Here is a 53,798-nt window from a genome sequence, read left to right as displayed (position 1 = left end):
ACAAGATGGTCGCCCTGACGCATCGCACCAGCGTGCCGCAGATCTTCATCGGCGATGTCCATGTGGGCGGCTACGACGACATGATGGCGCTGCATCGGGCCGGCAAGCTGGAACCGCTGCTCGATGCCCATGCTTCCGGTGGACAGGGATGAGTGCGGTGGGCGAGGGCGGTGCCGAGGAGCGCGTGCGTGCATTCACCGAGTTCCGGCAACGCATGAATCAGCGCATTCTGGACGAGCCGAATCAGGTGGTCAGGCGCTTCTTCGCGCTGGATACGCAGACCTACCAGGCCGGTGCGTTGGACGTGAAGACCAAGGAGCTGCTCGGTCTGGTCGCCTCGCTCGTACTGCGTTGCGACGACTGCATCAGTTACCACGTGGCCCAGTGCAAGGACGCGGGAGTCAGCCGCGAGGAATTCTTCGAGACCTTCTCGGTGGGGCTGGTGGTCGGCGGCTCGATCGTCATCCCACACCTGCGCCGTGCGGTGGATTTTCTGGATACTCTCGACGCCGGTGCCGCCGCGCCGGCGGCGCATGCGCATGATTGACGCTGTCTCCCGTCGCGCTCCCCCCGACTCGTGCCGATGGCGCGCTGGCGGGGCTGGCGCGGTTTGGGTGCTTTCGCCCGCTTCGGGCATAATTACACTTGAAACCTCCTTGCGCCTGCAGCCCGGTTTCCGGGCGGCGCTCCTTCTCTGTACGGAATCGGCAATTTTATGACGCAGACAATCACGATCATCCGTGGCGATGGCATCGGCCCCGAGATCATGGACGCCACCCTGTTCGTGCTCGATGCGCTGAACGCTGGCCTCACCTACGAGTATGCCGACGCTGGTCTGGTTGCGCTGGAGAAACATGGCGACCTGTTGCCTGCCGCGACGCTGGAATCGATCCGCAAGAACAAGATCGCGCTCAAGAGTCCGCTGACCACGCCGGTGGGCGAGGGTTTCAGCTCGATCAATGTGGCCATGCGCCGCCAGTTCGATCTGTACGCCAATGTGCGTCCGGCCAAGTCGTTCCCCAATACCAAGTCGCGCTTCGGTGCCGGGGTGGATTTGATCACTGTGCGCGAGAACACCGAAGGCGCATATTTGAGCGAAGGCCAGGAAGTGTCGGCCGATGGCGAGACCGCGCTGTCGATGGCCAAGGTCACCCGCAAGGGCTCCGAGCGCATCGTCCGCTATGCTTTCGATCTGGCCCGCGCGACCGGCCGCAAGAAGGTCACTGCGGTACATAAGGCCAACATCATCAAGTCCACATCGGGCTTGTTCCTGAAAGCGGCGCGCGAAGTCGCGGCGCACTATCCGGAGATCGAATTCCAGGAAATGATCGTCGATAACGCGTGCATGCAGTTGGTGATGCGCCCGGAACAATTCGATGTCATCGTCACCACCAACCTGTTCGGCGACATTTTGTCGGACCTGTGCGCCGGTCTCGTTGGCGGCCTCGGCCTGGCGCCGGGTGCCAACATCGGTGTGGATGCGGCCATCTTCGAAGCCGTGCACGGCTCCGCCCCGGACATCGCCGGGCAGGGCAAGGCCAATCCTTGCGCGCTGCTGCTGGGTGCGGCGCAACTGTTGGACCACATCGGCCAGCCGCAGAATGCCGAACGTTTGCGCAATGCCATCGTCGCCACGCTGGATGCCAAGGACGGGTTGACGCCGGACCTGGGCGGCAGTGGCAACACCAAAGGTGAACTTCTGCTGCGGCTGATCGCTGTTGGCACCGAGTCGGGTGCCGATGGTCTGCAACCAGTCCTCGATCAAGGGGTCCTCCAGGACATAGCCGTAGCTGCGCAATTCGGCCAGCATCATCTTGCCGTACTCGGCCTGCCGCGCCGGGGTCAGCAATTCGCCAGCCGAGGAGCCGATGTCCGGTAGTTTGTTCTCCTGTGCCGGCGCAACGGCGCAGGCGATGGTGAGGGTGATCGCGAAGGCAAGCGGCAGCAGGCGCAAGACAGGCTCCATGTGGGGCTGGCGGGCGCCAGGTGGCGTCCGGAGACGGCGGTGAGACCAGAGTGATCCGCAGTGTTGCGGCTGCGGACTCGAAAATCCACCCAGGCGCTACCATAGTGACTTAGACCTTCCAGATTGCCCGGAGTTTCCCGTGGACAACCCAACCGTCGAGGCTGACCAGGCCGGCCTGCCGCCGATCACTGTTTATTCCACCGCGATCTGTCCCTACTGCGTGGCGGCCAAGAATTTCCTCAAAAGTAAGGGATGTAGCTGGAGCGAGGTGCGGATCGATCTGGATCCAGCCGAGCGCGACAAGATGGTCGCCCTGACGCATCGCACCAGCGTGCCGCAGATCTTCATCGGCGATGTCCATGTGGGCGGCTACGACGACATGATGGCGCTGCATCGGGCCGGCAAGCTGGAACCGCTGCTCGATGCCCATGCTTCCGGTGGACAGGGATGAGTGCGGTGGGCGAGGGCGGTGCCGAGGAGCGCGTGCGTGCATTCACCGAGTTCCGGCAACGCATGAATCAGCGCATTCTGGACGAGCCGAATCAGGTGGTCAGGCGCTTCTTCGCGCTGGATACGCAGACCTACCAGGCCGGTGCGTTGGACGTGAAGACCAAGGAGCTGCTCGGTCTGGTCGCCTCGCTCGTACTGCGTTGCGACGACTGCATCAGTTACCACGTGGCCCAGTGCAAGGACGCGGGAGTCAGCCGCGAGGAATTCTTCGAGACCTTCTCGGTGGGGCTGGTGGTCGGCGGCTCGATCGTCATCCCACACCTGCGCCGTGCGGTGGATTTTCTGGATACTCTCGACGCCGGTGCCGCCGCGCCGGCGGCGCATGCGCATGATTGACGCTGTCTCCCGTCGCGCTCCCCCCGACTCGTGCCGATGGCGCGCTGGCGGGGCTGGCGCGGTTTGGGTGCTTTCGCCCGCTTCGGGCATAATTACACTTGAAACCTCCTTGCGCCTGCAGCCCGGTTTCCGGGCGGCGCTCCTTCTCTGTACGGAATCGGCAATTTTATGACGCAGACAATCACGATCATCCGTGGCGATGGCATCGGCCCCGAGATCATGGACGCCACCCTGTTCGTGCTCGATGCGCTGAACGCTGGCCTCACCTACGAGTATGCCGACGCTGGTCTGGTTGCGCTGGAGAAACATGGCGACCTGTTGCCTGCCGCGACGCTGGAATCGATCCGCAAGAACAAGATCGCGCTCAAGAGTCCGCTGACCACGCCGGTGGGCGAGGGTTTCAGCTCGATCAATGTGGCCATGCGCCGCCAGTTCGATCTGTACGCCAATGTGCGTCCGGCCAAGTCGTTCCCCAATACCAAGTCGCGCTTCGGTGCCGGGGTGGATTTGATCACTGTGCGCGAGAACACCGAAGGCGCATATTTGAGCGAAGGCCAGGAAGTGTCGGCCGATGGCGAGACCGCGCTGTCGATGGCCAAGGTCACCCGCAAGGGCTCCGAGCGCATCGTCCGCTATGCTTTCGATCTGGCCCGCGCGACCGGCCGCAAGAAGGTCACTGCGGTACATAAGGCCAACATCATCAAGTCCACATCGGGCTTGTTCCTGAAAGCGGCGCGCGAAGTCGCGGCGCACTATCCGGAGATCGAATTCCAGGAAATGATCGTCGATAACGCGTGCATGCAGTTGGTGATGCGCCCGGAACAATTCGATGTCATCGTCACCACCAACCTGTTCGGCGACATTTTGTCGGACCTGTGCGCCGGTCTCGTTGGCGGCCTCGGCCTGGCGCCGGGTGCCAACATCGGTGTGGATGCGGCCATCTTCGAAGCCGTGCACGGCTCCGCCCCGGACATCGCCGGGCAGGGCAAGGCCAATCCTTGCGCGCTGCTGCTGGGTGCGGCGCAACTGTTGGACCACATCGGCCAGCCGCAGAATGCCGAACGTTTGCGCAATGCCATCGTCGCCACGCTGGATGCCAAGGACGGGTTGACGCCGGACCTGGGCGGCAGTGGCAACACCAATGGGCTTTGCCAAGGCCATCGCCAGCCGTCTGTGAGGCGAAGTGTGGCGGAATCGGTCAAAAAAAACAGGGCGCCATGCGGCGCCCTGTTGCGTTGTGGATCGGGGCTCGCGGGATGCGTGCCGATGCCGTCAATTGCGCGATTGCAGCTTCGACAGCAGGCGCAGGAACTCGATATACAGCCACACCAACGTGACCATCAGGCCGAACGCGCCATACCATTCCATGTATTTGGGCGCGCCCTGTTTTACGCCGCTCTCGATGAGATCGAAGTCCAGCACTAGGTTCAGCGCTGCCACCACGACCACGAACAGGCTGAACACAATGCCGACCGTGCCCGAGCCATGGATGTAGGGAATCTGGATGTGGAACAGGCCCAGCACGGCGGTCGCCAGATACACCAGGGCGATGCCGCCGGTGGCCGCGACCACGCCCAGCTTGAAGTTTTCGGTGGCCTTGATCACGCCGCTGCGGTAAGCGAACAGCAAGGCAAACAAGGTGCCGAAGGTGAGCATGACTGCTTGCATCACGATGCCGTTGAAGCGATGTTCGTACAGTGCCGAAATCGATCCAAGGAAGAAGCCTTCCACCAGCGCATACAGCGGCGCGGTGATCGGCGACCATTGCTTTTTCATCGTGGTGATCAGGGCCAGGATGAAGCCACCGATCGCGCCGCCCAGGACGTAGCCGATCACGCCCGATGCGACCACCTCGCGGCCTGCGGCATCGACCGAAAGCGATTGGCTCCATGCGAATGCGGCGGTCAAAACGGTCAGCAGCAGCAGGGCGCCGGTTTTGTTGACGGTGCCGTTCAGGGTCATCGCTCCGCCATCGCGCGCGATCACCGCGCCGCTGCCGAGGTCGAGGAAGGTGGATTCTTTCAGCGCAGGGTTGCCGCTGCGGATCATGCTGTTTCTCCAAGTAAAAAATCGCTCCGACTGATGTCGGTGCTAGGCGTCGAGCATAGCGCAGGCGATGTCGCACGCGCGCGACGTTGACAGGGAGGCGTCAGCTTCCCACAATAGCCGACCTTCGCAGCCTCGGCCGCGAGGGGTGTTCTGCCGGGGTATAGCGCAGTCTGGTAGCGCGCCTGCTTTGGGAGCAGGATGTCGGGGGTTCGAATCCCTCTACCCCGACCAATCCGATGTGCAACGGCTCAGAGGAATGCGACAATCCGGAATGGGCGCCCGTAGCTCAACTGGATAGAGCACCGGCCTTCTAAGCCGGCGGTTACAGGTTCGATTCCTGTCGGGCGCGCCAACATCGGCGTCTGGCAGGCAGTGCAAGTGTTCAATGGTGGCTGTAGCTCAGCTGGTTAGAGTACTGGATTGTGATTCCAGATGTCGGGGGTTCGAGTCCCCTCAGCCACCCCATTGACCGCGTGAACCGCTGCTTTTCGGGATGTTGCAAGAAAGCCAGAAAGCACATACGATGTGCGACTAAGTTTTAGGGCCGTTAGCTCAGTTGGTAGAGCAGTTGACTCTTAATCAATAGGTCCAAGGTTCGAATCCTTGACGGCCCACCAAAAATAGAAAGGCGCCTGCTGAAACAGGTGCCTTTTTCTTTTCCGCATAGCCTGCAACAATGTGTGCCGGTAGGCGCGTTCGGCGCCAAAGCGCGAAAGTGGCGGAATTGGTAGACGCCCTGGTTTTAGGTACCAGTGCCGCAAGGCGTAGGGGTTCGAGTCCCCTCTTTCGCACCATCCATCGGTCAGGTCTGGCATGGGTCTCAAGGCCTGATAGGTCAGCCTCTTCCCGTGTCGCTGGCTCATGGCGTTCGGCCTTGCCCTGGCAGGCATGGCGGGAATAGGCCAAACTATCCGGCTGCGGTCGTCCCGTGCCCGCGTCCAATCCGTATTCTTCTATATCGTGCCGAGAGCCGTTCGCTCCCGGTGGCAGGAGTCCACATGCAAGCTTCGATCGAAACCACCGGTAACCTGGAACGGCGTTTGACTTTCACCTTGCCGGAGGAGCGTCTGCAAAGCCATGTCGGCGGTCGCCTGCGCGAAGTCGCGCGCACCGCTCGGATCAAGGGCTTCCGTCCCGGCAAGATCCCGGCCAAGGTGATCGAGCAGCGTTTCGGGCCGCAGATCCGCGCCGAGGCGTTGGATGGCCTGCTGCGCGAGACCTTCGACTCGGCGGTGCGCGAGCACGCGCTGCGTCTGGCTGGCAATCCGCGTATTGACCGCGCCGACGACAACGCGTTGCAGTTCGTGGCGACGTTCGAGGTGGTGCCCGAGTTTGGCGATATCGACGTTTCCGCGTTGCAGGTCATTCGTCATACCGCCGAGGTCACCGACGCCGACATCGCGCAGATGATCGAGAACCTGCGTCTACAGCGCCGTACCTGGCAGCCGGCTGGGCGTGCGGCGCAGGATGGCGATCTGGTGACCTTGGAGACCTGGTCGCAGGTGGGTGATGAGCGCTTGCCCGCCGAAGGTGTGGAGAAGGGCAGCAGCGTGATCGGCTCGGGTGTCATGTTCCCGGCGATCGAGCAGGGCTTGCTCGGCCTGTCCAAGGACGAGGAAAAGACCCTTTCGGTCGATTTTCCTGCCGACTGGCGCGTGCCGCAGTTCGCCGGCAAGCAGGTGCAGGTGCATGTGAAGGCGGTCGAGGTCGCTGCCCCGGTGTTGCCGGAGGTGGACAAGGAGTTCATCAAGAGCTTTGGCGTGAAGAGCGGTGATCTCGAGCAGTTCCGCAAAGACATTCGTGTCAACTTGGAGCGGGAGCTCAAGGGGGCGCTGATGAATCGCCTGCGCCGCGAGGTGGGTGAGCAACTGATCGTTGCCTATGCGTCGGTGGAGATGCCGCCGCGTCTGGTCGAGAACGAGGCGCGCGCGATGCTGGCCGAACAGGTCGAGCAGATGCGTCGCGCCGGTCGCGATCCGGGTCAGGTGCCGGACGATGCGCATCAGGGCTTCCTGGATGCCGCACGCAAGCGCGTGCTGGTTGGCTTGTTGGTTGGCGAGGTCGCGCGCCGCAACGAGTTGCGTTTGGACCCCAAGCGGGTTTCGGAGACGCTGCGCCTGATCGCTTCGACCTACGAGGAGCCGGAGCAGGTCATTGAGATGTACCGCAACGATCCCCAATTGATGGGGGGGCTGCAGAGCCGCGTGATGGAAGAGCAGGTGATCGATTGGATCGCCGAGCGCGCCCAGCACACCGAGCAGGCGATGACGTTCCAGGAAGCGATCCGCCAATAAGGTGGCACCATGCCGTGGCCCGCATCGTGCATGCGGGTTGCGGATGTAAGCCCATGCCTCCGCAGTTGCGGAGTGGACATGAGAAACCCTGCACACCCGTGCAGGCACGACACACAGCAGCAGGAGATCACCGCGTGGACAATGTAACCAAGGCCTTGAATATGGTTCCGATGGTGGTCGAGCAGACCAGTCGCGGCGAGCGTGCTTACGATATTTACTCGCGCTTATTGAAAGAGCGCCTTATTTTCCTGGTCGGCCCGATCGACGACCACATGGCCAACGTGGTCGTGGCGCAGTTGCTGTTTCTTGAAGCGGACAATCCGGAAAAGGACATCAGCCTCTACATCAATTCCCCAGGTGGCGTGGTCACCGCAGGCATGGCGATCTACGACACCATGCAATACATCAAGCCGGACGTGAGCACCATCTGCGTCGGTCAGGCCGCGTCGATGGGCGCGCTGTTGCTGGCCTCGGGTGCGGCCGGCAAGCGCTACGCATTGCCGAATTCGCGGGTGATGATCCACCAGCCGCTGGGAGGCTTCCAGGGGCAGGCGACCGATATCGACATCCACGCGCGTGAGATTCTGACCCTGCGTGCGCGACTGAACGAGGTGTTGGCCAAGCACACGGGCCAGTCGCTGGAAACGATTGCCCGCGACACCGAGCGCGATAACTTCAAAAGTGCCGCCGATGCGCAGTCCTACGGGCTCGTCGATCAGGTGTTGGAGCGTCGCCCTGATGAGTCGATCCAGCCGGCATAAGGCTTGCATGTACTGGAAAACGTGGCGTATTCCGCAGGGTCGGGGTCGGGCTAGCGTCCATCCGGCCCTGTGTTATTCTCGAAATCGAACCCCCGTGCATCGGGTGGGGTAACTGGGTAAGCGAAGCTAATGAGCGAAGACCGGCAAGGCCGTTCCGGCGACAGCAACAAGATTCTTTACTGCTCGTTCTGCGGGAAGAGTCAACACGAGGTCCGCAAGCTGATTGCGGGGCCGAGTGTGTTCATCTGCGACGAATGCGTCGAGTTGTGCAACGACATCATTCGCGAGGAGCTCGAGGAAAAGGCGCAGTCCGCACGCAGTAGCCTGCCCAAGCCGCGCGAAATTCTGGAAGTGCTCGACCAGTACGTGATCGGCCAGCAACGCGCCAAGCGCACGCTGGCCGTGGCGGTGTACAACCATTACAAGCGTATCGAGAGCCGGCAGAAGAACGACGAGGTCGAACTGGCCAAGTCCAACATCCTGCTGGTCGGCCCGACCGGTTCTGGCAAGACGTTGCTGGCCGAGACGTTGGCGCGTTTGCTCAATGTTCCGTTCACCATCGCCGATGCGACCACATTGACCGAAGCCGGCTATGTCGGCGAGGATGTGGAGAACATCATCCAGAAGCTGCTGCAGAAGTGCGACTACGACGTCGACAAGGCGCAGCATGGCATCGTCTATATCGACGAAATCGACAAGATCTCGCGCAAGAGCGAGAACCCGTCGATCACCCGCGATGTGTCCGGCGAAGGCGTGCAGCAGGCACTGCTGAAGCTGATCGAAGGCACGGTGGCCTCGGTGCCGCCGCAGGGCGGGCGCAAGCATCCACAGCAGGAATTCCTGCAGGTGGACACCAAGAATATTCTGTTCATCTGCGGCGGTGCCTTTGCCGGGCTGGACAAGGTGATCCAACAGCGTTCCAACGATGCCGGTGGCATCGGCTTCGGCGCGAAGGTCAAGAGTGTCGAGCGCAAGCGCGAAGTCGGCAAGATCCTGGCCGAGGTCGAGCCGGAAGACCTGATCAAGTTCGGTCTGATTCCCGAGTTCGTCGGTCGTCTGCCGGTAGTGGCCACGCTCGAGGAGCTGGACGAGCCGGCGTTGATCAAGATATTGACCGAGCCGAAGAACGCGATCACCAAGCAGTTCAAAAAGCTGTTCGAGATGGAAGGTGTGGAACTGGAATTCCGTCAGGACGCACTACTGGCCATCGCCAAGAAAGCGCTCAAGCGCAAAACGGGCGCACGTGGCCTGCGCACCATCGTCGAGTCCGTGCTGTTGGACACCATGTACGAACTGCCGTCGCAGGAAAACGTCAGCAAGGTGGTCGTGGACGAGTCGGTGATCGAGCACAAGTCCGAACCCTACCTGATCTACCAGACGCCTCCGGCGCCGGCCAAGCTGGCCTCTGCGGAGTGAGCCGAATGGCACCTGCGCCGATCCTGCGGCAGCTCCAGACTGTGCGGTAAGTCGCTGAAAAGGAAGAATATCTTTCTGCGCCCTTGCATCATCCTGCCGATGGCCCCATAACGGGGCCATCGGCGTTTTTATGGCCGCGCGTCACGCGTCCCCGCCTCCCATATCGGAATCCTCATGGCCCAGTCTCCATCCGAAGTCCTCGACCTGCCGGTGTTGCCGTTGCGCGACGTGGTGGTCTTTCCGCATATGGTCATCCCGCTGTTCGTCGGTCGTGACAAATCCATGCGTGCGCTCGAGCATGCGATGGAGGCAGACAAGCGCATTCTGCTGGTCGCGCAGAAATCCGCCGAGACCGACGATCCGGTGGCGGTCGATCTGTACAACGTCGGTACGTTGGCGCAGGTGCTGCAACTGCTTAAGTTGCCCGATGGCACCATCAAGGTGCTGGTCGAAGGTCTGTCGCGTGTCAGCGTGAACAAAGTGGTCGAGCGCGACGGTGCGCTCCAGGGCGAAGGCCGCGAGATCGATGCCGCCGAGTCACGCGAGGAGCGTGAAGTGGAGGCGATCGCGCGTTCGTTGATGTCGCTGTTCGAGCAATACGTCAAGACCAACCGTAAATTGCCGCCGGAATTGTTGCAGACGCTGTCGGGCATCGATGAGCCCGGACGTCTGGCCGATACCATCGCCGCACACATCGGCGTGCGTCTGGCCGACAAGCAACGCCTGTTGGAAATGCTCCAGGTGGGCGAGCGGCTGGAGATGCTGGTCGGTCTGGTCGATGGCGAAATCGACGTGCAGCAGTTGGAGAAGCGCATCCGTGGTCGGGTCAAATCGCAGATGGAGAAAAGCCAGCGCGAGTACTACCTCAACGAGCAGATGAAGGCGATCCAAAAGGAACTGGGTGACCTCGACGATGCGCCGGGTGAGCTGGAGGAACTGGCGCGCAAGATCGCCGAGGCGGGTATGCCCAAGCCGGTGGAGACCAAGGCCAAGGCCGAGCTCAACAAGCTCCGGCAAATGTCGCCGATGTCGGCCGAAGCCGCGGTAGTGCGTAACTATCTCGATTGGTTGCTGGGCGTGCCGTGGAAGAAGCGCAGCAAGGTGCGCAAAGATCTGAAGGTGGCACAGGAAACCCTGGATGCCGATCACTACGGGTTGGAGAAGGTCAAAGAGCGCATCCTCGAGTACCTCGCCGTGCAGTCGCGGGTGAAGCAGATGAAGGGGCCTATCCTGTGCCTGGTCGGGCCGCCGGGTGTCGGCAAAACCTCGCTGGGTCAGTCCATTGCCAAGGCCACCAATCGCAAGTTCGTGCGGATGTCGCTGGGTGGCGTGCGCGACGAGGCGGAGATTCGCGGACATCGCCGCACTTACGTCGGTTCAATGCCGGGCCGCATGGTGCAGAATCTCAACAAGATCGGCAGCAAGAATCCTTTGTTCGTGCTCGACGAAATCGACAAGATGTCGATGGATTTCCGTGGCGATCCGTCCTCGGCGCTGCTGGAAGTGCTCGATCCGGAGCAGAACAACGCCTTCAACGATCACTATCTGGAAGTGGACCTGGATCTGTCCGAAGTGATGTTCGTGGCCACCTCCAATTCGCTCAATATCCCCGGTCCGCTGCTGGATCGCATGGAGGTGATCCGCATCCCCGGCTATACCGAGGACGAGAAGCTCAACATCGCCACGCGTTACCTGACGCCCAAGCAGCTCAAAGCCAATGGGCTCAAGCAGGACGAATTGGAAATAGGCGCCGATGCGATCCGCGACATCGTGCGTTACTACACGCGCGAGTCCGGCGTGCGTAACCTCGAGCGCGAAGTCGCCAAGATCTGCCGTAAGGTGGTCAAGGAGATCGCACTGGCCGGTCCGCAGCCGGCGGCCGTGGCAAAGAAAATGACGGCGAAGAAAGGGCGCGCGGGCAAGGACAAGGCGCGGGTCAGCGTCGGCTCCAAGAATCTGGAAAAGTATCTGGGTGTGCGTCGCTTCGATTTCGGTCGTGCCGAGGAGCAGAATGAAATCGGTCTGGTCACGGGGCTGGCCTGGACCGAGGTTGGTGGCGACCTGCTGCAGATCGAATCGACCCTGGTGCCGGGAAAGGGGGCGGTGATCCTGACCGGCCAACTCGGCGATGTGATGAAGGAATCGGCCTCTGCCGCGCTATCGGTAGTGCGCTCGCGCGCCGAGCGGCTCGGCATCGAGGCCGACTTCCTGCAGAAGCAGGATGTGCACTTGCACGTGCCCGATGGCGCCACGCCCAAGGATGGTCCCAGCGCAGGCATCGCGATGGTGACCTCGCTGGTGTCCATGCTGACCAAGGTGCCAGTGAAGGCCGACGTGGCGATGACCGGCGAGATCACTTTGCGTGGGCGCGTCTCGGCGATTGGCGGGCTCAAGGAAAAACTGCTGGCCGCGTTGCGTGGTGGCATCCGCACCGTGTTGATTCCAGAGGAAAACCGCAAGGATCTGGCCGACATCCCAGAGAACGTGACCCGCGATCTGAAGATCGTGCCGGTGAAGTGGATCGACGAAGTGCTCGATCTGGCGCTGGAGCGGCCGCTGACGCCCAAGGCTGCCACCACTGACGGCGAGCAGGCACCGGTACGGCGCAAGCAGAAGGCGTCGTCGAATGCGCGCGTTAAGCACTGACGCGCGCTGAACCGGGTTCACGTAAGTAGCTCAAACCCTCGCCGTTGCTGGCTTTTCGGCTTGCGCGGGTATGTGCCCGCTGGTATAAATGTAAGGCTTAAGAGCGCCTTAAACGGATATGCTCGGTAGTGCAAATCAATCGGGGCTTCGTCAGGCGAGGCAGGCCAAGCCTATACCCGATCCTTAATTCCGCGGCGTTCTGCCGCACATGGAGTCATCAAGAAATGAATAAAGCCGAACTGAACGACGCTATCGCCGCTGCTGCCGATATTTCCAAGGCCGAAGCTGGTCGTGCCGTCGATGCCTTCGTGTCCGAAGTCACCAAGGCCTTGAAGAAGGGTGACAGCGTGACCCTCGTGGGCTTCGGCACCTTCCAGGTGCGCGACCGTGCCGAGCGCACTGGCCGCAACCCGAAGACCGGTGACTCCATCAAGATCGCCGCCTCGAAGAACCCGACCTTCAAGGCTGGCAAAGCGCTGAAGGATGCCGTAAACTAATCGACTCGCTGGGGTGCTTAGCTCAGCGGTAGAGCGTCTCCTTTACACGGAGAGGGTCGGGGGTTCGAAACCCTCAGCACCCACCAAAGCACCAGGCAGCAAGTTTAAAAAGCGGAGTGGTAGTTCAGTCGGTTAGAATGCTGGCCTGTCACGCCGGAGGTCGCGGGTTCGAGTCCCGTCCACTCCGCCAGTTGTACAGAAGCCTCTGAGAAATCAGAGGCTTCTTTTCTCGCAGGAACCGCGCCGCGTTTCATTCCGGCCGGGCCGCTCCGGGAAAACAGGCCATTGTGCCTGTCACCGTTCGAATGCGGAGTGGTAGTTCAGTCGGTTAGAATGCTGGCCTGTCACGCCGGAGGTCGCGGGTTCGAGTCCCGTCCACTCCGCCACGTTGCACGCAAACCCTCCGAGTGATCGGGGGGTTTTTTATTTATGTCTTTTCCGTGTTTCTTCGGTGCGTGGCGCCCGCGTTCTCTGGCTCCTTGCTCTTGTGGCGCATTTCGTCCGGCGTAGCCCTCCTCTGCGGGGTGTGAAGCGGGTTAAACTGTTGGGCTTGCTAATAGGCCTTTGGTTCCCAATGCTGCAGACACTTCGCGAAAAGACCTCGGGCTGGATCGCCACTGCGATCATTGGCCTATTGATGATTCCGTTCTTGTTCGTCATCGATACCAGCTACCTTGGTGGCGTCGGTGCCAATAACGTGGCCAAGGTGCAGGCGCCGCCGTCATGGTGGTCATCGGCGCCGTCGTGGTGGCCTGTCTCCTTGTTGTGGCAACATCAAGAGATCAGCACGGAACAATTCCGCATGGGCTTGGAGCAGGCGCGTCAGCAGGCACGCCAGCAGCAGGGCGAGGCATTCGACCCGCGCGAGTTCGAAAGTATCGACAACAAGCGCAAAGTACTGGACCAACTGATCGACGAGCAGGTGGTCAAGCTGGCCGCAGAGCAGGCCGGCGTGGCCATCGGCGATGCCGCTGTGCGCGATTACATCGCCAGCATTCCGGCTTTCCAGAACGATGGCAAGTTCGATCCGGAGCGTTATCGTTTGGCGTTGGCGTCGGGCACGCCGCCGCGCACGCCGGCCATGTTCCAGCAACTGGTGCGCGATGCGCTGCAACAATCGGTCATTCCCACTGGCCTGATGGAATCGGCGTTTGTCAGCAAACAGGAAGCCGAGCGTCTGATGAAGATGCTGCGCGAGACCCGCGATGTGGAGTTGGCGCTGCTGCCGGAGATGCCCGCCGACACCACGCCAGTCAGCGATGCGCAGGTGCAGCAGTGGTACGACACGCATACTTCCGACTTCAAGCAGCCGGAAACCGTGTCGATCGAGTATGTCGAATTGAACGCGGCCAACTTGCCGCCGTCCAAGCCGGCCGACGAGGCCACCTTGCGCAAGCGCTACGAGGAAGAAAAAGCCCGCTTCGTCGAACCCGATCAACGCCTTGCCTCGCACATTCTGATCAGCGCCGGCAAGGACGCGGCTTCGCAGAAGGCGGCTGAAGCCAAGGCGATCAAGCTGGCCGCCGAGGCCAAGCGACCCGGTGCCGATTTCGCCGCATTGGCCCGTGCCAACTCCGACGATCCCGGTTCCAAGAACGCGGGCGGCGATCTAGGCTGGGTCGAGAAGGGCGTGATGGTGAAGCCATTCGAGGATGCGTTGTTTGCGATGAAGCCCGGCGAGATCGTCGGCCCGGTGAAGAGCACGTTTGGCTATCACGTGATCCAACTGCGTGAGGTCAAGGGAGGCAAGGGCAAGTCGTTCGAACAGGTGCGCGACCAGCTCGCCGCCGAACAACTGCAGGCCGACAACGAAAAGGCCTTAAGCGCACTGAGTGGCAAGCTGGTGGACGAGGTGTACAAGAACCCGACCGAGCTGGCATCGGCGGCGAAGGACGTCGGCTTGCCGGTGCAGACCCTGGGGCCGTTCACCCGCGCCAGCGCCAGTGGTATCGCGGCACAGCCGGCAGTATTGCGGGCGGCATTCTCCGACGCGCTGGTGCAAGACGGTACGGTCAGCGACCCGATCAACCTGGGGCCGAACCATAGCGTGATGATCCGTGTCACCAAGCACCAGTTGGAGCAGGTCCTGCCGTTGGCCAAGGTGCACGAGCAGGTGATCGCCGCAGTGCATGCCGACCGTGCCGCCAAAGCGGCGTCAGCCAAGGCCGATGCCTTGCTGGCACGGTTGCGCAAGGGCGAGCCTTTGCAGGCGCTGGCTGGCCCGGAGAAGTTGCAGATCAACCCGATGCCCGCTCTGTCGCGCAGCGCGCCGATGCCTAGCCCCGAAGCCAATCGCACGATCTTCAGCGCACCGCTGCCGATCGCTGGCAAGCCGTCGTTCGGTAAGGTCGTCTTGCCTGCGGCGCCGGGTACAGGTGGCAAGCGCTATGCGCTGTTCGCGGTCACCAAGGTAACGCCTGGCGATTTGAGTAAAGTGCCGGCCGAGCAACAGACTATGTTCAAGCAGCAGTTGGCGCAGCTCGAAGGTGCGGCCGATGCCAAGGCCTATGTCGATGCAATGCGCAAGCGTTACAAGGTGAGCGTGCAGGAAGCGCAGTTGTAAACGGATCTCCTGCCTTGATGGCATGTACGACAGGCCCGGCATTGCCGGGCCTGTCGCGTTTGGGAGGGTGAGGGCGTGTCGGCGTGCGTTCGCGGTCGGTTCGTCTGTTTGCGGCGTGCGCCATATCGCATCGTCGGTACGCCTGTTCATCCGACTGCGGCGCGTTTCGCGCCTACCACGCGACGCTGCTCGTTCCGCTGGATGAGGCGGTGCGCGCACCCCTCATGCTTATGGCCGGGGCATGCAGTCTCAGTCTGCGTAGTTCAAGACCATGCCGGGACGCAGCAGGCTGCCTGCCGACAATCCGTTTTGTGTCAGTAACGCCTGTACGGTGATGCCATAGCGCTTGGCGATGCTCCAGGCGGTGTCGCCATCGCGGACCGTATGCGTGTGTCGGCGTGGCCTGGATGGGCGCGGACCGGTAGTAGTAGGCATCGCCGATGCGCTGGTCGTGGTGCTGCTGGCGCTGGCGGCGATCGCTGTTGCCGTGTCCTGTGACGTTGGCGTGCCGCGCTGGGCAAGTGCTGAGCCGCTGCTCATCCCGAGCGGTGCCAACACGGGCAGTGCGCGCTTGTTGTGACGTCTGTTGTCGAGGGCGGCATTGAGCCGTGCGAGCTGGTTGCTCGGTAGTGTCCGCTGCCGAGCCCAGTCGTCCAGGGCCATGCCGGCTGGCAGGATCTGCGCTTGCAGGATGGGCACGTCCCGATCCAGCGATGCCATCCATTCGGCGTGGGTCTGGGCCTGCTCCAGCACGCAGGCCAGTGCGTGCAGTTTCTCGACGTAGGCGTAGGTGACCGACGCCATGCCCGGCAATTTATCCGGGTGCGTGCCGTGGACATTCATGCCAGCGTGGCGCACGGACTGGAGGACGCGAGATTCGCCGCCGTTATACGCCATCAGCGTCAGCCGCCAATCGCCGCCGAACATCCCGTGCAGCGTCTGCAGATAGCGCAATGCGGCGCGTGTGGATTCCACTGCCGACAAGCGGCCGTCATAGCTGCTTTCCACCGCGACATCGTGGCGACGTGCGGTGGCGGGAATGAACTGCCACAAGCCGGCCGGACCATTGCGGCGGCTACGCGCGGCCGGTCGATAGCCGCTCTCCACGAACGGGATCAGTGCGAACTCGGTCGGCAAGTTCACCGCGCGCAGTTCATCGATCACGTAACCGAACAGCGGCAGCACGTCTTCGTCCGCGTTGGCCAGGCGTGCCGGTGCGTGCGCGAACTGCTGCTGCGAGCGCGAATCGCTGGTGCTGGCATCGCAGTGCGCGTCGGCCAGGCCGTCGCGGAAGCGTGCCAGGATGTCGCGGCCATTGCGGGTCGTCGCGGGTGGTAGCGATGTTGGATCCGCGGGTAACGCGTTCACCCCGGCCATGGTCTGTTCCAGCGTGGTACCCAGCGGCGTGGCAATCGTCGTGCAGGGCAATGCCGACGCCAACGTCAGCGCGGCAGTGAAAGCCAGCGCTTTCATGCGTGGAAAGCGTCTTTCCAGCGCCTCAATTCAGCGAAGATGTCCACGTCCTGCGCAGTTGTGTCGTCCGCCGCGTGGCCGAGGCGGGCACCGACAGCCCGCCGGATCGCAGGCGAGGCCGTGCGCAAGAACGGATTGGTCGCCATCTCGCTAGCGAGTGTGACCGGGACAGTGGGATGTGCGGCATGGCGCATGGCCTGGACTTCCTGATAGCGCTGCCGCAGGGCGACGTTGGTGGGATCGACCATGACGGCGAATGCCGCATTGGCCAGGGTGTATTCATGCCCGCAGCACACCAGCGTCTGGCCAGGTAGGGCAGAGAGCCGTTGCAGCGAAGTCAACATCTGGGAAGGCGTACCTTCGAACATGCGTCCACATCCCAGGCTGAATAGGGTATCGCCACTGAACAAGTAGCCATGGCCGACATAGGCCAAATGCGAGCGGGTGTGGCCCGGGACGGCGATGGTGTCGAACCGCCAGTGTAACGCCTGGATGCTGTCGCCGTGGCCGACCCGCTGGCTGGCGCAATCGATGCGCGGATCCTCCGGCGCGTATACCGGTAGTTCCGGCCACCGCGCACGCAGGGCCGAGACGCCGCCAATGTGATCGTCGTGGTGATGGGTGAGCAGGATCGCCGCTGGCTGCAATCCCTGCGCTGCGGCCTCGAACACCGGTTCGGCCTGGCCGGGATCGACCAGTAATGCCTGCCCATCGTCTGCGGCGATTGCCCAAATGTAATTGTCTTGGAATGCCGGCAGGGTGATCAGTCGCATAGAATCAGCACCATGCCCGCCGTTCTACGCCCTCGTCAAGCCAATGTCTCATCCTGGTTTGATACAGCCGGGGCACAAGTGTTGCTGCAGGCTGAACAACCGCTGATCCAGGAGGCGTTGCTCAAGCGTCCCGCACAGCCCTGGCTGTGGCTGGCCCCGCTGCCGTCGATGCCGCTGTCGCGCGAGGTGCCGGGGCGTGGCCTGCGCCTGCATCGCAGTGCAAAAGGGTATGCGGGCGACCTGATCTGCAGGTTGCCGTTGCCTCTGCCATCGGAGAGCGTCAATGCGATCGTGTTGCAGCACGTGCTGGCCGCCGATGCGCTCGCCTTGCTGGAAGAGTGCGAGCGGGTGCTGATGCCCGGCGGTCGGCTGTGGTTGTTCGTGCTCAACGCGATGAGTCCGTACCGGCTGCGTTGGCGCCGTCAGGGGCTGGTGGCGCGACCGCCAGGCAGTTGGCGCGGCTTGCTCGAACAGGCCGGCTTGCCATGCCTGGAGCAACTGCGGTATCTCGGACCGGTGTGGCCGACCCGCGCCGGGACCGGCTCGATCGCATCGACCGCACCGCTGCGCGCGGTCTGCCTGTTGCAGGCGGAAAAGCGCACCGCCGCTGGCATCGGTCCCATTCCGTTGCGCGCGCCGCTGCGTTGGCGCGGCTCGGTCGCTTCTATCTGAATTCCCAATGGATCCTCATGAAGACTGTTGATATCCATACCGACGGCGCTTGTCTTGGCAATCCTGGCCCCGGTGGCTGGGCCGCGTTGCTGCGCTACAAGGATCAGGAACGCGAGGTGGCCGGTGCCGAGGCGCACACCACCAACAACCGCATGGAGCTGATGGCGGCGATCATGGCGCTGGAGACGCTCAACGCGCCCTGCCAGATCGTGTTGCATACCGACTCGCAGTACGTGCGTCAGGGCATCACCGAGTGGATGCCGGGCTGGGTGCGGCGGCAGTGGAAGACCGCTGGCGGCGATCCGGTCAAAAATCGCGATCTGTGGGAGCGGCTGCACGCCGCCGCGCAGCGGCACGCGATCGACTGGCGCTGGGTCAAGGGCCATAACGGCGACCCGGATAACGAGCGGGTCGATCAACTGGCGCGCGACCAAGCGTTGCGTGTGCGTGCCGGTGGCGGCGCGGTCGCCTCCTGAACCCTCTTTTCCCTGCAACGAGCCCTATGCGCCAGATCATCCTCGATACCGAAACCACCGGCCTGGAATGGAAGAAGGGCAACCGCGTCGTTGAAATCGGTGCGGTGGAACTGTTTGAACGCCGTCCCAGTGGACGCAATTTCCACCGTTATTTGCGTCCGGATTGCGATTTCGAAACGGGTGCGCAAGAGGTCACCGGCCTGACCTTGGAGTTTCTCGCCGACAAGCCGCAATTCCATGAGGTGGTCGATGAGTTCCTGGAATTCATCGACGGTGCCGAGTTGGTCATCCACAACGCTTCGTTCGACCTGGGCTTCCTCGACTACGAATTGTCGCGGCTGGGCGAGTCCTACGGGCGCATCCTCGACCGTGCCAGTGTGGTCGATACTTTGTTGCTGGCCCGCGAGCGCTTTCCAGGACAGCGCAATTCGCTGGATGCGCTGTGCAAGCGGCTGGGTGTGGACAACACGCATCGGCAACTGCACGGCGCGTTGCTCGATGCGCAGATCCTGTGCGAGGTGTACATCGCGTTGACCTCCGGCCAGGAGGAAATCGGTTTCGCCCCGGTCGATGAGATGACGGGCAAGAACGACGCCCATGGCGCGGCGTTCGACATGGCGACGTTGTTGCCGCGTCCGCAGGTGCTGCCGACCGCTTCCGAATTAGAGGCACACCAGGCGCGGCTCGACACCTTGCGTAAAAAAGCTGGCCGCGCGCTGTGGGATGCGGCCGAGCCGGTGTCGACCGAGGCGACGCCGGGCTGAGGAACTGAGCGCAGGCCGTCGCGTGACGGTCGCCGTGTGTGCGCTGGTGTGGGGAACGTGTCGCGGCTTGCGTCGTTCAGTGGCAACGCACCAAGACGACCGTGATGTTGTCCGAACCGCCGTCGTCCAGCGCCGCCGCGACCAGCATGTCCACGCATTCCTGCGCGCTGCAGTCGTCGTGGCCCAGTGCAGTGGCAATACCCACTTCGCCCACATGCTCGGTCAGCCCGTCGCTGCACAGGAGCAGGCACACACCTGGACGCAGTTCGCCGGTCATCGAGGCCACGTTCAAATGCTGTGGATCGGTAATGCCGAGCGCCTGGGTGACCGCATTGCGATGCGGAGGCGCGCTTGCCTGTTCCGCAGTCAGTACGCCCTGCGCGATCAGCGCCTGCACGTGGCTGTGATCCTGGCTGAGTTGGGCGAGTTTGCCGTGGCGCCATAGATAAGCGCGGCTGTCACCGACCCAGGCCACTTCGAAGCGGTTCCCTTGCACATGTGTAGCGACCACGCTGGTGCCCATCGGGAGTGGGGCGTGACGGAGCCGCGCGGCGTGGATGATCTCCTCGTCGGCGATCCGGATTGCATGCGCCAACGTCGCACCGCCGCGCACTTCGCGGACGATGGCCTCGCGCGCTAGCGCACTGGCGACTTCGCCGCAGGCATGGCCGCCCATGCCATCGGCCACCAGCCACAGGCCCAGCTCGTTGTCGCCGTAGTAGGTGTCCTCGTTGAGGTCGCGGCGCAGGCCGAGGTGGGTGAGGTGTCCGAATTCGATCATTGCGCGCCTGTGGCTGGCCGGGCTTTTTGTAGTTCAACCCCCATCATCGCGGTCGCGCGCGCATCCGGCAATCGCCTGTGTCGGCTTGGCGCAGGTGGGGTTCATGGGCCTCGCCCGATCCGAGGGTACTCAAGCGCGGGCGGCGCATGGCTTGTTCGCACGCGGTGGGAACCGTATGATGCTTGCCCCCGGTCCGCCGGGGACCACCCGGGAAGGTGGCAGAGTGGTTGAATGTACCTGGACTCGAAATCAGGCAGGCGTTTATAGCGCCTCGGGGGTTCGAATCCCCCCCTTCCCGCCAGTTGCGCATTGGGCCCCGTCAGGGGCCTTTATGTTGTTGAGTGGTGATATGTTCCGAGCGGTCGCGATGCTGCGCCGATGTGGCGTTCAAGCTCGCCCGTTACACTCTTCTGCTCTTCATTAGCCGATTGGGTGTCTGTGATGTCCGAAATTCTGGTTCCCGTGTCTTTCGGCGAATTGCTCGACAAGATCGCCATCCTGCAGATCAAGTCCGAGCGCATCGCCGACCCGGACAAGCTGGTCAATGTGCACGCGGAGTTGTCGGCGCTGGAGAAAACCTGGATGGCGCATCCGGCTGCCGGTGGCGATGTCGTGCGCCTACGCGCGGAATTGAAGGCAGTGAATGAGCGGTTGTGGGTGATCGAAGACGAGATCCGGATCAAAGAGAAAGCGCAGGCCTTCGATGCGGAATTCATCAAGCTGGCACGCAGCGTGTACTACGAAAACGACGAACGCGCGCGCATCAAAAAAGAAATCAACCTGGCGCTGGGTTCCCGCTACGTAGAAGAAAAGTCCTATCAGGATTACCGCACTCCGTCCGCTTGAGTGCGGCCGCGTACAGCTCAGGCGCCGTGATCGGCGCGGTAGCGCTCGAACGCGGCAATTGCCGCGTCCACCTCGATCAGCGCCATGACGCCATCGTATTCGATCTTGCGCCCCCATTTGAGCGCCTCGGCCGGCTTGCCCAGGTACTTGCGCGCGGCCGCATCGTATTTGTCCACGCAGTAGCGAATGTCCGAGTACGGGCCACTGCGGCGCGGGTTGCTTGCCGCGTGCAGGCCCAGCACCTTGACGCCCATGGCGTTGGCGATGTGCATAGGGCCGGAATCGGGCGTCATCACCAGCGCCGCGCGCTGCAGCAGCGCGGGCAGTTGTTTGAGCGTGTCGCGACCGACCAAATCCAGCAGCGGCGTGCGCGCCGCTGCGATGATGGCGTCGGCAGTGTTGCGCTCCAGCGCACTGCGCCCGCCGCATAACACCACCCGCCAACCTTGCGCGACGGCGTGGTCGGCGACTGCGGCGTAGCGCTCGGCATACCAGTTGCGGCGCTCATGGCTGGAACATGGCGAAATCAGCAGCGCCGGTCGGCCGTCGTCGGGCCATTGCGCACGCGCCCAGTCATGGGCCGCATCGGGTACTGGCAGGTCCCAGCGCACCTGCGTCTGACGTAGCCCGAGTGGCTCGCAGAAGCTGCCGATCGCGTCGAGCACATGGATGCCGGGGCGGTCGGGGATACGTTCGTTGACGAACAGACCATGCAGATCCTTCGAGCGACTGCGGTCGTAGCCGATGCGGCGGCGCGCTCGCACACAGGCCGAGAGCACATTGGCGCGCAGTGCCACCTGCATCTGCAGCAGCGCATCGAAACCTTGCCTCGGGAGTGCGCGGCGCAGTGCGCGCATGCCAGCCAGGCCGCTGCGTTTGTCGTAGCCATGGAAGACCACCCCAGGCAGCCCGTCCAGCAGCTTGAGTCCTGCGTTGTCGATGATCCAGTGCAACGGCGGTGCCTGTGGCCAGGCGTGCTGCAGCGTGCGCACCAGTGGCACGACGTGAGTCACGTCTCCCAGCGCCGACAAGCGCAACAGGCACAGCGAGGGGAGCATTGCCGGCATGGTGTTGTTAGACTCGTAGGATGGCTGCATTCGACGCTACTGAAGCACTGACGCCGTACCGCGAGGGTCGCGGCTATGGCGCCATTTTGTTCGACCGCGAACGACTCCGGCAAGCCGAGCCGGCGTTGTTCTCGGCGACATCCTGGGCCGAGCGCGCACGTCCGGTGGATGCGGGTGGGCGCGGAGGCGCATGGTTCATCGATGCCCCGTTCGGCGCCTGCGTGCTGCGTCAGTACCGCCGTGGCGGCTTGGTCGCCAAACTCAGTCGCGACCGCTACCTGTGGTGCGGTGCCCACCGCACCCGCAGCTTCGCCGAGTTCCGCCTGATGCGCGCGCTGATCGCGCGCAAGCTGCCGGTGCCCAAACCCTTGGCGGCCTGCTACCTGCGGCAGGGCACGCGCTATCGTGCCGCGCTGTTGATGGAGCGGCTGGAGGATGTCTGCTCCCTGGCGGAGCGCGCATTGATCGCTGGCCGTGGCGCGCCCTGGGAGGAGGCCGGGCGATTGATCGCGCGCTTCCATCGCGCTGGCCTGGATCATGCCGATCTCAACGCGCACAACATCTTGTTCGACGGTAATGGTCACGGTTGGTTGATCGATTTCGACCGCAGCGTGCTGCGCATTCCTGCCACCGGCTGGCGCGAGCGCAATCTCAAGCGCCTGCATCGCTCCTTGCTCAAGCTGCGCGGCGAGCGTGGCATCAATGTGGTCGAAAAGGACTACGAACGTCTGCGTCGCGCCTACGACCTGGCCTGGGAGCGCGGTTGCTGATGAGCGCTTGGGCGCTGCGTTTCCAGGGCGTGGGCAACGCCTCGGCGGTGCAGCTGGGTTCGCCGATGGCCACGATCGAGCGCGACGCCCGGCCGTGGCTGAGCATCGACTGCGGCGGCGAGGGCCTGAGTGCTTACCAGGCCCACTACGGCGCTATGCCGCAGGCGTTGTTCGTCACCCATGTGCATCTGGATCACGTGGCCGGGTTCGAGCGCCTGTTCGTGGATAGCTATTTCTCCGAACGGCGCGGCAAGGTGCGCCTGTACGTGCCCGCGCCGGTGCTGCCGCTGCTGCACCGCCGCGTGGCCGACTACCCGAACGTGTTGGCCGAGGGCGGCGCCAACTTCTGGGACGCGTTTCAGTTGATCGCGGTCGGTGAGGCGTTCTGGCACGACGGCGTGCGTCTGCAGGTCTTCCCAGTACGCCATCACTGGCCGGAGACGGCCTATGGCGTGCGCCTGCCGGGCGCGTTGGTGTGGAGTGGGGATACCCGGCCGATTCCGGAAATGCTCAACCGCTATGCCGACGACGGCGAACTGATCGCACACGACTGTGGTCTTCACGGCAACCCCTCGCATACTGGCGTGGACGATCTGGAACGTGAATATCCCGCCGAACTGGTGCGAAGGATGATGCTCTACCACTACGCCAGCGCCGAAGATGCCCAGGTCTTGCGCGCGCGTGGCCATCGCGTGGCGCGGCTTGGTGAATGCGTAGCACTGCCCGCGCCGCGCTTGTCGCAGGTGCCGGCCGGATGAGTGCCGCCCCGCGTCCGCCGCTTGCGTCCGCGACGCCAGCGGACCGGCGCGGGCGTGCGTTGCGCGATCTGCGCCTGTCCGTGATCGAGGCGTGCAACTTCCGCTGCGGCTACTGCATGCCGGCCGATCAAGTCCCTGACGATTACGGACTCGACGCGGCCGCGCGGCTGTCGTTCGCACAGATCGAGACCGTGGTACGCGCCTTCGTGCGCAATGGTGTGCGCAAGCTGCGCCTGACTGGCGGCGAGCCCCTGCTGCGCCGCGACCTGCCGGAATTGGTGCGACGGCTCGCGCGCATTGCGGGCGTAGAGGATCTGGCGATGACCACCAACGGCGTGCTGCTGGCATCGCACGCGCAGGCCTTGCGCGACGCCGGCTTGCAGCGCGTCACGGTCAGCCTGGATGCGATCGATCCGCGGGTGTTTCGGCACCTATCCGGCGGTCGTGGCGAGGTCGCGCAGGTGTTGGCCGGTATTGATGCCGCCGTTGCGGCCGGGTTGGGCCCGCTCAAACTCAACTGCGTGGTCCAGCGTGGGATCAACGATGAGCAGGTCTTACCGCTGTTGGCGCATTTTCGCGGTAGCGGCCATGTGTTGCGTTTCATCGAATACATGGACGTTGGCACGTGCAACGCTTGGCGTCGCGACAGGGTGGTGCCCGCTGCGGAACTGCGCGAACGCATTGCCGCACGCTGGCCGCTGCACGCCCTGGAGCCGCACTATCCCGGTGAAGTCGCCACGCGTTATGCCTTCGCTGATGGCGGTGGCGAGGTTGGCTTCGTCACTTCGGTCAGCGCGCCGTTTTGCGGCGACTGCCATCGTGCGCGGGTCTCGGCGGATGGTCGTCTTTATACCTGTCTGTTCGCTGCCGAGGGTGCCGATCTCACGCCGGCGTTGGCCGATGGCGAGCAGGCGCTGACCGAACGCGTGCGCGACTTATGGGAGCAGCGCAATGACCGTTACAGCGAATTGCGCGGCGACGCGACGGCGACGCGCGGCAAGCACGTCGAAATGTTCCTGATCGGTGGTTGAGCGGTGAGCGCCGCGCTAGAACTGGAATTGCTGGCATGACCAAGAAAATCTCTGCTACCACCGCGCGCGCATCGGCGCCGACCCTGACCCATCTGGATTCGCAGGGGCTGCCCGCGATGGTGGACGTTTCCGCCAAGCCCGCCACCGCGCGCTTGGCGGTTGCTGAGGCGCGGGTGCGTTTTCCTGCGGCGGTGGCCGCGCAATTGCGTGCCGATGCGTTGCGCAGCGCCAAGGGTGGCATCGTCGAGACTGCGGTGATTGCCGGCACGTTGGCGGTCAAGCGCACGCACGAATTGATTCCGTTCTGCCATCCGTTGCCCATCGATGGCTGCCGCTTCGCCATCGACTGGGCCTCGCCGCAGGTGCTGCGGATCGAATGCCGCGTGCGCACCGTGCATCGTACCGGCGTGGAGATGGAAGCCTTGACCGGCGCCAGCGTCGCCGCGTTGACCATCTACGACATGTGCAAAGCCTTGACCCACGCGATGACCATCGGCCCGGTGCGATTGCTCGGCAAACGTGGTGGCAAGCGCGATGTCGGGAGCGTGGCATGAGCGCCTCGGTGACCGTGCTGTATTTCGCCAGCTTGCGCGAGGCGGCGGGGATTGATCGAGAGCAGGTGCGCACGGCCGCGCCCGACTTGCGCGCGCTGTACGCCGAACTCGACGCGCGGCATGGCCTGCGCTGGCCTGCACAACGTCTGCGTGTGGCAGTAGATGGCGCCTTCGCCGATTGGGGCGACGTATTGCGCGATGGCGCGGAAGTGGTGTTCATTCCGCCGGTGTCCGGAGGCTGAGTGATGTCCACCGCGCCGCGTTTCCATCTTGCCGACCACGCGCTTGATCCTGTCGCGTTGCGTGCGCCGCTGGCACATGCGCAGGCCGGTGCCTATGCCAGCTTCGAAGGCTGGGTACGCGATCACAACGACGGCCGCGCCGTTGATGGCCTGCGCTACGAAGCCTATGCCGCCCTGGCCGAAGTCGAAGGCCAGCGTATCGTTGACGAAGCACTGGCGCGCTTCGCCATTCTCGACCTGCGTTGCGTCCACCGTATCGGTGACTTGGTGATCGGTGACCTGGCCGTGTGGGTGGGCGTGGTGGCGGCGCATCGCGATGCCGCCTTTGGCGCCTGTCGCTATGTCATTGACGAGGTCAAAGCGCGAGTGCCGATCTGGAAACACGAACGCTACCGCGACGGCGACGCGGGCTGGTTACATCCTGCATAGCGCGAGCGGCGGGGCGCACCGTGCATGCCGCAGTTGCTGGCTGATGTACGAGCGTGCAGTAAGCGAGATGCTCGATGATGCGATGGTGCAGCAAGCCAGACGCTCGGCGATGCGAGAGTGCGAACAATCGAAGGAGGGGTGGCGACCCCGCCGGCTGACCTCGGCGCCCGCGTCGATCGATACCGTTGCTGCCTTCCGGCCCTGGCGGGGTTTTCGACCTAGCGTCGCGAGGGGCCGACGGGGCCACCATAGAGACGAAACCGCGCCAGCAGCGCGGTTCTTGCCCGTTAGGAATTCCTGCGCAGGAAGCGAAGGAATCTGCGCAGGGGCAGCGCGGGGAAACTGGCGGAGAGAGGGCAGGTAGTGATCCCGCTCGAACGTACTGACTCTCCTACAGCACGCAAACCAGGGATGTGGCCTGACTTGTGAATCGCAATTGTAGCTTCACGCAGGGTGCGGCGCTAGCGTAATCTGCTGGGGTCAACGAACAGGAGCGTGGTGCCGAGACGAGGCCAGCCCGCAGGCAGGAACACCCACTCAGCTCGCAACGAAAAAGGTTTGCAACGAGGGAACGGAAATGTCGAAGAAAGTTGCAAAAAAAGGAGCCGCCACCAAATCCTCAGGACAAGGGGGAGGTGCTTCGTCGGGCAAGAAGTACACCTTGCAAATTGAGCTGGGTGTTCTTGACCACCTAGCGGGAAATCTTTACAGCAACGTTCCTGCAGTCTTGACGGAGATGGTGGCTAACGCATGGGATGCCGATGCCAAAGAGGTTCGAATAGATGTTGACCTCGAAACGGGAAAGATCGTCGTGACCGATGATGGATTTGGCATGACGGCAAAGGACATCAACGAAAAATTCTTGACAGTCGGCTATCTATCGCAAGCGGGAGCAGCCCGGTGGTGACTTGACCCCTGGAGGACGGCCCGTGATGGGGCGTAAGGGAGTCGGGAAACTCGCACCTTTTTCCATTGCTGACAGTATTGAAGTCTATTCGAGAAGCAAGAATCCAAAAGTCTGGCCTTTTGATGACGACCGCCGGCATCAGGGCCGCCAAGAAGCGCAAAAAACCATATCATCCGGATGTGCGCGACGCTTCGGAGCTTATTCCAAAAAAGGGGACAAGAATTGTCCTCACTGAGCTAAAGATGGAGAGGTTCCGCCGGCCTAATTTCCGAGATAGGCTTGCCCGGCGTTTTTCGGTTATCGGGACAGATGAGTTCAGAGTGTTCTTGGACGGAGTTGAGATAACAGGGGTTGATCGCGGCGACCTTCAAGTCCTGCAATACATTTGGACTATCGGGAGTTGGGAAAAGCCGGGCTGGTGCGCGGCCAAGCGAGAGTCCGAGCTGCCCGAAAGGCTTGAAGGTTGGACGGGTGATTGGAAGGTAAAGGGGTGGGTTGGTACCTCGCATAAACCTAAAGATTTAGAGAAGGCTTCTGGGAACTTAAATGGTGTTGTTGTGTTGGCACGAGGAAGGCTTTTTCAAGAAAACATATTGGCCAACTTTAATGATGGCAGGCATTATACTAAATATTTGACTGGCCAAATTGATGTCGATTTTTTAGACGATGGCGATGCCGATATGGCGACAAGTGATAGGCAGCGCCTGATCGAGGACGATGAGCGCTATGTTCATCTTCAATCTTATTTGAAATCAATATTGAATAGATTGGAGGCGCAATGGAGCGTGTGGCGTTCTCTGGACGATCCTGAGGTGGTCGAGGATAAATATCCCCAAGTCAGAAAGTGGATAGAATCTCTAGGTGACGAGCGCCACAAGAAAGATGCCAAAAAGCTGATCGGAGCGGTTGAGCGTTTGGCTTTGGCTGAGTCGGAAAAGGTTGAAGTTTTGAAGCATTCCATATTCGGCTTCGAGCGAATGAAGCTAAAGGGGAGGACGGCGGAGTTAGCCGAGGCTGTTTCACTTAGCGATACCGCGTTAATTAAGTTGTTTGCTGATCAGGATGCGTTGGAAGCGGGTGTTTATCGCGACATTGTCAAGGGCAGGCTTGGCGAAATAAATCTAGTAAGAGATGCTGTTGAGAAAAATGAAAAGGAAAAGGTAATCCAGCAGTTGCTATTTGACCGCTTGTGGCTTCTGGACCCTTCCTGGGAGAGGGCTACAGGTAGCGAAAATATCGAAAAGCAATTTAAGAAATTATTCCCCAACCCAAAAAATGAAAAGGACGAAGCAGCGTCGAGTGGGCGATTTGACATTACTTACAAGACCGCCGCTGGAAAGCATATTATCGTCGAATTAAAAAGGGCAAAGCGGAAAGTTACTCTTGCCGAGTTGGCTGTTCAGGGTATGCAATATGTGGATGAGTTGAAGCGACTTCTTGCTAGCCATGGCGTAGTTAAAGATGGTTCTACTCCAGACATTGAAGTTATCTTTGTTTTAGGTAATAGACTGCCAGAGCAGGATAGTAACGTGGAGAGGTATAAAAAACAGATGGATGCGATATCCAATGGTTCGCGTGTTAAAACATACGAGGAGCTTGTCTCGCAAGCACTAGCTGCTTATCAAGAGTACCTCGATAAGACTAAAGGCCTGGGCTCATTTTCGGACCTGATTGAAAGCATTGGCTGATACACTTTCAAAGGACGCACGAAGCGCGTTGATGCGCTCGGTGAGGCAAAAAAACACTTCTCCCGAAGTGATTGTCCGTCGAGCGGCTCACGCGTTGGGCGCGCGGTTTAGGTTACATCAGAAGAGTCTTTCTGGTCGCCCGGACATAGTGTTTCCCTCCAGGAAGCTCTGTGTTTTTGTTCATGGGTGCTTCTGGCATCGGCATCCAGGGTGTCGATTGGCATCTACTCCCGGAACTAATGTTGATTTTTGGTTGGAAAAATTTCGAAGAAATGTAGACAGAGATGCGCGCAAGTCCGAGGAGCTAGAGTCGCTAGGGTGGAGGGTAGAGGTGATTTGGGAGTGCGAAACTCGCAATCAAGAGTTGTTGCGCAATCGCCTAAAGGAAATCCTTTTCCTTTAATGTCTCTGTTGTCAAAGTAGGTTTAATTCTTTGAGGTGTTGGCGGAAACTCATTGCGATGACTTCGCCAAGACGGACAGGAACGGCGTTGCCAATCAGTCTGCCCACCGTCTTGAAGTGAATGGGGTGGCCCTTTTCCGTGAATTGATAGCTCTTCGGAAATGTTTGAAAGATTGCTGCTTCTCTAAGTGAAATTGCTCTGTCTTGCACGGGATGACCAAATCTTCCATTACCAAACCCATAACACAGAGTGGTCATCGTTGGCGCAGGCTGATCCCAGCGCATCCGTCCATAGACGGAATTGAAAGTCTTGCCAGACTCTTCTTTGTGGCAATCCGCTACCAGGTCGCTATCCCAATCTGCCCACGTTCCCCCAGGTTTGGACTGCCTGATTCTTTTGAGATTTATTTCCTTAAGGCTGGCTGCCGTGTGAAGCGGGTCTTTAATGTCGGTCTGGCCCGCAGATAGTTCAGGTAGATCGCCAATGGTATCCTTAACGGTTTTATGCTTCCGCGAATGTGTTGAATCTATAAGTTTGATGCTGCCAAGTCGAGATGCTAAGAAAACAAGGCGTCGGCGTTTCTGAGGTATTCCATATTCTCGGCAATCGACCACCCCATGCCAAATATGGTATCCATCAAACGCTTCGAGGAATTTTTGGAACACTTCATGAGTGGGGAGCTGTGGGACATTCTCCATTGTTACCAAGTCGGGCTGGATTTCTTTTACCAGTCGTGCGAACGACTTAAGAAGTCCCCATTTGGCATCTTTGGAGGTGTCTTTTCCTTTGGTATATGTCGAAAACGGCTGACACGGAGCGCATCCAGCCAATAGTGAATATTTGCTTTTTAGGAAGTGACGATTAATGTCTGCCGAGCTAAGGGATTCGACATCCTTTTTCAAGAATTTGGCGCCGGCGTTGTTGTGCTCATACGGAAACCGGCAAGCAGGGTCAACATCAATGCCCGCTCTCACCCGAATTCCTTGGCGCTTCAGTCCATGGGTAAGACCACCAGCCCCACAGAAGAGGTCAACGCAGGCGACAGGGATTTCTTGCATGTTTCCATTGACTCCGGTTCAAGCCTAATGCTCAGAGCGATGCTCATAGACCCGCTGATTGTAGCGCCGTGCAGTGCCCTTTGAGCGCTCCGGAAGAGATTGGCAAAGCGGCGAGTGGGTAAGGCTGGGTCTGCCGACCCACGAGGGGCTGCACATCGACCGGGACACGTTGGCGATACGACCAAAGGCCGGAGGGAGCTCGGACGAGATGATGAGGAATGCGCATAGGCGTCGTGTGTTCCGACTTGCGCTGCTGCAGCCAGTTTTTACGCCCCCCCCCCTGATTTATCAGGGGCTTGCGTAATCTGGCGGAGAGAGGGGGATTCGAACCCCCGAAGCGCGGTTTAGACGCTTACACACTTTCCAGGCGTGCTCCTTCAACCACTCGGACACCTCTCCGGTTTCTTGCGCGGGCCAGCGGTCCGGGCAAGGGCGGAATTCTAGCCGTCACGGCCTCCATTCACAAGGTGAGCGGGCGTGGCCGGCGCTCATCGGCTTGCTGCCGGCGCCTGTTCATGATCGCCCAGCGCCTAGAGCCGATGTTTTTCCAGGCCGCGAGAGGCGGATAGGTTGGCCGCGCTGACGCCTGAGCAATGACCCGGGCGCGACATGGCACAATGCCGGTTCAGATGAAGACGGTCGCCTGATGTCCTATCTCGTTCTCGCCCGTAAGTGGCGCCCCAAGCGTTTTGCCGAGCTGGTGGGGCAGGAGCATGTGGTGCGTGCGCTCACCAACGCCCTGGACAGCGGGCGGGTCCATCATGCGTTTCTGTTCACCGGCACGCGTGGTGTCGGCAAGACCACCATCGCGCGCATTTTCGCCAAGTCGCTGAACTGCGAGCAGGGCACCAGTGCCGATCCGTGTGGCAAGTGTGCGGCCTGTCTGGATATCGATGCTGGCCGCTATATCGATCTGCTGGAGATCGATGCCGCGTCCAACACCGGCGTGGACGATGTGCGCGAGGTGATCGAAAACGCCCAATACATGCCTTCGCGCGGCAAGTTCAAGGTCTATTTGATCGACGAAGTGCACATGCTGTCCAAGGCGGCGTTCAACGCGTTGCTGAAAACGCTGGAAGAGCCGCCGGAGCATGTGAAGTTCCTGCTCGCCACCACCGATCCGCAGAAGCTGCCGGTGACGGTGCTATCGCGCTGTCTGCAGTTCAACCTCAAGCGCCTGGACGAGATGCAGATCCAGGGGCAGATGACCAAGATTCTGGCTGCCGAGCAGATCGAGGTGGATGCCTCGGCCATCGTGCAGTTGGCCAAGGCCGCCGACGGTAGTCTGCGTGATGGTCTATCGCTGCTCGATCAGGCCATCGCCTACGCCGGCGGCGCGCTGCGCGAAGATGTGGTGCGGACGATGCTGGGGACGGTGGATCGCACCCAGGTCGGCGCCATGCTCGATGCGCTGGCCGATGCCGATGGAGCGCGATTGCTGCAGGTCGTCGCGGGGTTGGCCGAGTTCTCTCCGGATTGGGGTGGCGTGTTGGAAGCGCTGGCCGAGGCGTTGCATCGCATCCAGGTACGGCAACTGGTGCCGGGTGCGGCATTGGATGTGCTGGACGGTTTGGATCCGGCGCCGCTGGCCGAGCGGCTGCGTCCGGAAATCGTGCAATTGTGGTACCAGATGGCGTTGAACGGACGCCGCGATCTGTATCTGGCACCGAGTCCGCGCGCCGGGTTCGAGATGGCGGTATTGCGGATGTTGGCGTTCCGCCCAGCGAATGCTGCGGCATTGCCGGCGACCTCTGCTGCGGGCGCGCCAGCGCAGGGGCGCGATGGTGCGGCGGCGACTGCGTCCGCTGCCTCGGTCGCGTCTTCGTCGATTCCGTCGGCGATCACGCCTTCCGCATCCAACATGTCGTCGACACCGACACCGACACCGACACCGACACCGACACCGACAACCGTCCACACATCTCCCAACGCGTCCGCGAGTGCGCTGGATCCGCCGTGGGATCCGCCCGCGTCGCCGCCGGCACGTTCGAGCGCGTCCGCTGCGCCGATGCCCACTGTCACGCGTCCGCCGTTTGCGTCAGCCGCCGCAGCGGACACAGTGCCGCCACCTGCCGAGGCAACGCGTGCTTCATCGTTGGCTGCTGTTGGCGCGCGAGGCAGTCTGCACAGCACCGAAGACTGGCTGGTACTGGTCGCCGACTGCGGTTTGACCGGTCCGTCGCGGCAACTCGCGGCCAATGCCGCCTTTGTCAGTCATGCCGAGGGCGTGCTGCGGCTGTCGCTGTCGCCTGGTTTCGAATATTTGCAGTCGGAGCGTTCGCTCGGTGAGCTGGCCGATGCACTGGCCGAGACGCTCGGCCAGCGCCCGAAGATCGTGATCGAAAGCGGCATCGCCGTCGATACCGAAACCCTGCACGAGCGTTCGCACCGGCAACGCGGCGAACGTCAGAACGCGGCCGAGGCTGCGTTCCTCAACGACCCGGCGGTGCAAGCGCTGATGCAGCAGCAAGGTGCGCGGGTCGTGCCCGATTCCATCCGTCCCTACGATGAGTGAACCAAGATGCGCGGTAATATCGCCCAACTGATGCAACAGGCGCAGAAGATGCAGGAAAACCTGCAGCGCGCCCAGGAAGAATTGGCACAATTGGAAGTCACCGGCAGCGCCGGTGGCGGCATGGTCAGCGTCACCCTGACCGGAGCCAAGGAGTGCCGCAAGGTGCGGATCGATCCGAGCATTCTGTCCGACCAAGAGATGGTCGAGGATTTGATCGCCGCCGCTTTCAACGATGCGTCCAACAAGGTCGATGCCGAGTCCAAGCAGCGGATGGGCGCGGCCACGGCCGGGATGCCGATCCCGCCGGGCATGAAGCTGCCGTTCTGAGCATGGTGAACGGCAGGCGCCACGATCATCTGCCCGGTGGCCGAGGTATTGGCGTCGTCGGCGATGCCCGGGTGGTGACGTTGTCGCCTTGCCAGGGTGCGCATTGTGTGCAAGTCGAGGGTATCCGGTGGCCGATGTTGATCGAGTGCGGCCTGGAATTGAAGCCGCAGATCGATGCCGTCGTGGCCAAGGCGCTGTGCCGGTTTCGCGGACTGTTCGAGCGTGTTGACCTCGCGTGGTTCCGGAGCGCGTGGGACGCATGAGTTCGCCGCTGCTCGAACAGTTGATCGAGGCGTTCCGCATTCTGCCGGGAGTCGGCCAGAAAACCGCGCAACGCATGGCCTATCACGTGCTCGAACGCGAACGTGCCGGTGGGCAGCGGCTTGCCGACACGTTGCATGCGGCGATTGCGCGGATCGGCCACTGCTCGCAATGCCGCGATTTCAGCGAAACCGACATCTGCGCGATCTGTGCCAGTCCCGGCCGCGACCGTCAGCAACTGTGCGCGGTGGAGTCGCCGGCCGACCGCCTGGTGATCGAGCAAGCCACCGGCTATCGCGGGTTGTATTTCATTCTGCAGGGACGGCTATCGCCACTGGATGGGATCGGTCCGCGCGAACTCGGTCTGGATCGGCTCGGCGCGCGGCTGGCGCAAGGCGAGGTCGCCGAACTGATCATCGCCACCAATTCCACGGTCGAAGGCGAGGCTACCGCGCATTACCTGGCGCAGTTGGCGCGTCAGCACGGCGTGCGGCCGAGCCGTCTGGCGCAGGGCTTGCCGTTGGGCGGTGAGCTGGAATACGTGGATCGCGGCACCTTGTCGCATGCCTTCGGCAGCCGTAGCGAAGTGCCGCGGGGCAGTGTGGGCGAATAGCGCCATCTGCGTGCTGGCTGCGGCACCGCGCCGAATTGGGCTATAACGGCCTCTCCTCTTTTACTGTTCCAGGCATGCTTCATGGACACCATTTTCGGCAAGATCATTCGTCGCGAAATTCCGGCCAGCATCGTCTACGAAGACGATGTCGTCCTTGGGTTCAAGGACATCGCGCCGCAGGCGCCGGTGCATGTGTTGTTCATTCCCAAGCAGGTGGAGATTCCCACGCTGGACGATCTGTTGCCGGATCAGGCCACCCTGGTCGGAAAGCTGGTGCTTGCAGCGGCCAGCTACGCACGCGCACAGGGTCTGGCCGAGGATGGCTATCGCGTGGTGATCAACTGCCGCGAGCATGGCGGACAGACGGTGTTTCATCTGCACTTGCATTTGCTGGCGGGGGCGCCGTTGGGGCACTTCGGTACGCCTTGAGCGCGGTGTTAGCCATGCTGGCGCGTGCTGGCATTGTCGCCTTTGCCTGTAATGCGAAACGCCGCTGAGTCAGCGGCGTTTCGGTGTTGCGTTCTTGCTCAATGCGAGAGGTTCACCACCAGCCCCAGCGCGGACCCCACGGACCCCATGGTCCCCAGGGTTGATACGGATAGGCTGGCACCACTTCGACCTGACGCACGACCGGCCACAGGTAAACCACATCGGCTTCTATTTTCGGCAGGCGATAGTCGTATTCGCCGATGCGGGTGTTCTCGTAGCCGGCCACATGGCCGATGAAGGTGACTTCGCGGCCTGGTTCGAACACGGCCGGATCGTAGAAGCCGGAGCGGCAGGCGACGAAACGGCCATCGCTGGCGTCGGCCGAGTCGCTATCCGGCCGGCCGCTGGCGTTGAGCGGCCGCGACAGCATCTGGAAGCAGGTCTGGCCCTGGCTGGGCTTGGTCTGGATGATCTTGCCGCCCCAGCGCACGGCGGCACCGACTTGCTGTCCTGCGACCGAATCGCGTGGGGTGACGGAGGCGAACTGGCCTTGCAGCGGTTTGGGCGCGGTGGCGCAGGCACCCAGTGCCAGCGCGGCGAGCATGGGGAACAGTAGGCGGGTCTTCATCGGGATGCTCCGGTTGGCGGACGGTGCCTGCGCAGGTCGCGCAACAATGAAGCGCTGTCCGAATCGGCGCCAGCGTAGCGCGCATCGGCGAAACGCCGGCTGAGTGAAATCAACCCCGCCTCGCCCACTCCCCGGTCCACCCGTGCGGCCCATGCCTGTGCTGGTTCGTGCGCCTGGCGCTCCAGGCCCAGCCGCGCGTAGCGCCCGCCAAGGCGCCGCCAGGCGCGCAACAACGGGTCGCGTTCGCGCTCGCCACGGGCCAGCCACCAGGCCATTGCGCCCAGTAGCATCGCCGCGCAACCCGCGAACAGGGCGACCAGTTGCGCCGGCTCCAGCCGGGGGATGCCGATCAGGCGCAGTAGCTGCTGCTGGCGATTGGCGTCGAAGGACAGCACCAGATCGTTCCAGCCGCGGCGGGCCCAGTCGGCGATGTCACGCCACTGCCAGATGGCGCTGTCGCCCTGTGTGGTGCCGCCGCCACCGATGCGGTCTTCCAGCGTGTCGTAGATGCGTTCCGGTGCGACCGCTGCGGTCGGGTCCATGCGCACCCAGCCGCGTTGCGGCAGCCATACCTCGGCCCAGGCGTGGGCGTCCATGCGCCGCACGATCCAATAGTCGCCAAGCCGATTGCGGGTGCCTCCGGCATAGCCGGTGACAATGCGGGCGGGAATGCCCGCGCCGCGCATCAGTACGACGAACGCCGAACTGAAGTGTTCGCAAAAGCCGGCTTTGTGCTGGAACAGGAATTCGTCCACGCTATCGCGGCCGGGCAGTGGTGTCTGCAGGGTGTAGGCGAAGTCGCGGCGGATCCATTGCAGCGCGCGGGCAATGATCGCCGCGTCGTCACTGCCGGCTTGTTGCCGCCATTGTCGGGCCAGCGTCAGCGTGCGCGGGTTATAGCCAGGTGGTAGTGCCAGTGCGCGCTGGCGCTGCGCAGGTGTCAGATCGGCTTGCACTCGCTGCGCCGGTGCCGAGCGCAGGTGCCAGCGGGTCAGTGCGTTGAGCGGTTGTTCGGTCTGCAGCACGGCGTCGGCCGTGAGCCGGGTGCCGGCGGGCGCCTGTAGCGGCAGTTCCAGCGCAACCAGTTGGCGGCGATCGGTCGGTTCCACGTCGATCTGGTAGTCCCACGCACTCGGTCCTGTTTGTATCGTCGGTGCGGGCGTCGTTGCATTGTCGTTCTGGCCGCGCCAGGTGCGGCCGTCGAAATCCCACAGCACCGGTCCACGCCAGTAACGCTGCGTGGGCGGTGGCACCGGGCCGAAGAATTGCACGCGTAGTGCCGGGGTGTCGTCGGCCATCAGGTCCAGCCATTGCCCCGGGGTCATGGTGTCCGACAGGCCGGGTCGGCCCAGTGCGCGTTCCGGCACGCCCCACAGTGGCGAGCCCAGGCGCGGAAACAGCCAGAAGGCGGCCAGCGCCAGTGGCAGGCCCAACAGCAGTAGGCGGCCAACGCTGATGAGTTGCCCACGCAGTGGGCGGCGTTCGCTGTGTCCTTCCTGATCGGCCAAGCGCTGCATGCACAGCAGGGCGAGAATCACCGCAGCCAGTGCCAGCGCCATCGTCGCTGGTCCTTGATCCAGCAGGAAGGCGGCGAAGGGCGCGAACAGCGCGAAGCCGAGCAGGCTGCGTGCATCGCGCAGCGTGTGCAGCTCCGATGGTTTGATCGCCAACATGGCCGCGAGCAGGGCGCATCCGGTGTCGCGGCCGAAGCGTAGCCCGGCTTGCCAGTACAGCGTCGCCAGCATCGCCGCGATCAGTGCCAGGCGCAGCGCGGCCGGCACTGGGCGCCAGGCCGAACTGGCAGCGACCAGCAGCGCGGCGAGTGCGATCAGCCAAGCCAGTGCCGTGGGCAGTTGCAGCAACAGCGGCAGCAGCGACAGCAGTGCCGTGCTCAGTACCCAGGCCCGGCTGGATGCGCTCAATGCGGGGGTGCGCGACTCAGTCATGTGGCAACAGCGCGAGCGCGCGTAGGCATTGGTGTCGGTGTTGTGGGCCACGGTCCGGACCCAGCGCGGGATGCCCCGGCAGCAGCAGGCGATAGCGGCGGCCATCGCGCTCGGCTTCGTCGACCCAGCGTGCCAGCCGTGCGATGCGGCGTTCGTAAGGCAGTGGCAGCAGCATGCGCCAGTCCAGTACCACGTCTACGCCGATTGGGCGTTCGTACTCGCGTACCAGCAGGGTGTCGCGGCGTGCCGAATGCTTCCAGGCGATCGTGCGTGGCGCATCGCCGACGCGATAGGGACGCAATTGGTGCAGTTCCTCTCCGAGTGCATGCAGCCTGGTTTGCGTGGGGGTGCCGGTACCGGTCGGCAGTGGCGGGCCGTCGGCTTCCGGTTGCGGATAGATCAGCAGTGGAGTCTCGGGCCAGAACCAGGCCCAGGCGCGCAGCAGGCCCAGTGGCTGGGTGGTCGAGATCTGGATGCGTTGCAGATCCATCCAGCCGCGGCGTTCGGTGGGGATGTGCAGGTCGGCTTCGTTGCGAGTGTCGTCGTGCAGATCGAGGTGGGCCAGCACTTCGCCGTAGCGCACGCGCAGGCCACGTCGGCGGCGACCATCGCTGGCTGTCAGTGCCAGTCGCAGCCGCAGTGGACTGCCGGCGGCGACTGGTTGCGCCGATAGGGCGTCCAGGCGCAGTCCCGACAGTTGCAGGTGCGCCACGATGGCACTGGCCATCGCGGCCGCGCCGAGCAGCATCGCCAGCAGCAGTGCCGGATTGTTGTTGTAGTTCAGCGCGCCGAGCAGCATCGTCGCCAGCAGCAGGGCGATGAAGTTGCCGAACGGCGTCGGCAGGATATAGATGCGGCGTCGGTCCAGTCGTACGGGCAGGGGTTCCGGATCGCGCGGCGTCGCCAGGTGTGCCAGTCGTTGCCGCCAGTCGTGCTGCCGTGCCGGCATCGGTGTCAGTCCACGGCGACGCTGTGCAGGATTGCTTTGGCCAGTGCCTGTCCGCAGGCCGATTCCTGCTCGGCCACTAATCGGTGCTCGGCCACTTCCAGGAACAGCGCCTGTACGTCCTCGGGCAGGACATGGCTGCGGCCGAGCAGCAACGCATGCGCCTTGGCGGCGCGCAGGAGTGCGATGCCGGCGCGCGGCGACAGGCCCACGCGCACTCCCGGATGCTGACGACTGCGTGCAAGCAATGCCTGCACGTAGCCGACCAGCGCGTCACTGGCATGAATCCGCTCAACGCTGTGTCGCAGCGTGGCGATGTCGGCATCGCTGAGCAGCGGCTGTGCTTGTGCGATCAGGTCGCGGCGGTCGCTGCCGCTGAGCAGTGCGCGCTCGGATTCGGTGTTTGGATAGCCCAGCGACAGGCGCAGTAAAAAACGGTCCAATTGCGAGTCGGGCAACGCAAAAGTGCCCGACAAATCCACCGGATTCTGTGTGGCGATGACGAAGAACGGCGCCGGCAGCGGATGCGTGGTGCCATCCAGGGTGACTTGTTGCTCTGCCATCGCCTCCAATAGCGCGCTCTGGGTGCGCGGTGGTGCGCGGTTGATCTCGTCGGCGAGCAGCACGTGGGTGAACACCGGTCCGGGATGAAACTGGAATTGACGCGATTGCGGGTCGTATACCGAGACCCCGAGCACATCGGCAGGCAGTAGGTCGGAGGTGAACTGCACGCGTTGGAAACCCAGGCCCAGGCTTGCCGCCAACGCATGCGCCAAGGTGGTTTTGCCGAGGCCGGGCAGGTCTTCGATTAGCAAGTGTCCGCCCGATAGCAGGGCGACAAAGGCCAGACGCACCTGCTGTGGCTTGCCCAACACTAGCGCATTGACCTGCCGCTGCGCGTGCGCGAGTGCTTCGCGTAGCGTATCGGTTAGGATTCCTGGTAAGGGGGGCGGAGTCGACATCGCATTCTCGCAACGGTCTGAAGGAGTTTACGGGCAATGCAAGGCGAACAACGTGCACGCAGCATCTTTGTGCTGTTGTGGATACTGGTGACGGCAGCCAAGCTGCTGGTGGCTGCGCATTTGCCATTGTTCGTTGACGAGGCATTCTACTGGCAAGAGGGCCAGCATCTTGCCGCTGCCTACTCCGATCTGCCTGGGCTCACCGCCTGGCTGGCGCGGTTGGGCGTGGCCATCGGCGGTGATCATCTGCTGGCGCTGCGCGCGCCGTTCCTGCTGCTGAGTGCGGTGCTGCCGTGGTTGATCGTGCGCATCGCCACGCGCTGGTTCGGCGTGGTGGCGGGATGGCGCGCCGGCGCTCTGACCTTGCTGATGCCCTTGTCGGGGACGCTGGGCATTCTCGCGTTGCCGGACGTGCCGATGGCGTTGGCAACCATCCTGTGCATCGACGCCAGCGCGCGCTTGCTACGCAAGGTCGAGGCGATGAGTGCGGTGGAATTGGCGCTGGGTTTGAGCCTTGGTGCGCTGAGTCACTACCGTTTTGTCGGCGTGATCGGGGTCGGCGCGATTGCCTTGCTGTTGATTCCGCAAGGCCGGCGCATGCTGCGCGATCCGCAGGTATGGGTTGCGCTGGCGCTGGGCATCGTTGCCTGGCTGCCGCTGCTGGCGTGGAATGTGGACAACGGCGAGGCTGGCCTCAAGTTTCAGTTGATCGACCGCCATCCTTGGAGCTTCCGATCCGCCGGCATCGCGTTCGTGTTGATCCAACTGCTGTTGGTGACGCCATTGCTGGCGGTGGCGATGACAAAGGTTGCGTTGATCGCCGCACGCGGTGGCGGTAACGGTGGCGCACGGGTGCAGTGGCGTTACTTCGGTCTGCTCGGTGGTGTGTCCACTCTGGGCATTTTTCTGCTCGGCTTTTTTAGCGATGCCGAGCGGGTCAGTTTCCACTGGCCGTTGCCGGGTTATCTGGCCTTGTTGATCGCCACGCCGGTGATCCTCAACGGCTGGTCCAGGCGGCTGCGCCGTGCGACTTGGCTGCTGACCGGGCTGGGGCTGATCGGCGCATTTGGCTACTACCTGGCGGTGTCGGTGCCGGCAATACGCGAGCATGCTGCCGCGGACAAATATTATCCGCGCAATTTCGCCGGCTGGCGGTCGCTGGCCGTGGCGGTGCGCCGCGAACTGGCCACCATGCCGGCAGGCACGCAGGTGTTGGCGGACAATTTCAAGGTCGGTGCCGAGCTCGGTTTCCAATTGCACGATCCCGACATCCAGGTGTTGCCGCATCCGTTGAACACCAAGCACGGGCGCAGTGCGCAATTGCAGCAATGGGGGATGCTCAGCGATGGCCACCGCGACGGGCCGCGCCTGCTGGTGCTCTCGCCGAGCGATATGCGATACCGACTGCTGTTGCAGCGCTACCACGCAATCTGCGATCTGGTTGGTCCACTGCCGCCGCCGCAGGTGGTGTCCAGCGATCATGGCAGTCAGCGGTTCCTGTTATTTGCGTTGCCAGCCCAGCGCTTGCCTGGTCCGTGCACCACGCCGGCGATGGCCTGGATCGATACGCCGGCTGTCAACGCAGCGGTTGGACCTCGTGTGGATGTTTCTGGTTGGGCATTCAAGGATGGGGTCGGGATCGCGCGCGTGGAGGTATTGCTCGATGGCAAGGTCGTCGCGCAGGCGCGCTATGGCGAGCGTCATGACGTCACCGCGTTCTGGAGCATCTCCACCGATCCTGGTCATCCGAACATTGGTTTCCGCGCCACGCTCGATGCCAGCGCGCTGACGCCGGGAACCCATTGGCTCGGCCTGCGTCTGCATGGCCGCGACGGTAGCGTCGAGGATTGGTTGGAGCAGCCGATCATTCTAGACGCGGAAAAGTAAATCCACTGCATCGCGGAAATTTGGCAAGCAAAGCGGCGAGTGTTGCTAGTCGCTTGCGGCAAATCGCCATTCAAATACGCGAAAAATGGCTGCAGAGCGCTGTTCCAGGATGATGGTCGTTCGAACGATCAAGGACGGTCTCGTCAATAGCTCCCGAACCGGCGTAATCGATCAACCAGAGGTCGAGCAACACCTGTGCGGATTGGTTGCGGGTCATCTTGGTCTATGCCAGTGAATCCGGATCGACTCAGCCTTTGCAGAGGTCAGGGCAACAGATAGCCAGCCTCGCGCAGGAGCCCGGTCAGCGCGATCAAGGGCAGCCCGATCAGTGCGGTCGGGTCCTGGGTGTGGATCGCGTGGAACAGGCTGATGCCGAGGCCCTCGCACTTGAAGCTGCCAGCACAGTCCAGCGGTTGCTCGGTATCGACGTAACGGGCGATGGCATCGGCTGGTAGGTCGCGCAATTGCACCTCGGTCAGGTCGCAGGCATGTAGCGTGCGTGCGCCGCGTTGCAGGCATATCGCCGTGTGGAAGCGCACATTGCGTCCGGACATCGCCGTCAGTTGCGCTCGTGCGGTGACGGTATCGCCCGGCTTGCCCAGTGGTTGGCCGTCCAGTTCGGCGACCTGGTCGGCGCCGATGACCCAGGCGTGGCTGGCATCAGCGGCCACTGCGGCCGCTTTGGCGGCAGCCAGGCGCTGTGCCAGCGTCAACGGCGTCTCGCCGGGCAGTGGAGTCTCCTCGACCTGGGGACGCACGCAATCGAACGGCAGGCGCAGTCGCTGAAGCAATTGGCGGCGGTAGATGGAGGTGGAAGCCAGGATCAGGGGCGGCATCGGCGATGTGGGCGGGGCGATGGCGTGGGGCTGGCAGTCTGCGACGGCCATCGCGGGCGGGCAAGCGCCGGAGTGGGATGGTTTGACAGTGCTACCGGCAATCCTTAACATTCTGCGGCTTATGTCCGCGAACGTGCCCGAACTGTTGGATGCTTGGCGGATGGTCGCAGCGCGCAGGGTCTTTGAGGACCGTCTGCCGCTCTCGGCGATGACCCGTCTGCAAGGCAGTCTGGCCGACACCGAAGGCGAATGCCGCTATACGCTGGAATTCGGCCGCGATGATGTGATGCAAGTGTCCTACGTCGAACTGAGGATCGAGACCGCATTGCCGCTGATTTGTCAGCGCAGTCTGCAGCGCTTTCTGCTGCCGGTATCGAGCGTGCAGCGGCTGGGGCTGATCCGCAACGAGGCCGAAGAGGCCGCGTTGCCGCCGGAACACGAGGCCTTGCTGGTGCCGGACGACGGTATGCTGCGGCCCGCCGATCTGGTCGAGGACGAACTGGTGTTGGCGGTGCCGCTGGTGCCGGTGGCACCAGGGAGCGAGGCGGTCGAGCGCGATTGGCCGGCGACCGAGGAAGAAATACGCAAGGTCAACCCGTTCGCGGCGTTGGCCGCGCTGAAGAAACCGTAGTGGCTGGCCTGCCTGTCGCTGCCTGAGGTTGTTGCCGGACGCGCGCGTCCTGCGCGACGTAATGACAACAGATGTAAACGAACCGAGTTTGGAGCAATCCCATGGCTGTGCAGAAATCCCGTGTCACCCCGTCCCGCCGCGGCCAACGCCGTTCGCACGACGCCCTCAGCGCCAAGCAGTTGTCGACCGACCCGACCAGCGGTGAGACCCACCTGCGCCACCACATCACTGCCGAGGGGTACTACCGCGGCAAGAAGGTGATCGCGACCAAGGCCGCGCAGGTCGAAGAAGATTGATGCGTGCCCGTCCACCGCGTTGCGGCGGACGGAGCCACCTCTCTTCACAGGCCGCGCCATGCGGGGCGGCCCGCGTCACCTGTAATAGGAAACAGCATGAGCAAGCGTATCTATTCCAGGATCGCGGGCACCGGTAGTTATTTGCCTGAAAAAGTGTTGACCAACGACGATCTGTCGCACATGGTCGAGACCAGCGACGAATGGATCCGCAGTCGTACCGGCATCCGTGAGCGGCACATCGCCGCTCCAGGGCAGACTGCGGGCGATCTTGGTTACGAGGCCGCGTTGCAGGCGATCGAGGCCGCCGGTATCCAGGCTGCCGAGTTGGACATGATCGTCGTCGGTACCACGACCCCCGACTTGATCTTCCCCTCCACCGCTTGTTTGATCCAGGCCAGGTTGGGGGCGCTCGGTTGTCCGGCGATGGACCTCAATGCCGCTTGTTCCGGCTTCGTCTACGCGCTCGGCGTGGCGGACAAGTTCATTCGCAGCGGCGACGCCAAGACCGTGCTGGTGATCGGCACCGAAGTTCTCAGCCGCATCGTCGACTGGACCGAACGCACCACCTGCGTGTTGTTCGGCGATGGCGCCGGTGCGGTGGTGCTGCGTGCCGACGAGGACACCGGCATTCTCAGCACGCATCTGCATGCCGACGGCAGCAAGAAGGAACTTCTATTGAACGCGACCGGCATCGGTACCGGGCTGGTCGACGGCACCGGTCATCTGGCTGGCGGTGGCATCCAGATGAAGGGTAGCGAGGTGTTCAAATACGCGGTCAAGGCGTTGGATTCGGTGGTCGATGAGACCCTGCAAGCCAACGGCCTGGACAAGCACGATCTGGATTGGTTGATTCCGCACCAGGCCAACCTGCGCATCATCGAGGCCACCGCAAAACGCCTCGATATGTCGATGGATCAGGTGGTGGTCACGGTGGACGTGCATGGCAACACGTCGTCCGCCTCGGTGCCGATGGCGCTGGACGTGGCGGTGCGCTCAGGTCGCGTCCAGCGTGGCCAATTACTGCTGCTGGAAGCCTTCGGCGGCGGTTTCACCTGGGGCTCGGCACTGCTGCGCTACTGAGCGGCTTCGCTCGCATTTCGGTGCCGATCACGTTGAAAGGCCAGATGGTCGCGCGCGGTATGCGTGGCTTGTCGCGCGTGTTGCGGCACGCGCCCGGGCGCTGGGCTGGCGGCTTCCTCATGTGCCTTCCCGCAGTGATGGGTGTGTCGCATCAATACGCACGGGTACAGACGCACGGCGGATTTCGCCCGTATCATCGCCGCTCGATTTTTGCAGGGCCATCCGCGTGACCGATTCCACACTCGCCTTCGTCTTCCCCGGCCAGGGCTCGCAATCGTTGGGCATGCTGGCGGATGTCGCCGAACAACATCCGCAGGTACGTGATAGCTTCGTCGAGGCCTCCGATGGTGCCGGCGTCGATCTATGGGCGCTGAGTCAGGACGGCCCGGAAGAGATGCTCAATCGCACCGAATACACGCAACCGGCGCTGCTGGCGGCCAGCGTGGCGCTGTGGCGGTTGTGGTTGGCCGAGGGCGGGGCACGTCCGGCGCTGCTCGCTGGGCACAGCCTGGGCGAATACACTGCGCTGGTCGCTGCCGGCGCCCTGTCGCTGCATGATGGCGCGCGGTTGGTGCGGTTGCGCGGGCAACTCATGCAGGATGCCGCTCCTGCCGGGGTCGGGGCGATGGCCGCGGTGATCGGCGCCGAGGATGCGCTGATCGAAGCGGTCTGCGCGGAGGCTGCCGACAGTCAGGTGGTGGTGCCTGCCAATTACAATGCGCCCGGTCAGGTGGTGATCGGCGGGCATGCCGCTGCGGTCGAGCGCGCGCTGGCGTTGTTAAGTGAGCGTGGCGTGCGCAAAGTGGTGAAGTTGGCGGTCAGCGTTCCCTCGCATACGCCGTTGATGCGCGAGGCGGCCAATCGTTTGGCCGACGCCATGCGTGAGATAGCCTGGCATGCGCCGCAATTTCCGGTGGTACAGAACGTCGATGCGCAGGTGCACGACGGTGTCTGTCGAGGCCATCCGTCAGGCGCTGGTCGAACAGTTGTACCTGCCAGTGCGTTGGACCAACTGTGTGCAGGCGCTGGCCGCGCGTGGCGCCACGCGGGTGGCCGAGTGCGGTCCAGGTAAAGTGTTGACGGGGCTGATCAAGCGCATCGACAAATCGCTCGACGGTCGTGCCCTGTCGGTACCGGCCGATTTCGTCGGCGCGCGCGAGGCTTGGGCTGTCTGAGATCCGCTGCTCGCGCGTCGGGCGTCTGCGTCCGCGCTGGCGTTCATTCCCTGGCGCATCGTGCGCCTTCCGTCTCTGAAGGAAAATGTAGATGAGCAAGCCATTGCAGGGCGAAATCGCTCTCGTTACCGGCGCCAGCCGTGGCATCGGCGCGGCCATTGCCGACGAACTGGCCGCGCAGGGCGCCACGGTCATCGGGACCGCCACCTCCGACACCGGTGCGCAGGCGATCGGCGCGCGGCTGGCCGCCAGCGGTGGTCATGGCCGCCCGCTGGACGTCACCGACGCCGCCGCGGTCGATACATTGATCGAGGCAATCGCCAAGGAATTCGGGCCGGTCTCGATTCTGGTCAACAACGCCGGCATCACCCGCGACACGCTGTTGATGCGGATGCGCGAGGACGACTGGCAGGCGATCATCGATACCAACCTCACCAGTGTGTTCCGCACGTCCAGAGCGGTGCTGCGCAATATGATGAAGGCGCGCAAAGGGCGCATCGTCAACATCGCTTCGGTGGTCGGAGTGACTGGCAATCCGGGACAGGCCAACTATGCTGCCGCCAAGGCTGGCATCATCGCCTTCTCCAAGTCGATGGCCAGAGAAATCGGCTCGCGCGGCATCACGGTCAACGTGGTTGCGCCGGGTTTCATCGACACCGACATGACCAAGGCCTTGCCCGAGGCGCAGCGTGCCGCGCTGTTGCAGCAGATCGCGCTTGGCCAGCTTGGCCAGGCTGCGGACATCGCCCATGCGGTGGCGTTCCTGGCCGGTCCCTGTGCCGGCTACATCACCGGCGAGACCCTGCATGTGAACGGCGGGATGTACATGCCGTGAGCCTGCGGCGCAACAGGTGCCGCTAAGTCGCTGATTGGCTGACGCCTGGGCTGCGCTGCAACGAGCCGTCGGTTTCCACTACACTATCCAACCTCGCCATCGCAGATTGATGGCGTTTCGAACCACCACCACTCCATCTGGAGCGATATCCCCATGAGCACCATCGAAGAACGCGTCAAGAAAATCGTCGTCGAACAACTCGGCGTCAAGGAAGAAGAAGTCACCAACAGCGCATCGTTCGTCGATGACCTCGGTGCGGACTCGCTGGACACCGTTGAACTGGTGATGGCCCTGGAAGAAGAGTTCGAGTGCGAGATTCCTGACGAAGAAGCCGAGAAGATCACCTCGGTGCAGCAGGCTATCGACTACGTCAAGGTGCACGGAGGCCATCCGTCAGGCGCTGGTCGAACAGTTGTACCTGCCAGTGCGTTGGACCAACTGTGTGCAGGCGCTGGCCGCGCGTGGCGCCACGCGGGTGGCCGAGTGCGGTCCAGGTAAAGTGTTGACGGGGCTGATCAAGCGCATCGACAAATCGCTCGACGGTCGTGCCCTGTCGGTACCGGCCGATTTCGTCGGCGCGCGCGAGGCTTGGGCTGTCTGAGATCCGCTGCTCGCGCGTCGGGCGTCTGCGTCCGCGCTGGCGTTCATTCCCTGGCGCATCGTGCGCCTTCCGTCTCTGAAGGAAAATGTAGATGAGCAAGCCATTGCAGGGCGAAATCGCTCTCGTTACCGGCGCCAGCCGTGGCATCGGCGCGGCCATTGCCGACGAACTGGCCGCGCAGGGCGCCACGGTCATCGGGACCGCCACCTCCGACACCGGTGCGCAGGCGATCGGCGCGCGGCTGGCCGCCAGCGGTGGTCATGGCCGCCCGCTGGACGTCACCGACGCCGCCGCGGTCGATACATTGATCGAGGCAATCGCCAAGGAATTCGGGCCGGTCTCGATTCTGGTCAACAACGCCGGCATCACCCGCGACACGCTGTTGATGCGGATGCGCGAGGACGACTGGCAGGCGATCATCGATACCAACCTCACCAGTGTGTTCCGCACGTCCAGAGCGGTGCTGCGCAATATGATGAAGGCGCGCAAAGGGCGCATCGTCAACATCGCTTCGGTGGTCGGAGTGACTGGCAATCCGGGACAGGCCAACTATGCTGCCGCCAAGGCTGGCATCATCGCCTTCTCCAAGTCGATGGCCAGAGAAATCGGCTCGCGCGGCATCACGGTCAACGTGGTTGCGCCGGGTTTCATCGACACCGACATGACCAAGGCCTTGCCCGAGGCGCAGCGTGCCGCGCTGTTGCAGCAGATCGCGCTTGGCCAGCTTGGCCAGGCTGCGGACATCGCCCATGCGGTGGCGTTCCTGGCCGGTCCCTGTGCCGGCTACATCACCGGCGAGACCCTGCATGTGAACGGCGGGATGTACATGCCGTGAGCCTGCGGCGCAACAGGTGCCGCTAAGTCGCTGATTGGCTGACGCCTGGGCTGCGCTGCAACGAGCCGTCGGTTTCCACTACACTATCCAACCTCGCCATCGCAGATTGATGGCGTTTCGAACCACCACCACTCCATCTGGAGCGATATCCCCATGAGCACCATCGAAGAACGCGTCAAGAAAATCGTCGTCGAACAACTCGGCGTCAAGGAAGAAGAAGTCACCAACAGCGCATCGTTCGTCGATGACCTCGGTGCGGACTCGCTGGACACCGTTGAACTGGTGATGGCCCTGGAAGAAGAGTTCGAGTGCGAGATTCCTGACGAAGAAGCCGAGAAGATCACCTCGGTGCAGCAGGCTATCGACTACGTCAAGGTGCACGTCAAGAGCTGATGCTCCGTCCCCGATCGCCATCGACGCCCTTGCTGGTCCGATGCGTGTGACAATCCCATGGGGCCGCGCATGCGGCCCTGTGTTTTTACAGCATCAAGACCGCGCGTATCGCGGTGAGGAGATTACGCAATGAGCCGTCGCGTCGTGGTAACCGGCATGGGCATGGTGTCGCCGTTGGGCAATGATCTGGCCAGCAGTTGGGAAGGGATCGTCAATGGGCGCTCGGGCATCGGCCCGATCACGCATATCGATGCGTCTCAGTTCGCCACCCGTATCCTCGGCGAGGTCAAGGACTTCGATCCGACCAAGTTCCTGTCCGTCAAGGACGCCAAAAAGATGGATTCGTTCATCCACTACGGCGTCGCCGCCTCGTTCATGGCACTGGACGATGCCGGCCTGGAGATCACCGATGCCAATGCCGAACGCATCGGCGCCATCCTCGGTTCCGGCATTGGCGGTGTGCTCGGCATCGAAGAGCAAACCCTCAAGATGCAGGAGGGCGGCGCGCGCAAGGTCTCGCCCTTCTATATCCCGAGCACCATCATCAACATGCTCCCGGGCCAGGTGAGCATCATGAGAGGGCTGAAGGGGCCGACCTTCTCGGCAGTCTCCGCCTGCGCAACCTCCAACCATTCCATCGGCACTGCGATGCGCATGGTTCAGCACGGCGATGCCGATGTGATGCTGGCTGGTGGTGCCGAGCGGGGGTCCTCGCCGTCTTCGATCGCCGGCTTTTCCTCGATGCGGGCAATGTCCACTCGCAACGATGATCCCGCTGCCGCCTCGCGGCCATGGGACAAGGACCGCGACGGTTTCGTGATGGGGGATGGCGCTGGCGTGTTGGTGTTGGAAGAGTACGAACACGCCAAGGCGCGTGGCGCACGCATCTATGCCGAATTGGCGGGTTTCGGTGCAAGCTCCGATGCCTTCCACATGACCTCGCCGAGCGAAGACGGCGAAGGCGCTGCGCGCAGCATGCGCGCGGCGATGCGCGATGCCGGGCTCAATCCAGACCAGATCGACTATCTCAATGCGCACGGCACCTCCACGCCTGCGGGCGACCTGGCCGAGACCATCGCGATGAAGCGCGCACTTGGCGATCATGCCTATAAGCTGATGATCAGTTCGACCAAGTCGATGATCGGGCATCTGCTTGGGGCTGCTGGTGGTGTCGAGGCGATCTTCTCTGTGATGGCGCTCCACACCGGCATCATCCCGCCGACCATCAACCTGGATGAACCGGGCGAAGGCTGCGATCTGGACTACGTGCCGAACGTGGCGCGCGAGAAGAAGATCGATGTGGCGATGTCCAATGGGTTCGGCTTCGGCGGAACCAACGGAACCCTGGTGTTCAAGCGTCTTTGACGTCCCTCATCCGGGTTCGGGATCGCCGACGTGCGCGGTTAATCGCGCTTGTCGGCGCATGCCGCGATGCGGATGCGGATCGGCTACCGCAGTGAATTTCATGGCGCATCGTGCAGGCCGATGACGCGGCGCCGCGTTGCGTTTTCATTCTTCCAGCGGATTTACGATGCTGCGTACCGTTCCCCTGCCGGCCGAGATCGATCTGCTGGCCTTGCATCGCCTTGCGCCGCAGCGCTATCCGGTGTTGCTGGAGTCGGCGGCGTCGGGCACCGCGCAGGGGCGCTGGGATCTGCTGCTGGTCGCTGATGGTCAGGGCTTGCGTCTGGATCGCGATGGTGTCACCCGCGAGCTGCATGGTGAGGTTGTCGCGGGCGATTTCCTGAGTGCGTTGGATATGCGCTGGCATGCCGAGCGCAGTGCGCGTGACGAGCCGCGTTGGCCGTTTCGCGGTGGTTGGGCGCTGTTGCTGGATTACGAACTGGCTGCGCAGGTCGAGCCGATCCTGCCGTTGCCGCAGTCCGCAGCGGCGACGCCCGCAGCGCTGGTGTTGCGTTGCCCTGCCGCATTGCTGCGCGACCATGTCAGCGGTGATTGCGTGGCGGTGGCCGAGTCCGCGCATGCGGCGTTGTTGGACACCGTCCTCGCCGATCTAGGTGCGTTGCCCGGTGCGGTGCCGGCGCCAGCCTGGACCGCGCCGCTGGCGATCGAGGAAGACCCGCCGCAGCGCTTCATCGACGGGGTGCGCCGCATTCTCGATTACCTGGGAGCTGGCGACGTCTTCCAGGTCAACCTGTCGCGGCGCTGGACGGCGCGCTTCGCTGCGGCGGTGGCACCGGCGGCGCTGTATGCGCAGTTGCGTCGCGCCAACCCTGCGCCGTTTGCGGGCCTGTTCGTTGGTCATGGTCGCGCCGTGGTGAGTTCCTCGCCGGAGCGGTTGGTGTCGGTGCGCGGCGACGTGGTCGAGACTCGGCCGATTGCCGGCACCCGCGCGCGCGCGCCGGGCGACGACGCTGCCGCGCGCATCCGCGAACTGGTCGGCCACCCCAAGGAGCGCGCCGAGCACGTGATGCTGATCGACCTGGAACGCAACGACCTGGGCCGGATTTGCGCGCCTGGCAGTGTCGAGGTCGACGAACTGATGACGGTGGAGAGCTATGCCCATGTGCATCACATCGTCAGCAACGTGCGTGGCCGCCTGCGCGAAGGGGTCAGCCCTGGCGAGGTGATCCGCGCTACTTTCCCGGGTGGCACCATCACCGGCTGTCCCAAGGTGCGCTGCATGCAGATCATCGCCGAACTGGAGCAAACCCCGCGCGGTGCCTATACCGGCGCGTTCGGCTGGTTGAACTGCGACGGTGACATGGATCTGAACATCTTGATCCGCACCGCCGAAGTGGAAGGTGCGCAGGTGCAATTCCGCACCGGCGCCGGCATCGTGTTCGATTCCCAGCCCGAGCGCGAACTCGATGAGACTCTGGCCAAGGCGCGTGGTCTACTGCGTGCGCTGGAACCCTGAGTCGCTCCTGCGGCGGTACCGGACGATGCCGGCCACGCGCTATCCTGGATGTCATTGAATGCGTTTGGAGGTGGTTGTGGCCAGGGCTAGACGCGGATGTTTGATGCTGGTGGCGTCGGTGCTGGCGCTTGCGCTGCTGCTCGCTGCGGCCGGCGCATGGTGGTGGCAGAACTATCGCGCTTTTGCCGACCGCCCGCTGCAGGCGGCCCAGCCCAGCGTGGAAGTGGCGCGTGGGGCTTCGTTCAATAGCGTGCTGCGCAGGCTGCGCGATGCAGGCGTCAACCAGGGCAGCGACCTGCAATGGCAGATGTTGGCGCGCGAAATCGGTGTCGCTGGCAAGCTCAGGTTCGGCGAATACGCGTTGCAGCCGCCACTCAGTCCGCGCGCCTTGTTGCTGCGCATGCGCAAGGGGCAGGTGATCCAATATCGCTTCACCATCGTCGAGGGCTGGAACCTGCGCCAATTACGCGCGGCACTGAATGCGGCCACGCCATTGCGTCATACCACTGCCGACCTCGGCGATAACGACCTGATGGCCAAGCTCGGCCAGCCCGGCCAATCTGCCGAAGGCCGTTTTCTACCCGAGACCTATCTCTACCAGCGTGGCGACAGCGATCTGGATCTGCTGCGGCGCGCGCATGCGGCGATGGACAAGGCGCTAGCCGACGCTTGGGACAACCGTGCCGCTGATCTCTCGCTGTCATCGCCGGAGCAAGCGCTGATTCTGGCCTCGATCGTGGAGAAGGAAACCGCTCAGGCGGCCGAACGCCCGCAGATCGCCGGTGTGTTCGTGCGGCGTCTGCAACTGGGCATGAAGTTGCAGACCGATCCGAGCGTGATCTACGGTATTGGTAGCGCCTACGACGGCAACATCCGCAAACGCGATTTGGAAACCGATACGCCCTACAACACCTATACCCGCACTGGCCTACCGCCGACCCCGATTGCCATGCCAGGGCGCGAAGCGCTGCGTGCCGCGACGCATCCTGCGCCGGGCGATAGCCTGTATTTCGTGGCGACTGGCGATGGCAGCGGTGCGCATGCGTTTTCTTCCAGTTATGCCGAACACAACGCGGCGGTGGCGCGCTACCTGCAGCGTTTGCGCCAGACCCATCACGGCGCGGAGGTGAAACCATGAGCGAGGCCGTGCTGCGTCACCATCGCTTCGTCAGCCTGGAAGGCGGCGAGGGCGCCGGCAAGACCACCGCGATCAACGCGATCCGCGATTGGTTGCAGGCGCAGGGGCATGAGGTGCTGCTGACCCGCGAACCGGGCGGCACGCCGCTGGCCGAACGCATCCGCGCGCTGTTGCTGGAGACCGCGCCGTCGTCACCGTCTGCCGAGCCGCTGTCTGCCGAGACGGAACTGCTGCTGGTATTCGCCGCACGCGCCCAGCATGTGCGCGAGGTGATCCGCCCGGCGCTGCAACGTGGGGCTTATGTGGTCAGCGACCGTTTCACCGATTCCAGCTACGCCTACCAGGGCGAGGGGCGTGGCCTGGATCGCGGCTGGATCGCCGACCTGGAACGGCGTGCGGTCGGGCTGCAGCCTGGCCTGACCTTGCTGTTGGATCTGGACGTGCAGATCGGCCGTGCCCGCACCAGTGGCCGCGATCTGTGGCCGGACCGGATCGAAAGCGAGCAGGACGATTTCTTCCAGCGCGTGCGTGCCGGTTTCCGCCAGCGCGCCGCCCAGGATGCGCAGCGCTTCCGCGTCATCGACGCCAACCAGCCGCCGCAGGCGGTGGCGCAGGCCGTCGCCGCGGCGCTGGCTGAGTGGGTGCAGGCACAACAGGAGCCTGCGCCATGAGCGAGTTACCGCTCGCACCGTGGCAGCAGCGTGCCTACGACCAGAGCGTGGCGGCGCTCGATGCCGGTCGGCTCGGCCATGGCTTGTTGATCTGCGGACCGGAAGGCCTCGGCAAGCGCGCGGTGGCGCTGAAACTGGCGGCGCACGTGCTCGGCCAGGGCGAGCCAGCCGCCAATCGGCGCAGCGCGCAATTGATCGCCGCTGGCACCCATCCCGACCTGCACCTGATCTCGTTCATCCCCAACCGGACCGGCGACAAATTACGCACCGAGATCGTCATCGAGCAGGTGCGCGAAATCTCGCAGAAACTCGCGCTGACCCCGCAGTACGGCATTGCCCAGGTGGTGGTGGTGGACCCGGCCGATGCGATCAACCGGGCCGCTTGCAACGCCCTGCTCAAAACCTTGGAAGAACCGCAGCCCGGTCGTTACCTGTGGCTGATCAGTGCGCAGCCGGCGCGTTTGCCGGCGACCGTCCGCAGCCGCTGCCAGCGCCTGGAATTCAAGCTGCCGCCTGCCGAAGAGGCGATTGCCTGGCTACTGGCACAGGATTTTCCGCACAAGACCGCGCGCGAGGCGCTGGAGGCGGCGCGTGGTCATCCCGGCCTGGCCGCGCAGTGGTTGCGCGAGGACGGGCTGACACTGCGCCGGCAGGTGGCTGCGGATCTGGAGCAGATCGCCGCCGGCAAGCTCGGTGCGCTGGACGCCGCACAGCGCTGGAGCGGCGATCACCTCGCCGAGCAGCGGCTTGGTCACGCCGCAGACCTGGTATTGACGCAGGCCTCGCAGGGCGGCTTGACCGACCCGGCGCGATTGCACAAGCTGGCGACTTGGTTCGACGCAGCCAACCGCACCCGCGACCTGCTACGCACCACCGTGCGCGCCGACCTGGCGATTGCGGAACTGTTATTGACCTGGCGCGAGGGTGACCGCCCAGCCGGGAGAGAGGCGCGACGATGAGTCCGATGAGTGGACGCCAGGGCATCCTGTCCTTGGCAGTGAAAGACAAAGCGGCGCTGTACAACGCCTACATGCCGTTCGTGAAGAACGGCGGCATCTTCGTCCCCACGCCCAAGCGCTATCTGCTTGGCGATGAAGTGTTCCTGTTGCTGACCCTGCCCGATTCCAGCGAGCGCTTGCCGTTGGCTGGCAAGGTTATCTGGGTGACCCCGGTCGGTGCGCAGGGGAACCGGGCTGCCGGGATTGGCGTACAGCTGCCGGAAAACAGCGACGGCGAAACCATTCGAACCAAGATCGAGACTCAACTGGCCGGCACCCTCAACGCCGACAAGCCCACGATGACGATGTAGCGGTTGTGGTGTCAGGTGGCGGGGGTGTTCCGCCGTTGACGCCAGTCACCGCCACGCTATAATGCGCGGCTCGCGACACGGGCGGTTAGCTCAGCGGTAGAGCATTGCCTTCACACGGCAAGGGTCACAGGTTCGAACCCTGTACCGCCCACCAATCGAATGAATCATTTACATTGATTTCATTGCCCTTCCAGCTCGCAGTATGGAAGACGTATGGAAAAGCCGCCCCTCGAAAGGCGGTTTTTTTGTTTCTGTGATTCACAGCGCTACGCGCTCCAAGTCAGCATGGCGGCGGGTAGTGTGATCCAGTGCCGGACTCATGAGCACGCGCTGCATCTCCAGATGCGCGTGTGTTTGACAGCTCCGGTGCAATGCCGTATCCAATAAGACAACAGTTTGCACATCGGCATCACCTGCGCATAAGGACCATGGCTTGAGCAGGCATCTCATCTCCGAATCGGTTACCTGACGCACCTGACCCTGGTCGGCCTTGGGTGCTCACATGTGTGGGCTCAAGGCGCTCCCATTGCACCTACGCGCGCTGCACTGGTTCGGATCGTGCCAAGGCCTCACTGGTATCGTCCCGCCCCACTGATCGCCCTCTTCACTCATTTCGTTTATCACTTTCAAATAAAGGCGCAAGGCCATGAGCATGTTCGATGGATCGATGAACTGGTTACACCCCCTGGCGGACATTGGCCTGGGGGATTACGTCTTTTTCCGGCTGATCAACAATTACCTCAGCAACCAGATCGACACCTTCGGCATGGACGTGATGGCGCGCGCGATGCAGTGGGTGAGCGTGATCGCGCTGACCGCCAGCACCTTCTGGGTGCTGTTGCTGGGCTATCGCATCGCCAGCGGTCAACTGCG

At 62.9% G+C, this 53,798-nt stretch carries 52 protein-coding genes, 11 tRNA genes, 1 other RNA gene and 7 pseudogenes (1 of these 71 running past the window's edge); 57 read left to right on the top strand and 14 right to left on the bottom strand.

Going from position 1 to position 53,798, the window contains the following annotated elements; all coding sequences use genetic code 11:
* The 3 genes and pseudogenes from grxC (XANALMUS060_RS13105) to XANALMUS060_RS13095 all read left to right on the top strand — a co-directional run.
* Window positions 1-152, top strand: the final stretch of a protein-coding gene (gene grxC / locus XANALMUS060_RS13105) for a glutaredoxin 3 (protein ID WP_045738799.1). Its footprint begins 160 nt before the window's first position; the window shows 152 of its 312 coding nt (coding positions 161-312); its start codon lies beyond the left edge, outside the window; it ends in the stop codon at window positions 150-152.
* Complete coding sequence (locus tag XANALMUS060_RS13100; RefSeq protein WP_045738798.1) at window positions 149-547, top strand: carboxymuconolactone decarboxylase family protein; 399 nt, start codon at window positions 149-151, stop codon at window positions 545-547. The genes grxC (XANALMUS060_RS13105) and XANALMUS060_RS13100 overlap by 4 nt, the downstream gene beginning before the upstream one ends.
* Before the next feature lie 168 nt (window positions 548-715).
* Window positions 716-1,687: pseudogene (locus tag XANALMUS060_RS13095) on the top strand (isocitrate dehydrogenase); the annotation flags it as partial.
* On the opposite strand, the pseudogene XANALMUS060_RS22120 reads toward XANALMUS060_RS13095, so the two are convergent.
* Window positions 1,688-1,966, bottom strand: a pseudogene (locus tag XANALMUS060_RS22120) (M48 family peptidase); the annotation flags it as partial.
* Between the two features lie 139 nt (window positions 1,967-2,105).
* On the opposite strand from XANALMUS060_RS22120, the gene grxC (XANALMUS060_RS13090) reads away from it, so the two are divergent.
* The 3 genes and pseudogenes from grxC (XANALMUS060_RS13090) to XANALMUS060_RS13080 all read left to right on the top strand — a co-directional run bounded on the left by grxC (XANALMUS060_RS13090) (window position 2,106) and on the right by XANALMUS060_RS13080 (window position 3,989).
* Window positions 2,106-2,417 carry a glutaredoxin 3 gene (grxC, locus tag XANALMUS060_RS13090; protein ID WP_045738799.1) on the top strand — a complete coding sequence of 104 codons (312 nt, stop codon included), beginning with the start codon at window positions 2,106-2,108 and terminating at the stop codon, window positions 2,415-2,417.
* Window positions 2,414-2,812 (top strand): carboxymuconolactone decarboxylase family protein, encoded by a 399-nt coding sequence (locus XANALMUS060_RS13085; protein WP_045738798.1) that lies wholly within the window; start codon window positions 2,414-2,416, stop codon window positions 2,810-2,812. The genes grxC (XANALMUS060_RS13090) and XANALMUS060_RS13085 overlap by 4 nt, the downstream gene beginning before the upstream one ends.
* Before the next feature lie 168 nt (window positions 2,813-2,980).
* Window positions 2,981-3,989, top strand: a pseudogene (locus XANALMUS060_RS13080) (isocitrate dehydrogenase).
* Between the two features lie 95 nt (window positions 3,990-4,084).
* Here XANALMUS060_RS13080 and XANALMUS060_RS13075 read toward each other — a convergent pair.
* Window positions 4,085-4,858, bottom strand: a complete 774-nt coding sequence (locus XANALMUS060_RS13075; RefSeq protein ID WP_082065121.1) for a Bax inhibitor-1/YccA family protein — start codon at window positions 4,856-4,858, stop codon at window positions 4,085-4,087.
* Window positions 4,859-5,015: 157 nt separating this feature from the next.
* Here XANALMUS060_RS13075 and XANALMUS060_RS13070 point away from each other — a divergent pair.
* From XANALMUS060_RS13070 to XANALMUS060_RS13005, 14 genes are all read left to right on the top strand, one after another.
* Window positions 5,016-5,092, top strand: a tRNA-Pro gene (locus tag XANALMUS060_RS13070).
* A gap of 44 nt (window positions 5,093-5,136) precedes the next feature.
* Window positions 5,137-5,213 (top strand) — tRNA-Arg (locus tag XANALMUS060_RS13065).
* A gap of 36 nt (window positions 5,214-5,249) precedes the next feature.
* A tRNA-His gene (locus XANALMUS060_RS13060) sits at window positions 5,250-5,326 on the top strand.
* Between the two features lie 76 nt (window positions 5,327-5,402).
* Window positions 5,403-5,478, top strand: a tRNA-Lys gene (locus XANALMUS060_RS13055).
* Window positions 5,479-5,570: 92 nt separating this feature from the next.
* A tRNA-Leu gene (locus XANALMUS060_RS13050) sits at window positions 5,571-5,655 on the top strand.
* Window positions 5,656-5,859: 204 nt separating this feature from the next.
* Entirely contained in the window at window positions 5,860-7,155 is a 1,296-nt protein-coding gene (gene tig / locus XANALMUS060_RS13045) for a trigger factor (protein ID WP_045738796.1), read from the top strand.
* 134 nt (window positions 7,156-7,289) lie between these two features.
* Window positions 7,290-7,916 carry an ATP-dependent Clp endopeptidase proteolytic subunit ClpP gene (gene clpP, locus XANALMUS060_RS13040; RefSeq protein ID WP_045726940.1) on the top strand — a complete coding sequence of 209 codons (627 nt, stop codon included), beginning with the start codon at window positions 7,290-7,292 and terminating at the stop codon, window positions 7,914-7,916.
* A gap of 129 nt (window positions 7,917-8,045) precedes the next feature.
* A complete protein-coding gene (clpX, locus tag XANALMUS060_RS13035) occupies window positions 8,046-9,332 on the top strand; it encodes an ATP-dependent Clp protease ATP-binding subunit ClpX (protein WP_012915123.1) in 1,287 nt (428 codons plus the stop codon).
* 174 nt (window positions 9,333-9,506) lie between these two features.
* The gene (gene lon, locus XANALMUS060_RS13030; protein ID WP_045738795.1) at window positions 9,507-11,978 is read left to right on the top strand and encodes an endopeptidase La; all 2,472 of its coding nucleotides are present in this window, start codon (window positions 9,507-9,509) and stop codon (window positions 11,976-11,978) included.
* Between the two features lie 179 nt (window positions 11,979-12,157).
* On the top strand, window positions 12,158-12,475 hold the full coding sequence (locus tag XANALMUS060_RS13025; RefSeq protein WP_255352375.1) for an HU family DNA-binding protein: 318 nt from the start codon (window positions 12,158-12,160) through the stop codon (window positions 12,473-12,475).
* Window positions 12,476-12,486: 11 nt separating this feature from the next.
* Window positions 12,487-12,561 (top strand) — tRNA-Val (locus tag XANALMUS060_RS13020).
* A gap of 27 nt (window positions 12,562-12,588) precedes the next feature.
* Window positions 12,589-12,665 (top strand) — tRNA-Asp (locus XANALMUS060_RS13015).
* Between the two features lie 119 nt (window positions 12,666-12,784).
* Window positions 12,785-12,861: transfer RNA gene (locus XANALMUS060_RS13010), tRNA-Asp, on the top strand.
* A 188-nt stretch (window positions 12,862-13,049) separates the two neighbouring features.
* On the top strand, window positions 13,050-15,038 hold the full coding sequence (locus XANALMUS060_RS13005) for a peptidylprolyl isomerase (protein WP_045738794.1): 1,989 nt from the start codon (window positions 13,050-13,052) through the stop codon (window positions 15,036-15,038).
* A 249-nt stretch (window positions 15,039-15,287) separates the two neighbouring features.
* On the opposite strand, the gene XANALMUS060_RS13000 is transcribed toward XANALMUS060_RS13005, so the two are convergent.
* Both XANALMUS060_RS13000 and gloB read right to left on the bottom strand, forming a co-directional pair.
* Window positions 15,288-16,511 (bottom strand): lytic transglycosylase domain-containing protein, encoded by a 1,224-nt coding sequence (locus XANALMUS060_RS13000; protein WP_045738793.1) that lies wholly within the window; start codon window positions 16,509-16,511, stop codon window positions 15,288-15,290.
* A complete protein-coding gene (gene gloB / locus XANALMUS060_RS12995; RefSeq protein WP_045738792.1) occupies window positions 16,508-17,284 on the bottom strand; it encodes a hydroxyacylglutathione hydrolase in 777 nt (258 codons plus the stop codon). Before gloB ends, XANALMUS060_RS13000 begins: the two co-directional genes overlap by 4 nt.
* Before the next feature lie 12 nt (window positions 17,285-17,296).
* Here gloB and XANALMUS060_RS12990 point away from each other — a divergent pair, with 12 nt between their 5' ends.
* The 3 genes from XANALMUS060_RS12990 to dnaQ are packed head-to-tail and all read left to right on the top strand — an operon-like array spanning window position 17,297 to window position 19,196.
* On the top strand, window positions 17,297-17,956 hold the full coding sequence (locus tag XANALMUS060_RS12990) for a hypothetical protein (protein WP_045738791.1): 660 nt from the start codon (window positions 17,297-17,299) through the stop codon (window positions 17,954-17,956).
* 17 nt (window positions 17,957-17,973) lie between these two features.
* Window positions 17,974-18,432, top strand: coding sequence for a ribonuclease HI (gene rnhA / locus XANALMUS060_RS12985; RefSeq protein WP_045726946.1), 459 nt, complete (start codon window positions 17,974-17,976; stop codon window positions 18,430-18,432).
* 26 nt (window positions 18,433-18,458) lie between these two features.
* Entirely contained in the window at window positions 18,459-19,196 is a 738-nt protein-coding gene (gene dnaQ / locus XANALMUS060_RS12980) for a DNA polymerase III subunit epsilon (RefSeq protein WP_045738790.1), read from the top strand.
* Window positions 19,197-19,272: 76 nt separating this feature from the next.
* Here the strand turns inward: dnaQ and XANALMUS060_RS12975 are convergent, their stop codons facing one another.
* Window positions 19,273-19,977: a PP2C family serine/threonine-protein phosphatase gene (locus XANALMUS060_RS12975; protein WP_045738789.1), complete on the bottom strand. Its 705-nt coding sequence runs from the start codon at window positions 19,975-19,977 to the stop codon at window positions 19,273-19,275.
* A gap of 209 nt (window positions 19,978-20,186) precedes the next feature.
* On the opposite strand from XANALMUS060_RS12975, the gene XANALMUS060_RS12970 reads away from it, so the two are divergent.
* Both XANALMUS060_RS12970 and XANALMUS060_RS12965 read left to right on the top strand, forming a co-directional pair.
* Window positions 20,187-20,278: transfer RNA gene (locus tag XANALMUS060_RS12970), tRNA-Ser, on the top strand.
* A 140-nt stretch (window positions 20,279-20,418) separates the two neighbouring features.
* Entirely contained in the window at window positions 20,419-20,823 is a 405-nt protein-coding gene (locus XANALMUS060_RS12965) for a DUF6165 family protein (protein WP_045738788.1), read from the top strand.
* A gap of 17 nt (window positions 20,824-20,840) precedes the next feature.
* On the opposite strand, the gene XANALMUS060_RS12960 is transcribed toward XANALMUS060_RS12965, so the two are convergent.
* Entirely contained in the window at window positions 20,841-21,890 is a 1,050-nt protein-coding gene (locus XANALMUS060_RS12960; RefSeq protein ID WP_045738787.1) for a glycosyltransferase family 9 protein, read from the bottom strand.
* A gap of 20 nt (window positions 21,891-21,910) precedes the next feature.
* Here XANALMUS060_RS12960 and XANALMUS060_RS12955 point away from each other — a divergent pair, with 20 nt between their 5' ends.
* From XANALMUS060_RS12955 to XANALMUS060_RS12930, 6 genes are read left to right on the top strand one after another with little or no spacing between them, the layout of a single operon-like run.
* The gene (locus XANALMUS060_RS12955; RefSeq protein WP_045738786.1) at window positions 21,911-22,660 is read left to right on the top strand and encodes a 3-deoxy-D-manno-octulosonic acid kinase; all 750 of its coding nucleotides are present in this window, start codon (window positions 21,911-21,913) and stop codon (window positions 22,658-22,660) included.
* Window positions 22,660-23,418 (top strand): MBL fold metallo-hydrolase, encoded by a 759-nt coding sequence (locus XANALMUS060_RS12950; RefSeq protein WP_045738785.1) that lies wholly within the window; start codon window positions 22,660-22,662, stop codon window positions 23,416-23,418. Before XANALMUS060_RS12955 ends, XANALMUS060_RS12950 begins: the two co-directional genes overlap by 1 nt.
* Window positions 23,415-24,449, top strand: coding sequence for a GTP 3',8-cyclase MoaA (moaA, locus tag XANALMUS060_RS12945; RefSeq protein ID WP_045738818.1), 1,035 nt, complete (start codon window positions 23,415-23,417; stop codon window positions 24,447-24,449). The genes XANALMUS060_RS12950 and moaA overlap by 4 nt, the downstream gene beginning before the upstream one ends.
* Window positions 24,450-24,484: 35 nt before the next feature.
* Window positions 24,485-25,003 carry a cyclic pyranopterin monophosphate synthase MoaC gene (gene moaC / locus XANALMUS060_RS12940; protein ID WP_045738784.1) on the top strand — a complete coding sequence of 173 codons (519 nt, stop codon included), beginning with the start codon at window positions 24,485-24,487 and terminating at the stop codon, window positions 25,001-25,003.
* Window positions 25,000-25,245: a MoaD/ThiS family protein gene (locus XANALMUS060_RS12935; RefSeq protein ID WP_045738783.1), complete on the top strand. Its 246-nt coding sequence runs from the start codon at window positions 25,000-25,002 to the stop codon at window positions 25,243-25,245. The genes moaC and XANALMUS060_RS12935 overlap by 4 nt, the downstream gene beginning before the upstream one ends.
* A 3-nt stretch (window positions 25,246-25,248) precedes the next feature.
* The gene (locus tag XANALMUS060_RS12930) at window positions 25,249-25,674 is read left to right on the top strand and encodes a molybdenum cofactor biosynthesis protein MoaE (protein WP_045738782.1); all 426 of its coding nucleotides are present in this window, start codon (window positions 25,249-25,251) and stop codon (window positions 25,672-25,674) included.
* Window positions 25,675-25,818: 144 nt separating this feature from the next.
* On the opposite strand, the gene ffs is transcribed toward XANALMUS060_RS12930, so the two are convergent.
* Window positions 25,819-25,915: signal recognition particle sRNA small type (gene ffs / locus XANALMUS060_RS18725), an RNA gene on the bottom strand.
* A gap of 336 nt (window positions 25,916-26,251) precedes the next feature.
* Between ffs and XANALMUS060_RS22115 the strand changes: the two genes are divergently transcribed.
* The 3 genes from XANALMUS060_RS22115 (at window position 26,252) to vsr (ending at window position 28,672) form a co-directional block, all read left to right on the top strand.
* Window positions 26,252-26,581: an ATP-binding protein gene (locus XANALMUS060_RS22115; protein WP_235430486.1), complete on the top strand. Its 330-nt coding sequence runs from the start codon at window positions 26,252-26,254 to the stop codon at window positions 26,579-26,581.
* 122 nt (window positions 26,582-26,703) lie between these two features.
* Window positions 26,704-28,269: a hypothetical protein gene (locus tag XANALMUS060_RS22110; protein ID WP_235430485.1), complete on the top strand. Its 1,566-nt coding sequence runs from the start codon at window positions 26,704-26,706 to the stop codon at window positions 28,267-28,269.
* A gap of 31 nt (window positions 28,270-28,300) precedes the next feature.
* Window positions 28,301-28,672, top strand: a complete 372-nt coding sequence (vsr, locus tag XANALMUS060_RS18720; RefSeq protein ID WP_235430487.1) for a DNA mismatch endonuclease Vsr — start codon at window positions 28,301-28,303, stop codon at window positions 28,670-28,672.
* Between the two features lie 11 nt (window positions 28,673-28,683).
* On the opposite strand, the gene dcm is transcribed toward vsr, so the two are convergent.
* Window positions 28,684-29,730, bottom strand: a complete 1,047-nt coding sequence (gene dcm / locus XANALMUS060_RS18715; RefSeq protein WP_082065117.1) for a DNA (cytosine-5-)-methyltransferase — start codon at window positions 29,728-29,730, stop codon at window positions 28,684-28,686.
* 306 nt (window positions 29,731-30,036) lie between these two features.
* Window positions 30,037-30,129, bottom strand: a tRNA-Ser gene (locus XANALMUS060_RS12915).
* A 247-nt stretch (window positions 30,130-30,376) separates the two neighbouring features.
* Between XANALMUS060_RS12915 and dnaX the strand changes: the two genes are divergently transcribed.
* The 5 genes from dnaX (at window position 30,377) to XANALMUS060_RS12890 (ending at window position 33,875) form a co-directional block, all read left to right on the top strand.
* Window positions 30,377-32,245 (top strand): DNA polymerase III subunit gamma/tau, encoded by a 1,869-nt coding sequence (gene dnaX / locus XANALMUS060_RS12910; RefSeq protein WP_045738780.1) that lies wholly within the window; start codon window positions 30,377-30,379, stop codon window positions 32,243-32,245.
* A 6-nt stretch (window positions 32,246-32,251) separates the two neighbouring features.
* Window positions 32,252-32,572, top strand: coding sequence for a YbaB/EbfC family nucleoid-associated protein (locus XANALMUS060_RS12905; RefSeq protein WP_045726965.1), 321 nt, complete (start codon window positions 32,252-32,254; stop codon window positions 32,570-32,572).
* Window positions 32,573-32,574: 2 nt separating this feature from the next.
* Complete coding sequence (locus tag XANALMUS060_RS12900; RefSeq protein ID WP_045738779.1) at window positions 32,575-32,835, top strand: hypothetical protein; 261 nt, start codon at window positions 32,575-32,577, stop codon at window positions 32,833-32,835.
* A complete protein-coding gene (gene recR, locus XANALMUS060_RS12895) occupies window positions 32,832-33,446 on the top strand; it encodes a recombination mediator RecR (RefSeq protein WP_045726967.1) in 615 nt (204 codons plus the stop codon). The genes XANALMUS060_RS12900 and recR overlap by 4 nt, the downstream gene beginning before the upstream one ends.
* Window positions 33,447-33,527: 81 nt before the next feature.
* Window positions 33,528-33,875 carry a histidine triad nucleotide-binding protein gene (locus XANALMUS060_RS12890; protein WP_045726968.1) on the top strand — a complete coding sequence of 116 codons (348 nt, stop codon included), beginning with the start codon at window positions 33,528-33,530 and terminating at the stop codon, window positions 33,873-33,875.
* Between the two features lie 112 nt (window positions 33,876-33,987).
* Here XANALMUS060_RS12890 and XANALMUS060_RS12885 read toward each other — a convergent pair whose 3' ends face one another.
* The 4 genes from XANALMUS060_RS12885 to XANALMUS060_RS12870 are packed head-to-tail and all read right to left on the bottom strand — an operon-like array spanning window position 33,988 to window position 38,357.
* Window positions 33,988-34,503 carry a Slp family lipoprotein gene (locus XANALMUS060_RS12885; RefSeq protein WP_045738778.1) on the bottom strand — a complete coding sequence of 172 codons (516 nt, stop codon included), beginning with the start codon at window positions 34,501-34,503 and terminating at the stop codon, window positions 33,988-33,990.
* Complete coding sequence (locus XANALMUS060_RS12880) at window positions 34,500-36,449, bottom strand: DUF3488 and transglutaminase-like domain-containing protein (RefSeq protein WP_045738817.1); 1,950 nt, start codon at window positions 36,447-36,449, stop codon at window positions 34,500-34,502. The genes XANALMUS060_RS12885 and XANALMUS060_RS12880 overlap by 4 nt, the downstream gene beginning before the upstream one ends.
* The gene (locus tag XANALMUS060_RS12875) at window positions 36,442-37,398 is read right to left on the bottom strand and encodes a DUF58 domain-containing protein (protein ID WP_045738777.1); all 957 of its coding nucleotides are present in this window, start codon (window positions 37,396-37,398) and stop codon (window positions 36,442-36,444) included. Before XANALMUS060_RS12875 ends, XANALMUS060_RS12880 begins: the two co-directional genes overlap by 8 nt.
* 5 nt (window positions 37,399-37,403) lie before the next feature.
* Complete coding sequence (locus tag XANALMUS060_RS12870) at window positions 37,404-38,357, bottom strand: MoxR family ATPase (RefSeq protein WP_045738776.1); 954 nt, start codon at window positions 38,355-38,357, stop codon at window positions 37,404-37,406.
* Window positions 38,358-38,393: 36 nt separating this feature from the next.
* Here XANALMUS060_RS12870 and XANALMUS060_RS12865 point away from each other — a divergent pair, with 36 nt between their 5' ends.
* Window positions 38,394-40,244, top strand: a complete 1,851-nt coding sequence (locus tag XANALMUS060_RS12865) for a glycosyltransferase family 39 protein (protein WP_045738775.1) — start codon at window positions 38,394-38,396, stop codon at window positions 40,242-40,244.
* A gap of 263 nt (window positions 40,245-40,507) precedes the next feature.
* Here the strand turns inward: XANALMUS060_RS12865 and XANALMUS060_RS12860 are convergent, their stop codons facing one another.
* A complete protein-coding gene (locus XANALMUS060_RS12860; RefSeq protein ID WP_045738774.1) occupies window positions 40,508-41,080 on the bottom strand; it encodes a Maf family nucleotide pyrophosphatase in 573 nt (190 codons plus the stop codon).
* Window positions 41,081-41,201: 121 nt separating this feature from the next.
* Here XANALMUS060_RS12860 and XANALMUS060_RS12855 point away from each other — a divergent pair, with 121 nt between their 5' ends.
* From XANALMUS060_RS12855 to XANALMUS060_RS12770, 17 genes and pseudogenes are all read left to right on the top strand, one after another.
* Entirely contained in the window at window positions 41,202-41,711 is a 510-nt protein-coding gene (locus XANALMUS060_RS12855) for a YceD family protein (protein WP_045738773.1), read from the top strand.
* 101 nt (window positions 41,712-41,812) lie between these two features.
* On the top strand, window positions 41,813-42,007 hold the full coding sequence (gene rpmF, locus XANALMUS060_RS12850) for a 50S ribosomal protein L32 (RefSeq protein WP_045726975.1): 195 nt from the start codon (window positions 41,813-41,815) through the stop codon (window positions 42,005-42,007).
* Window positions 42,008-42,103: 96 nt separating this feature from the next.
* On the top strand, window positions 42,104-43,087 hold the full coding sequence (locus XANALMUS060_RS12845) for a beta-ketoacyl-ACP synthase III (protein ID WP_045738772.1): 984 nt from the start codon (window positions 42,104-42,106) through the stop codon (window positions 43,085-43,087).
* A 226-nt stretch (window positions 43,088-43,313) separates the two neighbouring features.
* Window positions 43,314-44,262 (top strand): annotated as a pseudogene (fabD, locus tag XANALMUS060_RS12835) (ACP S-malonyltransferase).
* 91 nt (window positions 44,263-44,353) lie between these two features.
* Complete coding sequence (gene fabG, locus XANALMUS060_RS12830) at window positions 44,354-45,097, top strand: 3-oxoacyl-ACP reductase FabG (protein ID WP_045738769.1); 744 nt, start codon at window positions 44,354-44,356, stop codon at window positions 45,095-45,097.
* Between the two features lie 153 nt (window positions 45,098-45,250).
* Window positions 45,251-45,472, top strand: a pseudogene (acpP, locus tag XANALMUS060_RS18705) (acyl carrier protein); the annotation flags it as partial.
* Between the two features lie 10 nt (window positions 45,473-45,482).
* Window positions 45,483-45,698: pseudogene (locus tag XANALMUS060_RS12820) on the top strand (malonyl CoA-acyl carrier protein transacylase); the annotation flags it as partial.
* 91 nt (window positions 45,699-45,789) lie between these two features.
* Window positions 45,790-46,533 carry a 3-oxoacyl-ACP reductase FabG gene (gene fabG, locus XANALMUS060_RS12815; protein WP_045738769.1) on the top strand — a complete coding sequence of 248 codons (744 nt, stop codon included), beginning with the start codon at window positions 45,790-45,792 and terminating at the stop codon, window positions 46,531-46,533.
* A 153-nt stretch (window positions 46,534-46,686) separates the two neighbouring features.
* Window positions 46,687-46,926 (top strand): acyl carrier protein, encoded by a 240-nt coding sequence (gene acpP, locus XANALMUS060_RS12810; RefSeq protein ID WP_012915156.1) that lies wholly within the window; start codon window positions 46,687-46,689, stop codon window positions 46,924-46,926.
* Window positions 46,927-47,055: 129 nt separating this feature from the next.
* On the top strand, window positions 47,056-48,291 hold the full coding sequence (fabF, locus tag XANALMUS060_RS12805) for a beta-ketoacyl-ACP synthase II (protein ID WP_045738768.1): 1,236 nt from the start codon (window positions 47,056-47,058) through the stop codon (window positions 48,289-48,291).
* Window positions 48,292-48,457: 166 nt separating this feature from the next.
* Window positions 48,458-49,807, top strand: a complete 1,350-nt coding sequence (locus tag XANALMUS060_RS12800; RefSeq protein ID WP_045738767.1) for an aminodeoxychorismate synthase component I — start codon at window positions 48,458-48,460, stop codon at window positions 49,805-49,807.
* 58 nt (window positions 49,808-49,865) lie between these two features.
* Complete coding sequence (gene mltG / locus XANALMUS060_RS12795; protein WP_045738766.1) at window positions 49,866-50,945, top strand: endolytic transglycosylase MltG; 1,080 nt, start codon at window positions 49,866-49,868, stop codon at window positions 50,943-50,945.
* On the top strand, window positions 50,942-51,616 hold the full coding sequence (gene tmk, locus XANALMUS060_RS12790) for a dTMP kinase (protein WP_045738765.1): 675 nt from the start codon (window positions 50,942-50,944) through the stop codon (window positions 51,614-51,616). The genes mltG and tmk overlap by 4 nt, the downstream gene beginning before the upstream one ends.
* On the top strand, window positions 51,613-52,575 hold the full coding sequence (locus tag XANALMUS060_RS12785; RefSeq protein WP_045738764.1) for a DNA polymerase III subunit delta': 963 nt from the start codon (window positions 51,613-51,615) through the stop codon (window positions 52,573-52,575). Before tmk ends, XANALMUS060_RS12785 begins: the two co-directional genes overlap by 4 nt.
* A complete protein-coding gene (locus tag XANALMUS060_RS12780; RefSeq protein ID WP_045738763.1) occupies window positions 52,572-52,925 on the top strand; it encodes a PilZ domain-containing protein in 354 nt (117 codons plus the stop codon). Before XANALMUS060_RS12785 ends, XANALMUS060_RS12780 begins: the two co-directional genes overlap by 4 nt.
* A 79-nt stretch (window positions 52,926-53,004) precedes the next feature.
* A tRNA-Val gene (locus XANALMUS060_RS12775) sits at window positions 53,005-53,079 on the top strand.
* Between the two features lie 492 nt (window positions 53,080-53,571).
* Window positions 53,572-53,798: pseudogene (locus XANALMUS060_RS12770) on the top strand (Type IV secretion system protein virB6); the annotation flags it as partial.

The organism is Xanthomonas sp. MUS 060 (genome assembly GCF_000963215.1).
Classification (GTDB): Bacteria; Pseudomonadota; Gammaproteobacteria; order Xanthomonadales; family Xanthomonadaceae; genus Xanthomonas_A.
This window is presented reverse-complemented; position numbering and strand designations above follow the sequence as displayed.

Excerpts from the sequence above, each read along its gene's own strand:
- XANALMUS060_RS13005 (WP_045738794.1), top strand. The coding sequence starts at position 13,050 with ATGCTGCAGACACTTCGCGAAAAGACCTCGGGCTGGATCGCCACTGCG.
- dnaQ (WP_045738790.1), top strand. The coding sequence starts at position 18,459 with ATGCGCCAGATCATCCTCGATACCGAAACCACCGGCCTGGAATGGAAG.
- gloB (WP_045738792.1), bottom strand. The coding sequence starts at position 17,284 with ATGCGACTGATCACCCTGCCGGCATTCCAAGACAATTACATTTGGGCA.
- XANALMUS060_RS12890 (WP_045726968.1), top strand. The coding sequence starts at position 33,528 with ATGGACACCATTTTCGGCAAGATCATTCGTCGCGAAATTCCGGCCAGC.
- moaC (WP_045738784.1), top strand. The coding sequence starts at position 24,485 with ATGACCAAGAAAATCTCTGCTACCACCGCGCGCGCATCGGCGCCGACC.
- XANALMUS060_RS13085 (WP_045738798.1), top strand. The coding sequence starts at position 2,414 with ATGAGTGCGGTGGGCGAGGGCGGTGCCGAGGAGCGCGTGCGTGCATTC.
- XANALMUS060_RS12885 (WP_045738778.1), bottom strand. The coding sequence starts at position 34,503 with ATGAAGACCCGCCTACTGTTCCCCATGCTCGCCGCGCTGGCACTGGGT.
- XANALMUS060_RS12935 (WP_045738783.1), top strand. The coding sequence starts at position 25,000 with ATGAGCGCCTCGGTGACCGTGCTGTATTTCGCCAGCTTGCGCGAGGCG.
- dnaX (WP_045738780.1), top strand. The coding sequence starts at position 30,377 with ATGTCCTATCTCGTTCTCGCCCGTAAGTGGCGCCCCAAGCGTTTTGCC.
- XANALMUS060_RS12865 (WP_045738775.1), top strand. The coding sequence starts at position 38,394 with ATGCAAGGCGAACAACGTGCACGCAGCATCTTTGTGCTGTTGTGGATA.
- XANALMUS060_RS12880 (WP_045738817.1), bottom strand. The coding sequence starts at position 36,449 with ATGACTGAGTCGCGCACCCCCGCATTGAGCGCATCCAGCCGGGCCTGG.
- XANALMUS060_RS22110 (WP_235430485.1), top strand. The coding sequence starts at position 26,704 with ATGACGACCGCCGGCATCAGGGCCGCCAAGAAGCGCAAAAAACCATAT.
- XANALMUS060_RS12905 (WP_045726965.1), top strand. The coding sequence starts at position 32,252 with ATGCGCGGTAATATCGCCCAACTGATGCAACAGGCGCAGAAGATGCAG.
- XANALMUS060_RS12900 (WP_045738779.1), top strand. The coding sequence starts at position 32,575 with ATGGTGAACGGCAGGCGCCACGATCATCTGCCCGGTGGCCGAGGTATT.
- XANALMUS060_RS12855 (WP_045738773.1), top strand. The coding sequence starts at position 41,202 with ATGTCCGCGAACGTGCCCGAACTGTTGGATGCTTGGCGGATGGTCGCA.
- XANALMUS060_RS12965 (WP_045738788.1), top strand. The coding sequence starts at position 20,419 with ATGTCCGAAATTCTGGTTCCCGTGTCTTTCGGCGAATTGCTCGACAAG.
- XANALMUS060_RS12930 (WP_045738782.1), top strand. The coding sequence starts at position 25,249 with ATGTCCACCGCGCCGCGTTTCCATCTTGCCGACCACGCGCTTGATCCT.
- tig (WP_045738796.1), top strand. The coding sequence starts at position 5,860 with ATGCAAGCTTCGATCGAAACCACCGGTAACCTGGAACGGCGTTTGACT.
- XANALMUS060_RS12870 (WP_045738776.1), bottom strand. The coding sequence starts at position 38,357 with ATGTCGACTCCGCCCCCCTTACCAGGAATCCTAACCGATACGCTACGC.
- XANALMUS060_RS12860 (WP_045738774.1), bottom strand. The coding sequence starts at position 41,080 with ATGCCGCCCCTGATCCTGGCTTCCACCTCCATCTACCGCCGCCAATTG.
- XANALMUS060_RS12990 (WP_045738791.1), top strand. The coding sequence starts at position 17,297 with ATGCCCGCCGTTCTACGCCCTCGTCAAGCCAATGTCTCATCCTGGTTT.
- mltG (WP_045738766.1), top strand. The coding sequence starts at position 49,866 with ATGCGTTTGGAGGTGGTTGTGGCCAGGGCTAGACGCGGATGTTTGATG.
- lon (WP_045738795.1), top strand. The coding sequence starts at position 9,507 with ATGGCCCAGTCTCCATCCGAAGTCCTCGACCTGCCGGTGTTGCCGTTG.
- XANALMUS060_RS12800 (WP_045738767.1), top strand. The coding sequence starts at position 48,458 with ATGCTGCGTACCGTTCCCCTGCCGGCCGAGATCGATCTGCTGGCCTTG.
- fabF (WP_045738768.1), top strand. The coding sequence starts at position 47,056 with ATGAGCCGTCGCGTCGTGGTAACCGGCATGGGCATGGTGTCGCCGTTG.
- XANALMUS060_RS12845 (WP_045738772.1), top strand. The coding sequence starts at position 42,104 with ATGAGCAAGCGTATCTATTCCAGGATCGCGGGCACCGGTAGTTATTTG.
- XANALMUS060_RS12955 (WP_045738786.1), top strand. The coding sequence starts at position 21,911 with ATGGCTGCATTCGACGCTACTGAAGCACTGACGCCGTACCGCGAGGGT.
- XANALMUS060_RS12875 (WP_045738777.1), bottom strand. The coding sequence starts at position 37,398 with ATGCCGGCACGGCAGCACGACTGGCGGCAACGACTGGCACACCTGGCG.
- fabG (WP_045738769.1), top strand. The coding sequence starts at position 45,790 with ATGAGCAAGCCATTGCAGGGCGAAATCGCTCTCGTTACCGGCGCCAGC.
- XANALMUS060_RS12785 (WP_045738764.1), top strand. The coding sequence starts at position 51,613 with ATGAGCGAGTTACCGCTCGCACCGTGGCAGCAGCGTGCCTACGACCAG.
- rpmF (WP_045726975.1), top strand. The coding sequence starts at position 41,813 with ATGGCTGTGCAGAAATCCCGTGTCACCCCGTCCCGCCGCGGCCAACGC.
- recR (WP_045726967.1), top strand. The coding sequence starts at position 32,832 with ATGAGTTCGCCGCTGCTCGAACAGTTGATCGAGGCGTTCCGCATTCTG.
- dcm (WP_082065117.1), bottom strand. The coding sequence starts at position 29,730 with ATGCAAGAAATCCCTGTCGCCTGCGTTGACCTCTTCTGTGGGGCTGGT.
- XANALMUS060_RS13000 (WP_045738793.1), bottom strand. The coding sequence starts at position 16,511 with ATGAAAGCGCTGGCTTTCACTGCCGCGCTGACGTTGGCGTCGGCATTG.
- XANALMUS060_RS12975 (WP_045738789.1), bottom strand. The coding sequence starts at position 19,977 with ATGATCGAATTCGGACACCTCACCCACCTCGGCCTGCGCCGCGACCTC.
- fabG (WP_045738769.1), top strand. The coding sequence starts at position 44,354 with ATGAGCAAGCCATTGCAGGGCGAAATCGCTCTCGTTACCGGCGCCAGC.
- acpP (WP_012915156.1), top strand. The coding sequence starts at position 46,687 with ATGAGCACCATCGAAGAACGCGTCAAGAAAATCGTCGTCGAACAACTC.
- XANALMUS060_RS22115 (WP_235430486.1), top strand. The coding sequence starts at position 26,252 with ATGTCGAAGAAAGTTGCAAAAAAAGGAGCCGCCACCAAATCCTCAGGA.
- moaA (WP_045738818.1), top strand. The coding sequence starts at position 23,415 with ATGAGTGCCGCCCCGCGTCCGCCGCTTGCGTCCGCGACGCCAGCGGAC.
- XANALMUS060_RS12960 (WP_045738787.1), bottom strand. The coding sequence starts at position 21,890 with ATGCCGGCAATGCTCCCCTCGCTGTGCCTGTTGCGCTTGTCGGCGCTG.
- clpX (WP_012915123.1), top strand. The coding sequence starts at position 8,046 with ATGAGCGAAGACCGGCAAGGCCGTTCCGGCGACAGCAACAAGATTCTT.
- vsr (WP_235430487.1), top strand. The coding sequence starts at position 28,301 with ATGCGCTCGGTGAGGCAAAAAAACACTTCTCCCGAAGTGATTGTCCGT.
- XANALMUS060_RS12950 (WP_045738785.1), top strand. The coding sequence starts at position 22,660 with ATGAGCGCTTGGGCGCTGCGTTTCCAGGGCGTGGGCAACGCCTCGGCG.
- XANALMUS060_RS12780 (WP_045738763.1), top strand. The coding sequence starts at position 52,572 with ATGAGTCCGATGAGTGGACGCCAGGGCATCCTGTCCTTGGCAGTGAAA.
- XANALMUS060_RS13100 (WP_045738798.1), top strand. The coding sequence starts at position 149 with ATGAGTGCGGTGGGCGAGGGCGGTGCCGAGGAGCGCGTGCGTGCATTC.
- tmk (WP_045738765.1), top strand. The coding sequence starts at position 50,942 with ATGAGCGAGGCCGTGCTGCGTCACCATCGCTTCGTCAGCCTGGAAGGC.
- rnhA (WP_045726946.1), top strand. The coding sequence starts at position 17,974 with ATGAAGACTGTTGATATCCATACCGACGGCGCTTGTCTTGGCAATCCT.